This is a genomic window from Pseudomonas sp. Larv2_ips (genome assembly GCF_963879675.1).
Classification (GTDB): Bacteria; Pseudomonadota; Gammaproteobacteria; order Pseudomonadales; family Pseudomonadaceae; genus Aquipseudomonas.
The window spans coordinates 1316927-1374015 of sequence record NZ_CAWOAW010000027.1; the positions used below are offsets into that span (position 1 = coordinate 1316927).

General features: G+C 59.0%; 51 protein-coding genes and 1 pseudogene (2 of these 52 running past the window's edge). 31 read left to right on the plus strand and 21 right to left on the minus strand.

The genetic code is table 11. The features are described 5' to 3' along the window. The 3 genes from AACV02_RS22900 to AACV02_RS22910 all read right to left on the minus strand — a co-directional run. Positions 1–334: the 5' portion of an EamA family transporter gene (locus tag AACV02_RS22900; protein ID WP_119742180.1), read on the minus strand. It extends 5 nt beyond the left edge of the window; only the first 334 of its 339 coding nucleotides appear in the window; the start codon lies at positions 332–334; its stop codon lies off the left edge, out of view. Then, positions 331–1329 (minus strand): glycosyltransferase family 2 protein, encoded by a 999-nt coding sequence (locus tag AACV02_RS22905; protein WP_119742182.1) that lies wholly within the window; start codon positions 1327–1329, stop codon positions 331–333. Before AACV02_RS22905 ends, AACV02_RS22900 begins: the two co-directional genes overlap by 4 nt. Before the next feature lie 1607 nt (positions 1330–2936). Beyond that, positions 2937–3725: a CPBP family intramembrane glutamic endopeptidase gene (locus AACV02_RS22910; RefSeq protein ID WP_119742184.1), complete on the minus strand. Its 789-nt coding sequence runs from the start codon at positions 3723–3725 to the stop codon at positions 2937–2939. A 421-nt stretch (positions 3726–4146) separates the two neighbouring features. Between AACV02_RS22910 and AACV02_RS22915 the strand changes: the two genes are divergently transcribed. The 8 genes and pseudogenes from AACV02_RS22915 (at position 4147) to AACV02_RS22950 (ending at position 11477) form a co-directional block, all read left to right on the plus strand. Beyond that, entirely contained in the window at positions 4147–5007 is an 861-nt protein-coding gene (locus AACV02_RS22915) for a DMT family transporter (protein ID WP_119742187.1), read from the plus strand. A 570-nt stretch (positions 5008–5577) separates the two neighbouring features. Next, positions 5578–6474, plus strand: a complete 897-nt coding sequence (gene rfbD, locus AACV02_RS22920; protein WP_119742189.1) for a dTDP-4-dehydrorhamnose reductase — start codon at positions 5578–5580, stop codon at positions 6472–6474. Positions 6475–6476: 2 nt separating this feature from the next. Further along, positions 6477–7361, plus strand: coding sequence for a glucose-1-phosphate thymidylyltransferase RfbA (gene rfbA / locus AACV02_RS22925; RefSeq protein WP_119742191.1), 885 nt, complete (start codon positions 6477–6479; stop codon positions 7359–7361). Continuing rightward, positions 7361–7906: a dTDP-4-dehydrorhamnose 3,5-epimerase gene (rfbC, locus tag AACV02_RS22930; protein WP_119742193.1), complete on the plus strand. Its 546-nt coding sequence runs from the start codon at positions 7361–7363 to the stop codon at positions 7904–7906. The genes rfbA (AACV02_RS22925) and rfbC overlap by 1 nt, the downstream gene beginning before the upstream one ends. Continuing rightward, positions 7906–8585 (plus strand): annotated as a pseudogene (locus AACV02_RS22935) (ABC transporter permease); the annotation flags it as partial. The gene rfbC and the pseudogene AACV02_RS22935, both read left to right, overlap by 1 nt. Positions 8586–8702: 117 nt before the next feature. Then, positions 8703–9599 carry a dTDP-4-dehydrorhamnose reductase gene (rfbD, locus tag AACV02_RS22940; protein ID WP_119742195.1) on the plus strand — a complete coding sequence of 299 codons (897 nt, stop codon included), beginning with the start codon at positions 8703–8705 and terminating at the stop codon, positions 9597–9599. A gap of 2 nt (positions 9600–9601) precedes the next feature. Further along, positions 9602–10486, plus strand: coding sequence for a glucose-1-phosphate thymidylyltransferase RfbA (gene rfbA / locus AACV02_RS22945; RefSeq protein ID WP_119742821.1), 885 nt, complete (start codon positions 9602–9604; stop codon positions 10484–10486). A 40-nt stretch (positions 10487–10526) separates the two neighbouring features. Next, complete coding sequence (locus AACV02_RS22950) at positions 10527–11477, plus strand: WxcM-like domain-containing protein (protein WP_119742197.1); 951 nt, start codon at positions 10527–10529, stop codon at positions 11475–11477. 67 nt (positions 11478–11544) lie between these two features. Here the strand turns inward: AACV02_RS22950 and AACV02_RS22955 are convergent, their stop codons facing one another. Next, a complete protein-coding gene (locus tag AACV02_RS22955) occupies positions 11545–12447 on the minus strand; it encodes a DMT family transporter (RefSeq protein ID WP_119742199.1) in 903 nt (300 codons plus the stop codon). A 64-nt stretch (positions 12448–12511) separates the two neighbouring features. After that, the gene (locus AACV02_RS22960; RefSeq protein ID WP_119742201.1) at positions 12512–14137 is read right to left on the minus strand and encodes a methyl-accepting chemotaxis protein; all 1626 of its coding nucleotides are present in this window, start codon (positions 14135–14137) and stop codon (positions 12512–12514) included. A gap of 387 nt (positions 14138–14524) precedes the next feature. Between AACV02_RS22960 and aceK the strand changes: the two genes are divergently transcribed. From aceK to AACV02_RS22985, 5 genes are all read left to right on the plus strand, one after another. Next, a complete protein-coding gene (aceK, locus tag AACV02_RS22965; RefSeq protein WP_106576370.1) occupies positions 14525–16234 on the plus strand; it encodes a bifunctional isocitrate dehydrogenase kinase/phosphatase in 1710 nt (569 codons plus the stop codon). A 124-nt stretch (positions 16235–16358) separates the two neighbouring features. Further along, positions 16359–20270, plus strand: coding sequence for an ATP-dependent RNA helicase HrpA (gene hrpA / locus AACV02_RS22970; RefSeq protein ID WP_119742203.1), 3912 nt, complete (start codon positions 16359–16361; stop codon positions 20268–20270). 326 nt (positions 20271–20596) lie between these two features. Continuing rightward, the gene (locus AACV02_RS22975) at positions 20597–21718 is read left to right on the plus strand and encodes a beta-ketoacyl-ACP synthase III (protein WP_106576372.1); all 1122 of its coding nucleotides are present in this window, start codon (positions 20597–20599) and stop codon (positions 21716–21718) included. A 130-nt stretch (positions 21719–21848) separates the two neighbouring features. Then, positions 21849–22463, plus strand: a complete 615-nt coding sequence (locus AACV02_RS22980) for an RNA polymerase sigma factor (RefSeq protein ID WP_106576373.1) — start codon at positions 21849–21851, stop codon at positions 22461–22463. After that, on the plus strand, positions 22457–22690 hold the full coding sequence (locus AACV02_RS22985; protein ID WP_106576374.1) for an anti-sigma factor family protein: 234 nt from the start codon (positions 22457–22459) through the stop codon (positions 22688–22690). The genes AACV02_RS22980 and AACV02_RS22985 overlap by 7 nt, the downstream gene beginning before the upstream one ends. A 119-nt stretch (positions 22691–22809) precedes the next feature. Here the strand turns inward: AACV02_RS22985 and AACV02_RS22990 are convergent, their stop codons facing one another. Further along, entirely contained in the window at positions 22810–24132 is a 1323-nt protein-coding gene (locus AACV02_RS22990) for a putative porin (protein ID WP_106576375.1), read from the minus strand. A gap of 281 nt (positions 24133–24413) precedes the next feature. Between AACV02_RS22990 and AACV02_RS22995 the strand changes: the two genes are divergently transcribed. Then, the gene (locus AACV02_RS22995; protein ID WP_119742205.1) at positions 24414–25538 is read left to right on the plus strand and encodes a GNAT family N-acetyltransferase; all 1125 of its coding nucleotides are present in this window, start codon (positions 24414–24416) and stop codon (positions 25536–25538) included. A gap of 10 nt (positions 25539–25548) precedes the next feature. On the opposite strand, the gene aqpZ is transcribed toward AACV02_RS22995, so the two are convergent. The 5 genes from aqpZ to AACV02_RS23020 form a co-directional block, all read right to left on the minus strand. Continuing rightward, positions 25549–26250 (minus strand): aquaporin Z, encoded by a 702-nt coding sequence (gene aqpZ / locus AACV02_RS23000; protein WP_106576377.1) that lies wholly within the window; start codon positions 26248–26250, stop codon positions 25549–25551. A gap of 310 nt (positions 26251–26560) precedes the next feature. After that, positions 26561–28393, minus strand: coding sequence for an ABC transporter ATP-binding protein (locus AACV02_RS23005; RefSeq protein ID WP_106576378.1), 1833 nt, complete (start codon positions 28391–28393; stop codon positions 26561–26563). Positions 28394–28475: 82 nt separating this feature from the next. Further along, a complete protein-coding gene (locus AACV02_RS23010; protein ID WP_106576379.1) occupies positions 28476–29039 on the minus strand; it encodes a peptidylprolyl isomerase in 564 nt (187 codons plus the stop codon). A 3-nt stretch (positions 29040–29042) separates the two neighbouring features. After that, positions 29043–29846 carry an alpha/beta fold hydrolase gene (locus AACV02_RS23015; RefSeq protein ID WP_106576380.1) on the minus strand — a complete coding sequence of 268 codons (804 nt, stop codon included), beginning with the start codon at positions 29844–29846 and terminating at the stop codon, positions 29043–29045. A 14-nt stretch (positions 29847–29860) separates the two neighbouring features. Next, positions 29861–30784: a LysR family transcriptional regulator gene (locus AACV02_RS23020; RefSeq protein ID WP_119742207.1), complete on the minus strand. Its 924-nt coding sequence runs from the start codon at positions 30782–30784 to the stop codon at positions 29861–29863. Positions 30785–30833: 49 nt separating this feature from the next. Here AACV02_RS23020 and AACV02_RS23025 point away from each other — a divergent pair, with 49 nt between their 5' ends. The 3 genes from AACV02_RS23025 (at position 30834) to AACV02_RS23035 (ending at position 32969) form a co-directional block, all read left to right on the plus strand. Continuing rightward, entirely contained in the window at positions 30834–31148 is a 315-nt protein-coding gene (locus AACV02_RS23025; protein WP_106576382.1) for a 3-phosphoglycerate kinase, read from the plus strand. A gap of 151 nt (positions 31149–31299) precedes the next feature. Beyond that, positions 31300–31899, plus strand: a complete 600-nt coding sequence (locus AACV02_RS23030; RefSeq protein WP_106576383.1) for an FMN-dependent NADH-azoreductase — start codon at positions 31300–31302, stop codon at positions 31897–31899. Between the two features lie 203 nt (positions 31900–32102). Beyond that, the gene (locus tag AACV02_RS23035; protein WP_119742210.1) at positions 32103–32969 is read left to right on the plus strand and encodes a carboxylate/amino acid/amine transporter; all 867 of its coding nucleotides are present in this window, start codon (positions 32103–32105) and stop codon (positions 32967–32969) included. A 110-nt stretch (positions 32970–33079) separates the two neighbouring features. On the opposite strand, the gene AACV02_RS23040 is transcribed toward AACV02_RS23035, so the two are convergent. Beyond that, positions 33080–34378, minus strand: a complete 1299-nt coding sequence (locus AACV02_RS23040) for a mechanosensitive ion channel family protein (RefSeq protein ID WP_119742212.1) — start codon at positions 34376–34378, stop codon at positions 33080–33082. Between the two features lie 193 nt (positions 34379–34571). On the opposite strand from AACV02_RS23040, the gene AACV02_RS23045 reads away from it, so the two are divergent. Then, positions 34572–35918 carry a DEAD/DEAH box helicase gene (locus AACV02_RS23045; RefSeq protein WP_106576386.1) on the plus strand — a complete coding sequence of 449 codons (1347 nt, stop codon included), beginning with the start codon at positions 34572–34574 and terminating at the stop codon, positions 35916–35918. Between the two features lie 49 nt (positions 35919–35967). On the opposite strand, the gene AACV02_RS23050 is transcribed toward AACV02_RS23045, so the two are convergent. After that, positions 35968–36243 (minus strand): hypothetical protein, encoded by a 276-nt coding sequence (locus AACV02_RS23050; RefSeq protein WP_106576387.1) that lies wholly within the window; start codon positions 36241–36243, stop codon positions 35968–35970. A gap of 153 nt (positions 36244–36396) precedes the next feature. Here AACV02_RS23050 and AACV02_RS23055 point away from each other — a divergent pair, with 153 nt between their 5' ends. After that, complete coding sequence (locus tag AACV02_RS23055; RefSeq protein ID WP_106576388.1) at positions 36397–36786, plus strand: transcriptional regulator; 390 nt, start codon at positions 36397–36399, stop codon at positions 36784–36786. Between the two features lie 52 nt (positions 36787–36838). On the opposite strand, the gene AACV02_RS23060 is transcribed toward AACV02_RS23055, so the two are convergent. From AACV02_RS23060 to AACV02_RS23070, 3 genes are all read right to left on the minus strand, one after another. After that, the gene (locus tag AACV02_RS23060; protein ID WP_119742214.1) at positions 36839–37705 is read right to left on the minus strand and encodes a DUF6279 family lipoprotein; all 867 of its coding nucleotides are present in this window, start codon (positions 37703–37705) and stop codon (positions 36839–36841) included. Positions 37706–37771: 66 nt separating this feature from the next. Beyond that, on the minus strand, positions 37772–38494 hold the full coding sequence (locus AACV02_RS23065) for a TorF family putative porin (RefSeq protein ID WP_119742216.1): 723 nt from the start codon (positions 38492–38494) through the stop codon (positions 37772–37774). Positions 38495–38715: 221 nt separating this feature from the next. After that, on the minus strand, positions 38716–38895 hold the full coding sequence (locus tag AACV02_RS23070; RefSeq protein WP_003193095.1) for a hypothetical protein: 180 nt from the start codon (positions 38893–38895) through the stop codon (positions 38716–38718). A 323-nt stretch (positions 38896–39218) separates the two neighbouring features. Between AACV02_RS23070 and AACV02_RS23075 the strand changes: the two genes are divergently transcribed. The 3 genes from AACV02_RS23075 to AACV02_RS23085 all read left to right on the plus strand — a co-directional run bounded on the left by AACV02_RS23075 (position 39219) and on the right by AACV02_RS23085 (position 42207). Further along, positions 39219–40055, plus strand: a complete 837-nt coding sequence (locus AACV02_RS23075) for a CvfB family protein (protein ID WP_017134857.1) — start codon at positions 39219–39221, stop codon at positions 40053–40055. 112 nt (positions 40056–40167) lie between these two features. Beyond that, a complete protein-coding gene (locus tag AACV02_RS23080) occupies positions 40168–40566 on the plus strand; it encodes a DUF2177 family protein (protein ID WP_119742218.1) in 399 nt (132 codons plus the stop codon). A 198-nt stretch (positions 40567–40764) separates the two neighbouring features. Further along, a complete protein-coding gene (locus tag AACV02_RS23085; protein ID WP_106576392.1) occupies positions 40765–42207 on the plus strand; it encodes an NCS1 family nucleobase:cation symporter-1 in 1443 nt (480 codons plus the stop codon). Here the strand turns inward: AACV02_RS23085 and AACV02_RS23090 are convergent. Continuing rightward, positions 42119–43333 carry an MFS transporter gene (locus tag AACV02_RS23090; protein ID WP_119742220.1) on the minus strand — a complete coding sequence of 405 codons (1215 nt, stop codon included), beginning with the start codon at positions 43331–43333 and terminating at the stop codon, positions 42119–42121. The genes AACV02_RS23085 and AACV02_RS23090 overlap by 89 nt on opposite strands. Positions 43334–43436: 103 nt before the next feature. On the opposite strand from AACV02_RS23090, the gene ptrR reads away from it, so the two are divergent. Further along, positions 43437–44330 (plus strand): putrescine utilization regulator PtrR, encoded by an 894-nt coding sequence (ptrR, locus tag AACV02_RS23095; RefSeq protein WP_119742222.1) that lies wholly within the window; start codon positions 43437–43439, stop codon positions 44328–44330. A gap of 142 nt (positions 44331–44472) precedes the next feature. After that, positions 44473–44595, plus strand: coding sequence for a PA1414 family protein (locus AACV02_RS23100; RefSeq protein WP_256347311.1), 123 nt, complete (start codon positions 44473–44475; stop codon positions 44593–44595). Between the two features lie 197 nt (positions 44596–44792). Here the strand turns inward: AACV02_RS23100 and AACV02_RS23105 are convergent, their stop codons facing one another. Genes AACV02_RS23105 through speB form a run of 4 tightly spaced genes read right to left on the minus strand, consistent with a single transcriptional unit; the run spans position 44793 to position 49108 of the window. Beyond that, entirely contained in the window at positions 44793–46175 is a 1383-nt protein-coding gene (locus AACV02_RS23105) for a sodium:solute symporter (protein WP_106576395.1), read from the minus strand. A 24-nt stretch (positions 46176–46199) separates the two neighbouring features. Continuing rightward, the gene (locus AACV02_RS23110; RefSeq protein WP_119742224.1) at positions 46200–47714 is read right to left on the minus strand and encodes a purine-cytosine permease family protein; all 1515 of its coding nucleotides are present in this window, start codon (positions 47712–47714) and stop codon (positions 46200–46202) included. 21 nt (positions 47715–47735) lie between these two features. Continuing rightward, positions 47736–48158 (minus strand): YybH family protein, encoded by a 423-nt coding sequence (locus AACV02_RS23115; RefSeq protein WP_119742226.1) that lies wholly within the window; start codon positions 48156–48158, stop codon positions 47736–47738. Next, a complete protein-coding gene (speB, locus tag AACV02_RS23120; protein WP_106576398.1) occupies positions 48158–49108 on the minus strand; it encodes an agmatinase in 951 nt (316 codons plus the stop codon). Before speB ends, AACV02_RS23115 begins: the two co-directional genes overlap by 1 nt. Before the next feature lie 247 nt (positions 49109–49355). On the opposite strand from speB, the gene AACV02_RS23125 reads away from it, so the two are divergent. The 7 genes from AACV02_RS23125 to AACV02_RS23155 form a co-directional block, all read left to right on the plus strand. Further along, positions 49356–50249 (plus strand): LysR family transcriptional regulator, encoded by an 894-nt coding sequence (locus tag AACV02_RS23125; protein WP_119742228.1) that lies wholly within the window; start codon positions 49356–49358, stop codon positions 50247–50249. A gap of 4 nt (positions 50250–50253) precedes the next feature. Next, positions 50254–50859: a tRNA-uridine aminocarboxypropyltransferase gene (locus AACV02_RS23130; protein WP_119742230.1), complete on the plus strand. Its 606-nt coding sequence runs from the start codon at positions 50254–50256 to the stop codon at positions 50857–50859. Positions 50860–51100: 241 nt separating this feature from the next. Further along, positions 51101–52003: a cysteine synthase CysM gene (cysM, locus tag AACV02_RS23135; protein WP_106576400.1), complete on the plus strand. Its 903-nt coding sequence runs from the start codon at positions 51101–51103 to the stop codon at positions 52001–52003. Further along, positions 52003–53355 (plus strand): 23S rRNA (uracil(1939)-C(5))-methyltransferase RlmD, encoded by a 1353-nt coding sequence (rlmD, locus tag AACV02_RS23140; RefSeq protein ID WP_119742232.1) that lies wholly within the window; start codon positions 52003–52005, stop codon positions 53353–53355. Before cysM ends, rlmD begins: the two co-directional genes overlap by 1 nt. Before the next feature lie 138 nt (positions 53356–53493). After that, on the plus strand, positions 53494–55737 hold the full coding sequence (relA, locus tag AACV02_RS23145) for a GTP diphosphokinase (RefSeq protein ID WP_017134872.1): 2244 nt from the start codon (positions 53494–53496) through the stop codon (positions 55735–55737). Positions 55738–55890: 153 nt separating this feature from the next. Continuing rightward, on the plus strand, positions 55891–56724 hold the full coding sequence (gene mazG / locus AACV02_RS23150) for a nucleoside triphosphate pyrophosphohydrolase (protein ID WP_119742234.1): 834 nt from the start codon (positions 55891–55893) through the stop codon (positions 56722–56724). Between the two features lie 25 nt (positions 56725–56749). Next, on the plus strand, positions 56750–57089 hold the 5' portion of the coding sequence (locus AACV02_RS23155; protein ID WP_014719402.1) for a DUF2058 domain-containing protein. Its footprint extends 206 nt past the window's final position; only the first 340 of its 546 coding nucleotides appear in the window; its start codon is at positions 56750–56752; its stop codon lies off the right edge, out of view.

The following is a 57089-nucleotide window of genomic DNA, read 5'->3' on the forward strand; positions in this document are numbered from 1 at the left end:
ATTTTACAGTGACTATGATGCCCAGCATGATGATGGCGACGCCTACGAAGTATTGAGGTTGAAAGCGCTCGCCGAGCACGAAGTGGCTTCCAACGGGCACCAATGCGAACGCCAGCGCCATTAATGGGTAAGCCTTGCCTAGGTCGATTTTTTGCAGAACCCAGATCCACGCAATGGTGGTGATGCCATAGAGTGCTAACGCAAAGAATAATGTCAGCATCGTTTTTGGGTCGAACCAACTGCCCGTTTCATGCAGGGAGGCCGCACTCAACTTGAAGAGTATTTGGCCAGTCGCAATGCCGACAACGCACGCTAATGCAATAACGTAAATCATGCCGGCTTATCCTTTTTTACCAGTGTGTGCTTTTGTCTCAGTACATGAAAAGGTTTGGTCGGAGTGGATGAAATGTCGTGCCCGATAAAAGCAAGTAGGAACTGAATGCCCACAATGACCGGCAATGCGGAAAGCATCACTGTGCCAGCTGGAGTCTGTATATTAGTTTGTAGGGACTCGATCCAATGGTTAATGCCAAACACCGAGCCGATGGTCAGCAAAATAATGCCTAATGGCAACTCGATTGACGCCAGCGACATGCCGCGCAGGTAATAATTATAGAAAATCCGTTTTCCAAGGTTTCGGGTGTGTTTCAACAGAAATTCACCAATTACTTTGGAGATCTTCAAATTGCTGACCTCATCCTCATATTTTGCATCCATTGGGATGTCGACCACAACAGCATTCAATGTATTCAGGCGGAAGAGCATATCCGTCTCAAAGAAGTATCGGTTGCTGATTTTATCTAAAGGCAGGTGCTTGGCGACGTCGCGGTGGATGGCCGTATAGCCATTGGTTGGGTCGAAAAGATCCCAATAGCCTGAAGAAAGTTTTGTCATGAAAGAAAGTACGGCATTGCCGAACAGCCTGATCTTGGGCATTTCTGAGATCTTTTCGAGATCAAAGAAACGATTGCCTTTGGTGTAGTCAGCATTGCCCGCAATGATAGGGGAAACAAAGTCACCGATCAGGCTAGGGTCCATCTGCCCATCACCATCAATTTTAACAATGATATCCATGTCATCTGCGATGGCTGCCCTATAGCCGGCCATGACCGCGCCGCCCACGCCAAGGTTCACGGCATTACGTATTACGGTGACCCTTTCATCGGTGCAGCTTTCGGTGACCAAATCTCCAGACCCATCTGGGCAGCAGTCGTCGATGACGTAGATCTTAGATACCTCAGGACCGATCTGCCGGATAACCTCCAGTATGTGGTTCCGTACCTTATAGCTGGGTATGAGAACTGCTATTTTCGTAGCTTGATCAGTCACGTGAGTACTCCATCTCTTAATGCAAAAAAATCAGGCTAAAGACTAACATATTCGCGATAGTGAAGAATATGTGGGCTGTCTTGAAGTCAACTATTTTCTGCCTTGACTCAATCTTCTGCGAGGGATCGCGCTCTACGCCTTCGGCGCGCGCGATTTCTCCGTCTTAGAAATGCACTCCGAGGTCGATTTTGTTCTTGCTTTCGTGCTCGCTTTCGTATAGGGAGATAGGTGGCGTGGCTTTTATTTACTCTATTAATATAGTTTATACGGTTGGGTAAGTTTACTCGTTGAATGCTGGCTAAACGGAGGGTATTATATTTGATTACATTCCAATAGAAATAAACCGTCTACGAATAATTTATGACTTCTGGACGTTTTTCATGTAAAAATCGTTGAAACATCGAAAAGACCTCATGGTGTTTTTTTGGAAGTTGTGCGAATTTTTAATATTGATGGTGTTATTGATTCATATATCGGGCAGGGGGCTTGCTGCAATCAATTGACCCTGCTGGTGGGCGGTAAACACCTAGGAGAATGTCTCTCATATCTATGTGCCAATATTCCTCATGATAACAGGCGCCTTGCTCCTAACCAAATCGGACGGCGTTGGTACTATATTGAAGCGGGCGTGGTGTATTGTTTTTATGCTGTTTGCGTGGTCATTTATATTTTTATATGTTTTTGGCTGCTTGGATGGAAAGTCAAGGAGTGGATGTTTTTGATGTTGCGGCGCCGGTGGCCGTGCACCTCTGGTATCTGTATACCTTGAGCCCTGCGTATTTCATTATCCCTGTTTTAGCTTCTTTTTAGATGCAGCACGTTGGGCATGAGATATCTGATAGTAGTGGTCCGGTTTTTTGGTAGCGAGTATATTCCCCTTTATGACTAGACTGCTAGGGATGCCTGTTTTAGGGGGCGACACTGCCATCTACTATATTTGCCCAGGTTATCTATTAGTCGGTGCCGTCCTTTATCATAATTGCATTATTGCAAGTGTTAAGGCGTCATTGTATTTTGCTGTTTGGCTGCTGGCAACATCGCTGACGGCCTCTCGATATGGCACTATTCCAAAGGCGCAGCTGTTAATGCCGAACTCTTTTATGAGTATTTTCTCCGCTGGTTGTGTTGGCGGCATTTTCTACTTTTATTTGGATTCCAAGCGTTCTTCGTATATCGTAGTCAAGTTTTTTGTCTGCGTCGATCTCTATTCTTTTTAGGTGGACTAAGCTTTGGTGTGTATTTGCTCCATCCGATGATTATTCGAGAGTTTGAAAGCCGTGGTTATAACTGGGATTTCACTAGCCCTTGTATTGCTGTTATTTTAATGCTTTTGTAGTGTGTCTAGTTTCTGAGTTTGTTGTTTTTATAAAAAAGCTCCCTTCCTCAGGGCGGTTGTCCCAGCCTAGTGGTTGTTGATTTTGCGGTTTGCAAGAATAGTGTGTCCTCGTTTTTTTGGGTTCCTAACTTTTTTGCGCGGGTTTAATTATCGGCTTTTTGCTTCTTGTTGGTCACGTTTTGCAGTTGGGCGTCGGTATCAGTGCTGGTGCATGTGTTCTTGCGCCCACTGTTTAGTCGATAAGTATATGCGCCACGCTTTAACCCTAACGTCACCTCACCATCGGATACACAAACAACCCAAAATGCAGCAAATTCACCCCAAAATGCGTCACCACCGCCGCTCCCAACCCGCCAAATCTATACGCCAAACCATACCCAACCCCGGCAATCCCAGCCAACAACGTCCACTGCCACCCGGCGCCGACATGCACCAGCCCAAACAACAGTGAAGCCAATAGCAGGGCCAGGTTCTCCCCGTAAGGCAGTTGCTTGAAGCGTCGGCTCAAGCCACCCTGGATATAGCCCCGAAATAACGCCTCTTCTACCAACGTAACTAGCAGCAGGTTATTCAGCACCCAAATCCACGTCTGTTCCGGCCACTTTGGGGCCCAGTTGGTGATCCCCAACAATACCGCGCCGCCCAATGCGGCGACGGCTGTGAGGCTCAAGGCCAGTGCCGTAACGCAAATCGTCAGGCGCAATGAGCGCCGCGCCACAATCCATGGACAGGCCAGCAACAGCCAGAAGCCAATCAGCGGTTTGTCCTGGTTCAGGTACATCGAGAACGGTACGGCGTCAGGTGTAAAGCGCTGCGGGTCAATTGCTCGCCCATTGTAGAAGCCGGGCAGCCAGTGCATCGCCAGGCCCAGGGCCAGTACGATGAACAGCCCATGACCGACGTAACGCGCCCAAGGTGTGCGCTGCTGGCGCACGACGTAGCCAGCGATCAGCAGCAAGGCGACTGACACCGCCGCCAGCGCGCCGAGTTGTCCATAGGTCAAGGCGAGTACATAGCCAATGGAGAGAAGCGCCAGGTACAGCCAGGGCAGAGCGAGCATGTGAAATCCTTGGATAAAAACTGGTCGACATTATAACGACGTATCTTTGTCTCAAAGTGAAAACTCCTCCACGCGAATAGGCTGCTGCGCGGGTGATTGCAAATTATGTCGACGGCTGGTTATAGTCGGCGCTCTCAAACCCTTCACACAAGATCAGCCCATGCCTGCTTCCCCTCGCATAGCGGTAGTCGATTCAGCGGTCAACGCTGTGGTCGTGCCGCGCGCGAGTAAGCAGCCTGCGCAGATCAGTCACTACCCCCCACCTGTCAGTAGCACGCCGGCGTACGCAGTCGTATCACCGCCGGGTGTCGGCATTTCGGGCTGATCAGCGAATCGCTGTTCCCCTGTGCCCGCCTGAAAAAACCTACTGAGTTTCAGCCTTAGCTGAATTGGCTTTTTTGCCTGATGACAGGTGGTATTCATGTCTGTTCTTTCGAAACAATCCGTGGCCGCGGCGGCCTCGACGAGCCTGTTTGTGCTGCTGTGGAGCAGCGGGGCGATTTTCTCCAAGTTGGGCCTGGCCCATGCTTCGCCCTTTGCCTTTTTGTTGATCCGTTTTGCCCTCGCCCTGGCAGGGTTGGTGATCCTGGTGCCGATCCTCAAGCTGAAATTGCCCCGCCCCGGCAAGCCGATGTTGTATGCGGCGGCAACCGGGTTGGTGCTGCTGGGGGCCTATCAGATTTTCTATCTGCTGGCCATGGACCTCAAAGTGACGCCCGGCGTGATGACAACCATCATGGGCGTGCAGCCGATCCTGACGGTGGTGCTGATGGAGCGTCAGCGTTCGTTAAGCCGCATGTTCGGCCTGACGCTGGGGTTGGCGGGGTTGATCATGGTGGTCTACCAGGGCATTGGGCTGTCGGGCATGTCTCTGGCAGGGATGCTGTTCGGACTGCTGGCGCTGGCGAGCATGACCTTTGGTTCCATCATGCAGAAGCGCATTACTGACAACCCCTTGGGCACGCTGCCGGTGCAGTACCTGGCCGGACTGTTGCTGTGCTCGGTATTTGTGCCATTCCAGCCCTTCCACTTTGAACACAACCCCGGCTTGTATCTGCCGGTGCTGTGGATGGGGTTGGTGGTGTCATTGCTGGCGACGCTGTTGCTGTACCGCCTGATTGCGCGAGGCAATCTGGTGAATGTCACCAGCCCGTTTTACCTGGTGCCGGCGGTAACGGCCGTGATGGACTATCTGATCTTTGGCAATCTGCTCGCGGTATTGAGTGTGCTGGGGATGGTTTTGATCATCATCGGCTTGGCGTTTGTCTTCCGTAAACACTAGAAGGTGAGCATCAAGGGGGCGGTAGATCGCACGCCGAAACGCCCCCTTGGGCATCAGAGGGTCATGTTGTACCTGTAGGGCAATGCTGTAATAATTCCGCCCTTTAGACTGTAAGTTGTTATTTTATATGGGGTAATCGGTGCGTCTGCAGGTGGCGGCGGGCTGAGCAACGCTGCCGGCTTCTGTCGAGGGTTTCTCTCTAGTGACAAAGTCGTGGTTGCAGGCCGTATTTGTTTAAAATCCGTCTCTATACTGTCGTCGTATTCAATGTGGCGGTTTCGTTGGTGCAACGCCTAATTTTCCCCGTTTCGTCGACCTCTTCGTGTTTCAAGCACGCTCAATCAACGTGTTGCTTGCCTGTTAATCGTCGAGGCGGTTTTATCAGACGAGTGCTAGGGTTTGGGTTGGCCGGTGTGAATCGGCAGACGTTGATGGACACTTCTGGGCCATCCTTGCGACATTACTTAAAAGATTTAACTCAATGACTATCTTAGTAACCGGCGGTGCAGGCTTTATCGGTGCAAACGTGGCATTGGGTCGGGTAGTGAAGCACTACTCCGAGCGTTCTGTATGAGAATCTTGCTGCTTGGCAAAAATGGCCAGGCAGGCTGGGAACTCCAACGTAGCTTGGCGCCTTTGGGGCAAGTCCTGGCGTTGCACTCCAAAAGCCCGGACTACTGCGGTGACTTGAAAGATCTGCAAGGGCTGGCGGCTACCGTGCAGCGGTTTGCGCCTGACGTAATCGTCAACGCAGCGGCTTACACCGCCGTCGACAAGGCCGAGAGTGAGCCGGGCCAAGCGCTGCGCGTGAACGCTGAAGCCCCGGCGGTGCTGGCAACAGAAGCCCGAAAGCTGAATGCCTTGCTGGTGCATTACTCCACGGACTATGTGTTTGACGGCCAGGGTGATACGCCGTGGCAGGAAAGCGACCCAGTCGGCCCGCTGAGTGTCTATGGCACCACCAAGCTTCAAGGCGAACAGGCTATCCAGGCGTCCGGCTGCGCGCACCTTATTTTGCGCACCAGTTGGGTGTATGCGGCGCGCGGTAATAACTTCGCCAAGACCATGCTGCGCCTGGCAGCGGAACGTGACAGCCTGAATGTGATCGACGACCAATTCGGCGCCCCCACCGGGGCGGACTTGCTGGCGGACGTCACCGCACATGCCATCCGTGCGGTGCGTTTGAACCCTCAATTGCAAGGCATCTACCATCTTGCGGCAGCCGGTGAGACCACTTGGCACCGGTATGCCCGTTTCGTGCTCGAACAGTCGCAGGCGGCAGGCGTGGAGCTCAAAGTCGCTTCGGCATCCGTCGGCGCGATAACCACGGCCGCTTTTCCCACGCCTGCCAAGCGTCCTGGCAACTCTCGACTCAATACTCAAAAACTGCAGAATGCCTTCTCCCTTTGCCTGCCTGAATGGCAGGACGGTGTGGCACGGATGCTTAAAGAAATTCTAGAGAAATGACTATGCTAAAACGCAAAGGAATTATTTTGGCCGGCGGTTCTGGCACGCGCCTGCACCCTGCAACCTTGGCTATTTCCAAACAGTTGCTACCGGTTTACGACAAGCCGATGATCTACTACCCGCTGACCACGTTGATGTTGGCGGGTATTCGCGACATTCTGATCATTTCCACGCCACAGGACACCCCGCGTTTCGAGCAACTTTTGGGCGATGGCAGCAACTGGGGTTTGAACATTTCCTACGCCGTACAGGCATCCCCGGATGGTCTGGCCCAAGCTTTCATCATCGGCGAGGACTTTATCGGCAACGATCCGTCGGTGCTGGTGTTGGGCGACAACATCTATCACGGCCACGACTTCAACGAGCTGCTCAAAAGCGCCATGCAGCGTGAGGACGGCGCCAGTGTGTTCGCTTATCACGTCAACGATCCCGAGCGTTATGGCGTGGTTGAGTTCGATGCCCAGGGCAAAGCGATCAGCCTGGAAGAAAAGCCACTGCAGCCCAAGTCGAACTATGCCGTCACCGGACTTTATTTCTACGATAAACAAGTCGTCGATATCGCGAAAAGCATCAAGCCATCTCCTCGCGGTGAGCTAGAAATTACCGATCTTAATCGCGTCTATATGGAGCAAGGTGAGCTATCGGTAGAAATCATGGGTCGTGGCTATGCCTGGTTGGATACGGGTACCCACGACTCACTGCTCGAGGCCAGCCACTTCATTGCCACGCTCGAACACCGTCAGGGCCTTAAAGTGGCTTGCCCTGAAGAGATCGCCTTCCGTCAGAACTGGATCAATGCAGAGCAACTAGAGCGCCTGGCCGCACCGTTGCTCAAGAACGGTTATGGCCAATACCTCAAGCGCCTGCTCCACGAGAGAATTTACTAATGAAAGTCACACCATTAGCTATAGCTGACGTATTGTTATTTGAGCCGAAAGTGTTTGGTGATGATCGTGGCTTCTTTTTTGAGAGCTTCAACCATCGCTCTTTTGAAGAGGCTATCGGCCGCTCAATACAATTCGTGCAAGACAATCACTCTCGTTCAGTCAAAGGCGTATTGCGTGGTCTGCACTATCAAACGCATCAGACTCAAGGAAAGTTGGTGCGCGTCGTACAAGGCGAGGTGTTTGATGTTGCTGTGGATATTCGCCGCAGCTCTGCGACATTTGGGCAGTGGGTGGGTGCTTATCTTTCTGCGGAAAATAAGAATCAACTGTGGGTGCCTGAAGGTTTCGCTCATGGTTTTGTTGTGCTCTCGGATACGGCAGAGTTTCTCTATAAAACAACGAACTACTACGCACCTTCGCATGAGCGATCGATTCTGTGGAATGATCCGGCTCTAGCTATAAAGTGGCCAATAAATGAGCCTCCAGCTCTATCAGCAAAGGATATGCAAGGTTCGTTACTGGCTAAGGCTGAGGTTTTTGATTGATGCAAAATTTTTCCTACTCTCCTATAGAAATGGTTGCAAGTTATTGGCGTAATCGATCTCTTATTAATACGCTTACGAAGCGAGAGATATTAGGGCGATATCGGGGTTCAAGTTTTGGTCTGCTTTGGTCATTTTTTAACCCAATATTAATGCTTGCAGTTTACACTTTCGTTTTTAGTGTGGTTTTCAATGCGCGTTGGGGCGCGGGAAGTGGTGGGTCAAAAACAGAATACGCTCTTGTTCTGTTTGCGGGTCTCATAGTGTTTAATATTTTTGCTGAGTGTGCTAGTCGTGCTCCGGATCTGGTGTTGTCCAATGTTAATTATGTGAAGAAGGTTGTTTTTCCTTTGGAGATTTTGCCTTGGGTGATACTCGGGGCTGCCTTGTTTCATGGGTTGGTAAGCCTGTTCGTATGGCTAATATTTTATTGTATATTCTTTGGTGTTCCTCATTTAACAGTGCTCTATTTCCCCGTCGTTGTTTTTCCATTGATTGTTTTTTTTCGATGGGGGTTTCCTGGGCGCTTGCTTCCCTAGGCGTGTATTTGCGTGATATATCACAGGTTATCGGTGTGGTGATTACTATGCTCATGTTTCTATCTGCAATATTTTATCCTGTATCATCCCTCCCTGAAGACTACCAAGTAATTATGCAAATGAATCCTCTTGTGCCCATTATTGTGGGCGGTGGGGTAGGTTGCTCGCGCGTTAATCGTCTGGACGGATGAACCCGTCATCAATATCCAGTCCGGCTCTTGCCGCGAATGGGCTGTGAAGCACTATTCCGAGCGTTTGGTATGAAGATTCTATTGCTGGGTAAAAATGGCCAGGTGGGCTGGGAGCTCCAGCGGAGTATGGCGCCCTTGGGCCAAGTGCTTGCGCTCGACTCAAAAAGCCCGGACTACTGCGGCGACCTCAACGATCTGCCGGGTCTGGCTGCGACCGTGCAACGGTTTGCGCCTGACGTCATCGTGAACGCAGCGGCCTACACCGCTGTCGATAAAGCCGAAAGCGAGCCCGCCCAAGCCCTGCGTATCAACGCAGAAGCCCCGGCGGTACTGGCCGCCGAGGCGCTGAAGCTGAATGCCTTGCTGGTGCACTATTCCACCGACTACGTGTTCGCCGGCACCGGCGACACGCCGTGGCTGGAAAGCGACCCGGTCGGCCCGCTGAGCGTCTACGGTACGACCAAGCTGCAGGGCGAGCAGGCCATCCAGGCCAGCGGCTGTGCGCACCTGATCTTGCGTACCAGTTGGGTCTACGCAGCACGCGGTAACAACTTCGCCAAGACCATGCTGCGCCTGGCCATTGAGTGCGACAGCCTCAACGTGATTGACGACCAGTTCGGTACGCCCACCGGGGCGGACCTGCTGGCCGACGTCACCGCGCACGCGATCGGCACTCTGGGCTCGAACCCGCCTTTGAGCGAGGTGTATCACCTCGCCGCCGCAGGCGAGACCACCTGGCACCGCTATGCCCGCTTCGTGCTCGAACAGGCGCAAGCGGCTGGCGTGCAGCTCAAGGTCGAACCGGCCAAGGTGGGCGTGATCACCACCGCGGCCTACCCGACGCCGGCCAAACGCCCGGGTAACTCCCGACTCAACACTCAAAAACTGCAAAATGCCTTCTCACTGCGCCTGCCTGAATGGCAGGACGGCGTGGCACGGATGCTTAAAGAAATTCTAGAGAAATGAACATGCTTAAACGTAAAGGAATCATTTTGGCCGGTGGTTCAGGCACACGCCTGCACCCTGCAACCTTGGCAATCTCCAAGCAATTGCTGCCGGTTTACGACAAGCCGATGATCTACTACCCGCTGACCACGCTGATGCTGGCGGGTATTCGCGACATCCTGATCATTTCCACGCCACAGGACACCCCGCGCTTCGAACAGCTGCTGGGTGATGGCAGCAACTGGGGCTTGAATCTTTCCTACGCCGTACAGGCATCCCCGGATGGTCTGGCCCAAGCTTTCATCATCGGCGAGGACTTTATCGGCAACGATCCGTCGGCGCTGGTGCTGGGCGACAACATCTATCACGGCCACGATTTCAACGAGCTGCTCAAAAGCGCCATGCAGCGTCAGGACGGCGCCAGTGTGTTCGCTTATCACGTCAACGATCCCGAGCGTTATGGCGTGGTTGAGTTTGATGCCCAGGGCAAAGCAATCAGCCTGGAAGAAAAGCCACTGAAGCCCAAGTCGAACTACGCCGTCACCGGTCTGTATTTCTACGACCAGGACGTGGTTGAAATCGCCAAGAGCATCAAGCCGTCGCCACGTGGCGAGCTGGAAATCACCGACCTCAACCGCATCTACATGGAGCGCGGCAAGCTGTCGGTCGAAATCATGGGCCGTGGCTATGCATGGCTGGACACGGGTACTCATGAGTCGCTGCTCGAAGCCAGCAGCTTCATTGCCACGCTGGAGCACCGTCAGGGCCTTAAAGTGGCTTGCCCTGAAGAGATCGCCTTCCGTCAGAACTGGATCAATGCAGAGCAACTGGAGCGCCTGGCCGCACCGCTGCTCAAGAACGGTTACGGCCAATACCTCAAGCGTGTGTTGCTTGAGAAGATTTTTTGATGGACCTGTCGTCAATAATCAAACCGACCTGGAGACCACAATGAGCAGTACCAAACACTTTTTCGTCCACAGCCATGCGCTGTGCGAATCCGAAAATATCGGTAAAGACACGCGTGTCTGGGCCTTCGCGCATATCCTGCCGGGGGCCACGTTGGGCAATGAATGCAACGTGTGCGACAACGTTTTCATCGAAAACGATGTGATCATCGGTGACCGCGTAACACTCAAGTGCGGCGTGCAAGTGTGGGATGGCATCACCCTTGAAGACGACGTTTTTATTGGGCCGAATGCAACCTTTACCAATGACCTTTTTCCGCGCAGCAAGGTCTATCCGCAGACCTTTGCCCGCACGATCGTTCGAAAAGGCGCGTCGCTGGGTGCCAACTGCACCATCCTTCCAGGCCTGACGATTGGCACCAATGCCATGATTGGTGCCGGGGCCGTCGTCACACGGTCTATTCCGCCCAACGCAATCGTTGTCGGCAACCCCGCCAAAATCATTGGCTATGTTGATACTAAGCCGGTCGATGCAAGCCAGGATGGGGCTGAAAAGGTCGCCAGCACGCCTGGGGCGGTCGCCACTTCTGTCAACGGCGTCACGTTGCACACCATGACGGAGGTCGCCGACATTCGCGGCAGTCTGTCTGTGGGCGAGTTCGAGCGAACAGTGCCGTTCAAGTCAGAGCGTTACTTTCTGGTATATGACGTGCCGACGGCAGAAACACGCGGCGAACATGCTCACCGGGTCTGCCATCAGTTCCTGGTGGCGGTGAAAGGTTCGGTGCACGTGGTTGCCGATGATGGCAATAACCGCGAGGAATTCGTGCTGGATCGGCCGAACAGGGGCTTGTATTTACCGCCGATGACCTGGGGGATTCAGTACCGCTATTCCCAGGACGCGGTACTGATGGTGTTCGCTTCACACCGCTATGATGCTGCCGATTACATTCGCAATTACGACGAATTCAAAATGCTCATCACCGGCGCTTGATGGCCGTAACTGCCTGCGGTCCATCCATTACTGCCCGTGAGTCACGCCGCTGAGGTTGCCAACGCAATCAGCGGCGTTTCCCCGACAATAATGTCCCCACCCGCAACACCAACCACAACGCTCCCCCAATCAACACGCCGCCATACACATGCGCCATCGACAGCGGCTCATCCAGCAACAACGCGCCCCACAACACCCCAAACGGCGGAATCATGAAGGTCACGGTCATCGACTTCACCGGCCCGATGGACGACAGCAAGCGGAAGTACAGAATGTAGGCAAACGCCGTGCACACAAGGCCCAGACCTAGCAGTGATGACCAAACCTGCCAGCCACCCCAACTCGCGGGCGGGTGGCTGATGGCGCTGTAGGCAAAAAACGGCAGTAAAAACAGGGTGGCGCCGAGCATGCTGCCCAGCGCGGCGAGTCGGCTGTCCAGGCCGCCGCGTTGGTCCAGCCAACGCCGTGCGAGGAACCCGGCGAAGCCGTAGCAGGTGGTGGCTAACAGGCAGGCCAGCGCCCCCATCAATAATTCCAGGTCAAACGCCACCGGCCCGGCGCGCGTCAGCACGGCCACGCCGAGCAGGCCCAGGCTGACGCCGGCGATTTTCGACGGCGTCAGGCGTTCACTGAAGAACAACCCGCCAATCAACACGCCCATCAGTGGCGTGGTGGCGTTGAAGATCGCCGAGTAGCCGGCCGGCAGCACCTGCGCGGCCACCGAGTACATGGTCGCGGGGATGCCGGAGTTGATCACGCCCAGCAGCAGCACGGTCTTGAACTTGCCCTGGAAGTCCCAGTTGACGCGCATCGCTGCGAGTATCACCAGCAAGCCGGCGGCGGCAATCGACACGCGAAAAAATGCGGTCGGCACGGTGCCGATTTCCGGCGCGATGATGCGCATGAACAGGAAGCTCGCGCCCCAGATGGCAGCCAGCCCCAGCAAATACAGGGTGTCGACAGGTCTCACGGAACACTCCTACCTCAATAAGGCGGCGAGTGTTGCCTAGAGGCCTGGCCGACACAATCGCTAATTACAGGACAAACCGCGTCACCATGCCGTTGAGGTCCACGGCCAGGCGCGACAGCTCCTGGCTGGCGGCGGAGGTCTGGGTCGCGCCCGCGGCGGTTTGGGTGGACAGGTCGCGAATGTTCACCAGGCTGCGGTCGACGTCACGGGCCACCAGTGCCTGCTGCTCAGCGGCGCTGGCGATCACCAGGTTGCGCTCGCTGATCTGCGAGATGGCCGCGGTGATTTTTTCCAGCGCGCTACCGGCGCTGTTGGCGCGTTGCAGGGTCTGGCCGGCGTGTTCGGCGCTGCTGTTGAGGGCGTCGACGGTGTCCTGGGTACCTTGCTGGATACCGGTGATCATCTGTTCGATTTCCTCGGTTGAATCCTGAGTGCGTTGCGCCAGCGAGCGCACCTCATCGGCCACTACCGCAAAGCCTCGGCCGGCTTCGCCTGCGCGCGCTGCCTCGATGGCGGCATTGAGCGCCAGCAGGTTGGTTTGCCCGGCGATGCCGCGGATCACTTCGAGCACTTTGCTGATGTCTTGAGCTTGCACGGCCAGGCCTTCGGCTTTGTTCGAAGCGCCAAGCACTTCGTCCACCAGGTTCTGGATCGAGCTGATGGTTTCGCTGATCTGGTAGTGGCCGTGCTTGCTGTCTTCATCGGAGGCCTTGGACGCTTCGGCGCTGGACACCGCGTTGCCCGCCACTTCGTCCACGGCCGCGCTCATCTCGTTGACGGCGGTCGCCGCCTGTTCAATTTCATCGTTTTGCGCCTGCAGGCCACGGGTGCTCTGTTCCATCACCGAGCTCATTTCCTCGGCGGCGGAGGCCAGTTGCTGCGCCGATTCGCTGATGCCATGGATCGTGGTTCGCAGCTGGTCCTGCATGGTGGCCAGGGCCGTCAGCAATTGCGCCGGTTCGTCGGTGCCTTTCACCACCACAGGCTGGCTCAAATCGCCGCCGGCGATGGTGCGTGCCACGGCCAGGGCCTGGCCGAGGGGGGCGGTGATACTGCGGGTCAGCAGCCAGGCGAGCAATAAAGTGGCGATCAACGCGCACACGATGATCAGGCCGACCACCCACTGAGCGCTGGCATACATCTGCGCGGCAGCATTGGCCGCGTCTTCGACGCCTTTCTGATTGAAGGTGATCATGTCCTCCAGGCTCTTGTTGAGGACCGTACCTTGGGGTGCCAGGCGGCTGGTCAGCAGGTCGATGGCATCTTGCTGTTGATCCTTGTCCACCAAGGCCACCATCTGCCCGACGATGCTGAGATAGGTCGCCACATCGGCTTTGAGTTTTTTCAGCAGAGCGGCTTCTTCGTCGCCGCTGGTCAGGGTTTCGTGATGGGTCAGCAGCGTTTGCAGCTCAGTGCTCTGGCGGGTGATCAGGCTTTTGCTGTTGTCGCGAATCCGCGATTCGTCGGTGGTCGCCAGGCGCAAGGCCTCCAAGCGGATACTGGCCACATAGGCCGCGCTGTCGTGGATATTCTCGATGCTCGGCATCCATGACTCTTCGATGACCAGCGCGCTTTCTCGCAGCTTGGCCATCTGGCCCAGGCCAAACAGGCCGACAATCACCAGCAAACCGGCCAACAGCGCAAAACTCAGACTGGCGCGCAATCCGATCCTCATGTTCCTCAATGACATCTCAATGCTCCTTAGGCGATTAGAACCTGTTCCCGGATCGGTCTTCAGACCTTGTTAGGCTGGGAGAGGGCGCGCTATATATCAAAGTGCCACTAAGGAGGTAATCAGGGTTTCCCTTACGGTGTATCAATTCGGTTACATAAGGTGTGAAGCGCAAGCGCGCTGCTGTTTACCCTGGCAGGCGGCAAGCCACGGCATTGCAGGCCTGTAGCCAAAGGTGCTGGCGCCTTTGGCTGCGTTTACTGACCATACGGTCGAATTATGAAATTTGAAAAAATCCTACAATGTGTCGACAGTTGTACAGCGTGACCCAAAAAATCATCCTTCTCGTGCCCCCGTTCACTGGCTAAGCTCAGGGCTTCCAGACGCCCGTTCGAGGTTTCCCGTATGCCGCAGTCCGCGCTTGCCATCGCCCGCATGATCCTCGATGGCTTCGACGATTACCGTGAGCACTTCCGCCAGATCACTGACGGCGCCCGTGAACGTTTCGAGAAGGCCCAGTGGCAGCAAGGGCAGGCGGCTTCGGCGGCGCGGATCAACTTGTACGAAGAGAAAGTCGCTGAAGTAACGGCGCGCCTGCGTGCCCAGTTCGACGAGGCCACGCTGCTGGAAGTGGACGCGTGGCCGCTGGTGAAGCGTGCCTACATCGGCCTGATCGACCTGCGCTTTGACGATGAATTGTCCGAGACCTGGTACAACTCGATCTTCTGCAGCCTGTTCAGTCACGACCTGATCAGCGATGCCTGCATGTTCATCCACACCACGCGGCCGAGCCTGCGCCGTGCGCGTGCGGCGCAAACCCGCGTTTATCAGCCGGCGGGCGACCTGACGGCGATGCTGGCGCAGGTCTTCGCCGATTACGCGTTCAGCGAACCCTACGCAGACCTTGCGACCGACCTGCGCCGGCTCGAAGCGCAATTGCGCGAAAACCTGCCGGACTGGGTGTGCAAAGATCCGGACCTCAATGTTGAGCTGTTTTCCTCGGTGCTCTACCGCAATAAAGGCGCCTACCTCGTAGGACGCATCTACACCCGTGACGAACAATGGCCGTTGGTGATTCCGCTGCTGCACCGCGAAGGGCGCGGCATTCAGATCGACGCGCTGATCACGGACGAAGCCGACGTGTCGATCATCTTCTCGTTCACGCGCTCGTATTTCATGGTCGACGTGCCGGTGCCAGCGGAATTCATCGGGTTTCTCAAACGCATCCTGCCCGGCAAGCACATCGCCGAGCTGTACACCTCAATCGGTTTCTACAAACACGGCAAGTCGGAGTTCTACCGCGCGCTGATCAACCACCTGGCCACCACCGATGACCGCTTCATCATGGCGCCCGGCGTGCGCGGCATGGTCATGAGCGTGTTCACACTGCCGGGCTTCAACACGGTGTTCAAGATCATCAAGGACCGCTTTTCACCGTCGAAAAACGTCAATCGCGCCACCGTCATCGAGAAGTACCGCCTGGTAAAAAGCGTCGACCGCGTGGGGCGCATGGCTGACACCCAGGAGTTCGCCGATTTCCGTTTCCCCTTGAGCAAGTTCGAGCCTGAATGCCTGGCCGAGCTGTTGGAGGTCGCTGCGGGCACCGTGGAAGTCGAAGGCGACACCGTGCTGATCCGCCACTGCTGGACCGAACGGCGCATGACCCCACTCAACCTCTACCTCGACAACGCCAACGACGCCCAAGTGCGCGAAGCGCTGGAGGACTACGGCCTGGCCATCAAGCAACTGGCGGCGGCGAACATCTTTCCCGGCGACATGCTGCTGAAAAACTTCGGCGTCACCCGCCACGGTCGCGTGGTGTTCTATGACTACGACGAAATCTGCTTTCTCACCGAAGCCAACTTTCGCCACATCCCGGCACCGCGCACGCCCGAGGACGAAATGGCCTCGGAGCCCTGGTACTCCATTGGGCCGCTGGATGTGTTCCCCGAAGAATTCCCGCCGTTCCTGTTTGCCGACGCCGGCCAGCGCAAGCTGTTCGACGAGCTGCACGGCGAGCTGTACAACGCCGACTACTGGAAAGGCCTGCAGGAAGCGATTCGCGCCGGCAAGGTCATCGACGTGTTCCCGTACCGCAGAAAAGAGCAGCTGTAAGCCTCAAGCGGCAAGCCACAGGTAAGCGGTTTTGCTTCTACTTGCTGCTTGAAGCTTGACGCTGATAGCGGCTTTTCTGCCACACTTGCCGGCCGTGCATAAATGACGACCTTCAAAGTACCTGATGACTGACCAAGCGCCCGCTATCGACCAACTGCTGAAAAACCTCGATCACGCCATGCTCGCCGACCGCCACCGCTTGCGGCGCCAGTTGCTCGAGCTGCGCAAGAAGCCCGACGAGGACAAGCTGGCGCAGTGGGTCACGCGCATGCAGGCGTCCTGCGCACAGGTCACGGCGCGGCGTGCCAGCCTGCCGGTGATTCGCTACGACGACAGCCTGCCGATTGCCGCCAAGCGCGATGAGATCAAAGAGGCGCTGCAAAAGCATCAGGTGCTGATCATCGCCGGTGAAACCGGCTCGGGTAAAACCACCCAACTGCCGAAAATCTGCCTGGAGATCGGCCGTGGCCAGTACGGCCTGATCGGCCACACCCAGCCGCGCCGAATCGCCGCGCGCAGCGTCGCCAGCCGCGTCGCCGAAGAACTGGCCACGCCGTTGGGCGCGCTGGTCGGCTATCAGGTGCGTTTCGAAGACCAGAGTGACTCCAACACCCTGATCAAGTTGATGACCGACGGCATCCTGCTGGCGGAAACCCAGAACGACCGCTACCTGGAACGCTACGACACGATCATCGTCGACGAAGCCCACGAACGCAGCCTGAACATCGACTTCCTGCTCGGCTACCTGAAAACCCTGTTGCCGCGTCGCCCCGACCTGAAAGTCATCATCACCTCGGCGACCATCGACCTGGAGCGTTTTTCCAAGCACTTCGACGATGCACCGATTGTCGAGGTCTCGGGCCGTACCTTCCCGGTGGACATCTGGTATCGCCCGCTGACCCTGGAGCAGGACGAGGAGGGCAACCGCGTCGAGGACGACTTGACCGTCGACCAGGCGATCCTCGCTACCCTGGATGAAATCGCCGCCCATGAACGCAGCGAGCGGCGCAGCCCTGGCGATGTGCTGGTGTTCTTGCCGGGCGAGCGCGAGATTCGTGACGCCGCCGAGATGCTGCGCAAGGCCCAGCTCAAGCACACCGAAATTCTGCCGCTGTATGCGCGCCTGTCACCGGCTGAACAACAGCGCATTTTCCAATCCCACCCGGGCCGCCGTGTGGTGCTGGCGACCAACGTCGCGGAAACCTCGTTGACCGTGCCTGGCATTCGGTATGTGATCGACAGCGGCACCGCGCGCATCAGCCGTTACAGCTACCGCGCCAAGGTGCAACGCCTGCCGATCGAGGCAATTTCCCAGGCCAGCGCCAACCAGCGTAAAGGCCGTTGCGGTCGGGTCGAGCCCGGTATTTGCATCCGCTTGTACAGCGAAGAGGATTTTATCGGCCGTCCGGAATTCACCGACCCGGAAATCCTGCGCACCAACCTTGCCGCCGTAATCCTGCAGATGCTGCACCTGCGCCTCGGCGAAATCACCGATTTCCCGTTTATCGAGCCGCCGGACGGCAAGGCCATCAGCGACGGTTTCAACCTGCTGCAAGAGCTCTCGGCGGTCGACCGCAACAGCCAGCTCACGCCGCTGGGCCGCCAACTGGCGCGCCTGCCAGTGGACCCGCGCATGGGCCGCATGCTGCTCGAAGCCGCCAAGCTCGGCAGTTTGCAGGAAGTGCTGATCGTCGCCAGTGCCATGTCGATCCAGGACCCGCGTGAACGCCCGCCAGAGCGTCAGCAAGCGGCTGACCAAGCCCACGCCCAGTGGAAGGATGCCGATTCTGACTTCGCCGGGTTGGTAAACCTGTGGCGCGGTTTTGAGGAGCAGCGCCAGGCGCTGACCGCCAGCCCGTTGCGTAACTGGTGCCGCAAGAACTTCTTGAATTACCTGCGCCTGCGCGAGTGGCGCGATTCCCATCGCCAGCTCAGCCTGATCTGTCGCGACATGCAGTTGACCGTCAATAAAGAGCCGGCGGACTTTGCCAAGCTGCACAAGGCTGTGTTGTCTGGCCTGTTGAGCCAGATCGGCCAGAAGACCGAAGACGGCGATTACCTCGGCGCGCGTCAGCGGCGCTTCTGGATTCACCCGTCCTCGGGCATCGGCAAGAAGCGCCCGCAATGGCTGATGACCGCTGAACTGGTGGAAACCACCAAGCTGTACGCGCGCATGGTGGCAAAAATCGATGCCGACTGGATCGAGCCGCTGGCCGGGCACCTGATCAAGAAAAACCACTTCGAGCCGCATTGGGAGAAGAAGCGCGGCCAAGTGGTGGCCTTTGAGCAAATCACGCTGTTCGGGCTGATTGTGGTTGGGCGCCGGCCGGTGCATTACGGGCCGATTGACCCGGTGGTGTCGCGCGAGCTGTTTATCCGCGAAGGCCTGGTGCGCGGCGAGATTCAGTCGCGGGCCAAGTGCCTGGCGGCCAACCAGCAACTGCTGGAGCAGCTCGACGAACTGGAGGCCAAGGCGCGCCGTCGCGACATCCTGGCGGACGAAGAAACCCTGTACGCCTTCTACGATGCGCGCTTGCCGGCGGAGATCCACCAGACCGCGACGTTCGACAGCTGGTACAAGGTCAACAGCCAGAAAGACCCGCAACTGCTGATCATGCGCGAGGAAGACGTGCTGGCCCGCGAGGCCAGTGAAGTCACGGCCCTGCATTATCCGGACACCTTGCACCTGGGCGATCTGGAGTTGGCGCTGAGTTATCACTTCGAACCCAACCACCCCCGCGACGGTGTGACCCTGCGCGTACCGGCGCCACTGCTGCCGGCATTGCCGCCGGAGCGCCTGGAATGGCTGGTGCCGGGGGTGATCGAAGCCAAGTGCATTGCCCTGGTGCGCAACCTGCCCAAGGCGCTGCGCAAAAACTTTGTACCGGTGCCGGATTTCGTCAAGGCGGCGCTGCAACGCATCGAATTCGGCCAGGGCTCGCTGCCCCAGGCGCTGGGGCGCGAACTGCTGCGCATGACCGGCGCACGGGTCAGCGATGAAGCCTGGGCCGAGGCGGCGCAGCAGGTGGAAAACCACCTGAAGATGAACCTGGAAGTGGTCGACGGCCAAGGCAAGTTCCTCGGCGAAGGGCGCGACCTGGCCGAGCTGACCGCGCGTTTTGCCGAGGCCAGCCAGGCCGCGTTGGCCGTGCCGCAAACCGCCAAAAGCCAGCAACCGGTGCAAGCCAAGGTGTTTGCGGCGGTGGCCGAGAAGACCCAGCAAAAGATCGCGGGGCTGTCGATGACGGTCTACCCGGCGTTGGTCGAAGAAAATGGCACGGTCAAGGAAGGGCGGTTCTCGACGGCCGCCGAGGCGGAGTTCCAGCATCGTCGCGCGTTGCAGCGCCTGCTGCTGCAGCAATTGGCCGAGCCGGCGAAATTCCTGCGCGGCAAATTGCCCGGCCTGACCGAATTGGGCCTGATGTACCGCGAACTGGGGCGCGTCGATGCACTGGTGGAAGACATTCTGTTGGCCAGCCTCGACACCTGCGTACTGGAAGGCGAAGCCAGCTTGCCGCGTGACGGTGCAGGTTTGGCGGCCCTGGCTGAACGCAAGCGCGGCAGCTGGACCGAGCACGCCGAGCGCCTGGCCCGCCTGACGCTGGAAGTGCTGAAGCTGTGGCATGGCTTGCAAAAGCGCTTCAAGGGCAAGATCGACCTGGCCCAGGCGGTGGCCTTGAATGACATCAAGCAGCAGCTGAGCCATCTGGTGTACCCAGGTTTTGTGCGGGAAACCCCGGCGCAGTGGTTCAAGGAACTGCCACGTTTCCTCAAGGCCATTGAGCTGCGCCTGGAGAAACTGCCCAGCCAGGTGCAAAAGGACCGAGTGTGGAGCACTGAGCTGAGCGGCCTGTGGGCGCAGTACCAGAACCGCCTGAACAAACACGCCCAGGAAGGCAAGCGTGACCCTCAGCTGGAGCTGTATCGCTGGTGGTTGGAGGAATATCGCGTGTCGTTGTTTGCCCAGCAGTTGGGCACCAAAGTGCCGATTTCCGACAAGCGTTTGAGCAAGCAATGGAGCCAGGTGGACGCCTGAAGCCCTCTCGGTTAGCGAGATTGTGGGAGCTGGCTTGCCTGCGATGGCCTCCCAGTGATTTGACTGATACACCGCGGTGTCTGCATCGCAGGCAAGCCAGCTCCCACCGTCAGCATGGGGTTTATCCGGAAATGGCGCCAAATCCCCGAGGTTGTGGCAAACTTCGCGGTCATAAATGCCGGGATCGTCGTGATGGGCTGGTGTGCAGCCGCGGCGCAATGGAATAAAGCGTTGCCAGTTTGATGCCCGCTGGACGGAATCGAACGACTTAAAGTTTGGTACGACGGTACCAATATCTTCTGCCTGACAGATTTAGAGGAACGACCGTGCATAACGTCGTCATCAGCGGCACTGGCCTGTACACCCCGGCCAACAGCATCTCCAACGAAGAGCTGGTGCAGTCTTTCAATGCCTATGTTCAGCAGTTCAACACTGACAACGCCGCCGCCATCGAGCGCGGCGAGGTCCAGGCACTGACTGAGTCCAGCGCAGCCTTTATCGAGAAAGCATCGGGCATCAAGAGCCGTTTTGTCATGGACAAGGACGGTATTCTCGACCCGCAGCGCATGGCCCCGCGTTTGCCCGAGCGCAGCAATGACGAATGGTCGGTGCTATGCCAGATGGCCGTTGGCGCGGCCGAACAGGCCCTGCAGCGCGCGGGCAAGACTGCCGCCGACATCGACGGCGTGATCGTGGCCTGCTCCAACCTGCAGCGCGCCTACCCGGCCATCGCCATCGAAGTCCAGGAAGCGCTGGGTATCGAAGGTTTCGGTTTCGACATGAACGTGGCGTGCTCGTCGGCGACCTTTGGTATCCAGAACGCCGCCAACAGCATCCAGCTGGGCCAGGCGCGGGCGATCCTGATGGTCAACCCGGAAGTCTGCACCGGCCACCTGAATTTCCGTGACCGCGACAGCCACTTCATCTTCGGGGATGCGGCTACGGCCGTGATTCTCGAGCGCGCCGACCTGGCGACTTCCGAGCATCAGTTCGATGTGGTGAGCACCAAACTGCTGACCAAGTTTTCCAACAACATCCGCAACAACTTCGGCTTCCTCAACCGCACGGCGGAAGAAGGCATCGGCGCGCCGGACAAGCTGTTCGTACAGGAAGGTCGCAAGGTCTTCCGTGATGTCTGCCCAATGGTGGCGGAACTGATCGGCGTGCATCTGGACGAAAACCAGCTGAATGTGGCCGACGTGAAGCGTTTCTGGCTGCACCAGGCCAACCTGAGCATGAACCACCTGATCGTGAAAAAACTGCTGGGCCGCGAAGCCTCGGTGGAAGAAGCGCCGGTGATTCTCGACACCTACGCCAACACCAGTTCGGCAGGTTCGGTGATCGCGTTTCACACCTACCAGGACGACTTGCCAAAAGGAGCCGTGGCGGTGCTCAGCTCGTTCGGTGCCGGTTATTCGATCGGCAGCGTAATCCTGCGCAAGCGCTAATCTTTGGATTTGGCCAGATTTAATGTGGGAGCTGGCTTGCCTGCGATGACGATAGTGGAGCCACCGCCGCTATCGCAGGCAAGCCAGCTCCCACAGGTATCGGATTTCCACAGCAGGATTGAGGTAAACGATGGCAGCAGCCGACGACGCGCACCTGCTGGAACGGCTGCTCAAGGGCGAGCAGCGGGCCTACAAGGAATTGGTCACCACCTACCAGAGCGCCATGCGGGCAGTGGCCTATGCCATTGTCGGCCAGCGCCACGCCGACGAAGTGGTGCAGGACGCGTGGTTGTCGGTGGTGCGCAACCTGGCCAGGTTCGAAGGGCGTTCCAGCCTCAAGACCTGGCTGCTGACCATCACCGCCAACTCCGCCAAGGGCCGCTATAAACAAAATCGCCGGGAAGTGTTGCTCGACGATTTGCCCTCACCTCACGGCACCATCGGTGACGATCGCTTCGTCCCCGACGATGGCCACTGGGCCGTGGCCCCGTACGCCTGGCACCAGGACACCCCGGAAGCGTTGCTGACCGAGGATGAGTTGCGCAAGTGCCTGGAGCATACGTTGCTGAGTTTGTCGGAGCTGCAAAGCAGCGTGCTGGTGCTGCGTGAGCGCCAAGGCCTGGAGTTGGAAGAGATTTGTAATCTTCTGACGCTCTCGCTCTCCAATGTCCGTGTGCTGTTGCATCGGGCACGGCTTAAAGTCTTCGCCACGGTGGAGCATTTTGAGGAAACGGGCGAATGTTGACCTGCAAAGAACAAGTGGCACGTTCCAGTGACTACCTCGATGGGCAATTGACCTTTCGCGAACGTTTGCTGGTGCGTCATCACTTGATGTTTTGCCCTAACTGCCGGCGATTTATCCGTCAGATGCGCCTGATGCAGGCGACTTTGAAAATCATGCCGGAAGAACCGGTAAAGGACGTGGATGCATTGGCTGACCGGCTGGTAGCCGAGCGGCTGAAAGATCAGTAAAAGCGCGAACAATGCAGACTGGCGTGGGTGGGGCGAACGGATGATGAGGGGCGACCCACCCACGCAAGGCTGTTGAAACCACCTCGGGCCGTCCTGGCCCAAGGTTTATTGCACACCCATTAGAACTTGGCTTCAGCATCCAACTGCAGGGTGTTGGTGTTGGCATCACGCTGCGTGCGGCTGGCGTAGTCCGCCTTGGTCAGGAAGTACGTGGCGCCGAGGGCGAAGTTCTTGTCGATGTCGTAGCTGACCTTCATCTTGTGGCCGCGTGAGCCGGTGGTGCCGTTGGCGAAGTCCGAGTCGGTGAAGGCACCCACCACGGCGTTACGCTGGATATCGCGGTAGTTGTAGTCCAGGTTCAAGCCGAACACTTTGGACTTGGCACCGATCAACCAGGCAGTGTCCTGATCGGTCACCGCGTCGTTGTTTTTCACGTACTGGCCATAGAACGCCAACGGCACTGCCAGGCCGCCGATGTCGGCCTGGGCGAAGCCTTCGTACAGGCGGAACTGGTTGTCGGCCGAGTTGCCGTTGACCGCCAATGCGCAAGGCGTGGTGGTGGTCGTGCAACGGCTGTCCTTGTCGTTCTGGTAGGCGTAGACGCTGCCGCCCAGGGTCATTTTCAAGTTGTCAGTCAGCGAGAACCGCGTGCCCAACTGGCCGGACGTCAGGCGCAGGTCGTGACGAAATTGCACGCCGTCGCCGTCGACGTTGTCCTTGAGGTTGTAGTTGCCGATGCTGCCGAACAACTCGGCGCTGCTGCCCAGTGGGTATTTGTAGGTCAGGGCCAGGCCTTCCGGGTTGATGTCGCTGTCCCAGATCACGTCGCCCATGTTGACCCACGGCTGCAACATCTTGCCGCCGATCACGTGCAGGTTTTTGATCTGGTCCGGATGGTAGTCGATGTAGCCCAGGTCCAGCCAGATCGACTTCTTGTCGAAGTAGTTGTCCTGGTCCTGGTTGGTGGAGCGCGCGTCGTCGCTGCTGCCGGTGGCAATGCGAATGCCGGTGTCGACCTGCGAGTTGACCTCGGTGTAGGCGCCCAGGCGGGCACGGATGCGCTGACGGTCCTTGTCACGCCCGCCGTTGTTGGATTCGCCCTGGATCTTCACGGTTTCCTGACGGAAGCGCACGTCACCCTTGAGCTGAGTGCGCGCGGCCCAGGCCAGTTTCTGGTCGAACACACTCAGGTCGTTGGTTTTTTTCGCGGTAGCCGCGATCTGCTCGTTGGTCTCTTGTTGAGCTTGCTGTGCGATCTGCTTTTCTTTCTGGTCCTTGGCTAATTCCGCCTGCAGTTCGGTGTACTGCGCAGCGGTGATCTGGCCGTTGGCCTTGAGCATGTCGAGCAATTTAGCGTCGACTGCAGCGCTGGCCGGAACGCTCAGGGCCAGCAACAGGCCGCCACACAGGGCCGCCGCAGTTTTAGTGGAAGCAAGACGCATATCAATCTCCGAAAGTGAGGAGGGATGGCAAACCATCCAGGACACAACCGACCGATGACGGACGGAAAATAGCCGCCTGCTAGAACCAGGCGCTCTAAAAACAGGCGTCAGTATCACGATCACTTATGACGGAACAGTGGCTAAGTGATGTTATGTAGATGACAAAATATTTAAGAAGGAACTATTTGAGTTGGCCTTTGTCGTGCCATTTGGGCGTGTGCGAAAGCCACCGATAAGCGATACTCGCCAGGCTTTCACGCCCTGAAGTAGTGAGGATGCCGATGCCGTTGCAACGCCTGGACGCCCTGTCCGAAATCGCCCCGCAGGTATGGGATGCCCTCGTGCCGCAGGCCCAACCTTTTGTACGGCATGCATTCCTGAGCGCGCTGGAAGACAGCGCCAGCCTGGGGCCGCAATCGGGCTGGCAACCTGAGCATTTGCTGCACTGGGAAGGCGATCGCCTGGTGGCGGCAATGCCCAGCTACCGCAAATGGCATTCCTACGGCGAATACGTGTTTGATCACGGTTGGGCCGATGCGTGTGAGCGGGCAGGCATTGATTACTACCCAAAGTTGCTGACGGCAGTGCCGTTCAGCCCGGTCAGCGGGCCGCGCTTGCTGGCCAGGAGCGTCGAAGACGCTTTCGAGCTGCTGAACAGCCTGCCGGGCTACCTGGAAATCGAAGGGCTCTCCAGCGCCCACATCAACTTCACTGACCCTTTGGCCGACCAAGCCTTGGCGCAGCATCCAGGTTGGTTGCAGCGTTTGGGCTGTCAGTTTCATTGGCAAAATCGCGGCTATCGCGACTTCCAGGATTTCCTCGACGCCTTGAGCTCACGCAAGCGCAAACAAATGCGCAAAGAGCGCGAGCAAGTGGCGGGGCAGGGCATCGAGTTCGAATGGCTGCAAGGCCATGAGTTGAGCGAAGCGCAATGGGATTTTGTCTACGCCTGCTACGCCAACACCTACGCCGTGCGCCGCCAGTCGCCGTACCTGACGCGGGCGTTTTTCAGCCTGCTGGCCGAGCGCATGCCCGAAGCGATTCGCGTGGTGCTGGCTAAACAGGGCTCGCGCCCGGTTGCCATGGCCTTCAGCCTGATCGGTGGCGACAGCTTCTACGGGCGTTACTGGGGCTGCCTGGCGGAATTCGACCGCCTGCATTTCGAAACCTGCTTCTACCAAGGCATGGATTACGCCATTGCTCACGGTTTGCAGCGCTTCGACGCCGGCGCCCAAGGCGAGCACAAGTTGATTCGCGGGTTTGAACCGGTGATCACCCGGTCGTGGCACTACCTGCGCCACCCAGGTCTGAAAAATGCCGTGGAAGATTTCCTCGAGCGCGAGCGCGTAGGGATTCTGGCGTATGCCGAAGAGGCGAGGACAGCCCTGCCTTATCGGCAGGGCTGAACCCTTGACCTCAGGCTGGGTCCTCCTCGCCCAGCCATCGATAGGTCGCGCCGCCGATCACCGCACCGAAAATGGGTGCCAGCCAGAACATCCACAACTGCTGAAGCGCCCACCCGCCGACGATCAGTGCCGGGCCGGTACTGCGGGCCGGGTTGACCGAGGTGTTGGTCACGGGGATGGAGATCAAGTGGATCAGGGTCAAGGCCAGGCCAATGGCGATAGGCGCGAGGCCCGCTGGGGCACGACGGTCAGTGGCGCCAAGGATGATCAGCACGAACATCGCCGTCATCACCAGCTCACAGACAAACCCCGTTGCCATTGAGTAACTGCCCGGCGAATGCTCGCCGTAGCCATTGGAAGCCAGGCCCGATGCCAGTTCGAACCCGGGTTTGCCGCTGGCAATGAAGTACAACAGCGCAGCGGCGACCGTGCCGCCGATAACCTGCGAGATGATATAAGCCGGTAACTCCCTGGCCGGGAACCTCCCGCCCACTACCAAGCCTACTGATACGGCCGGGTTGAGATGGCAGCCGCTGATGTGTCCGATGGCAAACGCCATGGTCAACACCGTGAGCCCGAACGCCAGGGCTACGCCCAACAGCCCTATCCCGACGGCGGGAAACGCTGCGGCCAACACCGCACTCCCGCAACCGCCCAACACCAGCCAAAACGTACCCAATCCCTCTGTGATTGAACGTTTGAACAAAGACATGCAACACGTCCTTGATAGATCGCTCTACCCAATCAGTAAATCAATGATGCTCCCTGCAGATTTACTTCAGCGCCCGTCTGGGCACTGCTTTGATTGAAGCAGGCTTTTGTGGCAAATCCAGGCCATAAAAAAGCGCCAGAACCCTTTGGGTGCTGGCGCGATAGGCCAATGCTGCGATGCAATGCGATCAACTGTGGGAGCGGGCTTGCTCGCGAAGGCGCAGTGTCAGTCACCGTATAGGCCGACGGTTACACCGCTTTCGCGACCAAGCCCGCTCCCACAGTCTGGAGGGTGTTTTCCCCGGAAGCGGTCAGTCGATGCCGACGAAGCCTCCGGTTTGATGCTGCCACAACCTGGCATACAGCCCGCCGTGGGCCAGCAATTCAGCATGGCTGCCGGTCTCGGCGATTTGCCCTTTCTCCAGCACCACCAACCGGTCCATCCGTGCAATGGTCGACAACCGGTGCGCAATCGCTATCACCGTCTTGCCTTGCATCAAGGTTTCCAGGCTCTCCTGGATCGCCGCTTCCACTTCCGAGTCCAGCGCCGAGGTGGCCTCGTCCATGATCAGAATCGGCGCGTCCTTGAGCAGCACCCGCGCAATGGCAATGCGCTGGCGCTGCCCACCGGAGAGTTTGACCCCGCGCTCACCCACATGGGCGTCCAGCCCGGTACGCCCTTCGGCGTCCGACAGCAGCGGAATGAATTCATCGGCGCGGGCCTTGTGGATGGCGGCCGTCAGTTCTTCATCGGTCGCATCCGGCTTGCCGTACAGCAAGTTGTCACGGATCGAGCGGTGCAGCAGCGAAGTGTCCTGGGTGATCATGCCGATCTGTGCGCGCAGGCTTTCCTGGGCGACCTCGGCGATGTTCTGCCCGTCGATCAGGATGCGCCCGCCTTGCAGGTCGTACAGGCGCAGCAGCAGGTTGACCAGGGTCGACTTGCCCGCACCGGACGGGCCGATCAGGCCGATCTTTTCCCCGGCCTTGATCGTCAGGTTCAAGCCGCCAATGATCCCGCTCTTTTTGCCGTAGTGAAAATCCACCTGCTCAAAGCGTACTTCGCCATGGGGCACGTTGAGGCGCGGGGCATTCTCGCGGTCGGTGACCGCCAGCGGTGCTGCGATGGTTTTCAGCCCGTCCTGCACCATGCCGATGTTTTCGAAAATGCCGTTGACCACCCACATGATCCAGCCGGACATGTTGACGATACGAATCACCAGGCCGGTGGCCAGGGCAATCGCGCCCACGGAAATCAGCGACTGGGTCCACAGCCACAGGGCCAGGCCGGTGGTGGTGACGATCAGCAGGCCGTTCAAGATGGCAATCGTCACGTCCATGCTGGTCAGCACGCGTGCGGCCAGCTGGGTTTTTTCGGTCTGCTCGATGATCGCTTCCTTGGCGTATTCCTGCTCATTCTGCGTATGGGCGAACAGCTTCAAGGTGGTGATGTTGGTGTAGCCGTCGACGATGCGGCCCATCAGTTTGGAGCGCGCTTCAGAGGAGATCACCGAGCGCTCTTTCACGCGCGGCACGAAGTAACGCAAGGCCAGGCTGTAGCAGATGATCCAGGTGATCAGCGGGATCATCAGCCGCCAGTCGGCCTCGGCAAACAGCACCAGGGCGCTGATCGCATAGATCGACACGTGCCAGATGGCTTCCGCCGTCGCCACCGCCGAGTCACGCAAGGAGTTGCCGGTTTGCATGATGCGCTGGGCGATACGCCCGGCGAAATCGTTTTGAAAGAAATTCAGGCTCTGCTTGAGCACGTAGCTGTGGTTTTGCCAGCGAATCAGGCTGGTCATGCCGGGGTTGATGGTCTGGTGCACCAGCAAGTCATGCAAGCCGTTGAAGATCGGGCGCAACAGCAGGGCGACCACGGCCATCCAGATCAGCTCGGCGCTGTGAATCTGGAAGAAGTTGGCGGGCGGTGTGCCTTGGGCCAGATCGATGATGCGGCTCAGGTAGCTGAACAACGCCACTTCGATCAACGCACCGATCAGGCCTACCACCAGCAAGGCGGCAAAGCTTGGCCACACCTGGCGCAGGTAATAGAGGTAGAAGGGCAGGACTTTGTCGGGCGGGGCGTCGCTGGGGGCAGCGCGGAAAATATCGATCAGTTGTTCAAAACGACGATAGAGCATTAGGTTGACGCCCGCCTGGCGGGCTCTCCTGTTCAAATGCGCGCGTGGCCTTGTGGGCCATGCGCGGAGCTACCTGCAGACCTCAGTCGATGCGCTTGGCCGACTTGATCAGAACAGGATCGATAGGCACGTTCTGCATGCCCTGCTTGGTGGTGGTCTGCGAGTTGACGATGATATCGACCACGTCCATGCCTTTGACCACTTTGGCGAACACGGCGTAACCGGCGTCACGGCCCGGATCGAGGAAAGCATTGTCGGCGACGTTGATGAAGAACTGGCTGGTGGCCGAGTTCGGGTCATTGGTGCGGGCCATCGACAGGGTGCCGCGTACGTTGTGCAGGCCGTTGCTGGCTTCGTTCTTGATCGGTGCTTCGGTTGGCTTTTGCGACATCTGCGCGGTGAATCCGCCGCCCTGGACCATGAAGCCCGGGATCACGCGGTGGAAAATCGTGTTGGTGTAGAAGCCTTTGTCGACATAGGCCAGGAAGTTCTTGGTGCTGATCGGCGCCTTGACCGGGTCCAGTTCGATTTCAATGTCGCCATTGGTGGTGGTGATCAGGACGTGAGGCGCCTTGGCGGGCTCGGCGGCCATCAGGTTGGCGGCGAACAAAACAGAACCGGCAAAGAAGGCGATTTTTTTCAACATGGGTCAGTGATCCTGGGTAGTGGTTTCGACTGTCTTTAGAAAATCGAGCAAGGTAGCGTTAAAGACTTCGGGTTGATCCAAAGGCGTGGCATGGCGGGAATCCTCGATCACCACCAGTCGCGCATCGGGCAGCAGTTTTACATAGATTTCTTTTTGCGCCACGGGTGTGTAGTCGTGGTCGGCGCTGATGACCAGGGTTGGACAGGTGATCCGGGAAAGTTGTTCCTGTACGCCCCAGCCCACAATCGCGTCGAAACTGGCGAGATAAGCACGTTTGTCGTTTTTTGCCCAGCGTTCGGCCATCTTGCGCCGCAGGTCGCCCTGGTGCGGTTGGGGGAACAGCCGATCACCCAGGGCCTTGCCGATGGTGGCCAGGCTCAGCACTCGCGCCAGGCTCCAGCGCTTGGCCCACTGCCAATAATCATCGGCGCTGCGCACTTTGACTTCAGGCGCACTGTTGACGATACACAGGCTCTTGACCCGGCCAGGTTCGTCCACCGCCAACTGGAAAGCGATCATGCCGCCCATGGACAGGCCCACGACATGAGCAGGCGGCAGGTTCAGGTGTTCGATCAAGGCAAGCAGGTCGATGGTGAAACCCTTGATGCTGTAGCGCTCGCGAGGTTTGTCGGAGCGCCCGTGGCCGCGCACATCCACCACGATCAGGCGGTAATGGCGGGCCAGCACCGGAATCTGCAGTTCCCAGTCCTGGCTGCTGGAGCCCAGGCCGTGGATCAGGATCAACGGGCTGCCGTGGCCGTATTCCTCGTAATGCAGGCTGCAGCCTTCATGGTCGAACCAGGCCATGCATGAACTCCGTTTCAGGCTTGCTGGGGAGCGGCGTAAGGCGCGTCCAGGGGAGCGGTGTCAAAGGTGCGCAGCAATTCCACGAGGATCTGTGTGGCTGGGCCCAGGGGTTTGTCCTTGTTCGCGTACAGATAAAACGTCGGGTTGCGGCTGCCGCCTTTTTCCAAGGGTAGCTGCTTGAGCAGGCCATCCTTGAGTTCGCGCTCAATCATGTGTCGGGGCAGCCAGGCAAAGCCCAGGCCGCTGCTGACGAATGTCGCGGCGGTGGGCAGGCTGCCGACGGTCCAGCGCTGTTCGGCACCAAGCCAGCCCACGTCTCGCGGTTGCTGGCGGCCGGAGTCGCGGATCACCACCTGCATCTGGCTTTCCAGGTCCTGGAAGCTCAGCTCACGGTTCAAGCGATGCAGCGAATGGTCCGGGTGGGCCACGGCGATAAATTCCACATCGCTCATTTCCGTGCCCAGGTAGCCGGGGATAATGAACCCGCTGATCGCCAGGTCGGCCATGCCATCCATCAGCAACTCTTCGACGCCCGACAGCACTTCTTCACGCAGGCGCACGCGGCAGCCACGGCTTTGCGGCATAAAGGCGGTGAGGGCGCGCACCAGGCGTGCATTGGGGTAGGCGGCGTCCACGACCAACCGCACTTCAGCCTCCCAACCCTGTTCCATGTGGTGGGCAAGGTCTTCCAGTTGGCTGGCGTTTTTCACCAGTTGCCGCGAGCGGCGCAGCAACACTTCACCGGCGTCGGTGAGCACCGCCTTGCGCCCGTCGATGCGCAGCAGCGGCACACCGAGTTGTTCTTGCATGCGAGCGACGGTGTAACTCACCGAAGACTGCGAACGGTGCAACGCTTCAGCCGCCTGGGCGAAGCCACCGTGGTCGACCACGGCTTGCAGCGTGCGCCATTGATCGAGGGTAACGCGGGGCGCTTTCAAGATGAGCTCCTCTTGTCCTAAGCTGGCGGTCCTTATTGGAGACTGCCGAATGAGAAAATTCTGTTGTGTGTTGCTGGCGCTGCTGCCGATGAGCGCATTTGCCTACCCCATCGACGTCACGAAAAAGATCGACGGCGTGCAAGTGGACTACACCGCGTCCGACGTGGACGGCGACATCAGTTCGATCCGGCTAAACAACTACGGCACCAACGACGCAGTGTGTTCGGTAACCTTCACCAACGGCCCGGAATCGCCGCGTAATCGCAAGGTCACGGTGGCGGCGGGCAAAAGCACCAACACCACGGTCAAGTTCAGTCGCGCCATTATCAAGATGCGTATCGCGCTGGCATGTGCCCCAAAATAAAGCAGCAGCGGAGCATGCTCACAGCAATACTCCGCTTATAAACAAATTTCTAGATGGGTTGTAGCAGTTTTTTGCGCTTTTTTATCGAATGAGCCCTGGTTAATCTTTTCTCCATCGCCTTACAGCATTTACAGATGGAGCCTACCTAGCCATGTCCAATGTTCTGATCATCGAAAGCAGCGCACGCCAACAGGATTCGATCTCCCGTCAGCTGACCCAACAGTTCATCAGCCAATGGAAGGTCGCTCATCCGACCGATCAGATCACCCTGCGTGACGTGGCGCTTAACCCGGTTCCGCACCTGGACGCCAATTTGCTCGGCGGCTGGATGAAACCCGCCGAAAAGCGCAGCGGCATCGAACAGGCCTCCCTGGACCGCTCCAACGAATTGACCGACGAACTGCTCGCCGCCGATGTGCTGGTGATGGCTGCGCCGATGTACAACTTCGCGATCCCCAGCACCCTCAAAGCCTGGCTGGACCACGTGTTGCGCGCCGGTGTGACCTTCAAGTACACCGCCACCGGCCCTCAGGGTTTGCTCACTGGCAAACGCGCCATTGTGTTGACCGCACGCGGCGGTATCCACACCGGCGCCAGCTCCGATCACCAGGAACCGTACCTGCGTCAGGTCATGGCCTTTATCGGCATTCACGACGTGACCTTCATCCACGCTGAAGGGGTGAACCTGAGCGGGGACTTCCAGGAAAAAGGCATTAACCACGCCAAGGCGCTGCTGGCACAGGTCGCTTGATCGTTTAATCGTCACATAATCGCGCGGTGTTTATATCGCTCCACGCAAACCCTTCAAGTACGCGTATCGAACCTCCCTTTGCACTTGTTGCTCCTGAGTGCTCCTGCCCGACTGCCGCTTTAGCGAGGTCGGGTTTTTTTTGCCTCGAGTTTCTTCAAACTCCGAAAACCCTTAAAGTCGCGCCCATTCGAAACGAGGCGCGCATGGGCTATCTACTGGTTGTCACCCTGATTCAGGCTTTTTCCTTCAGCTTGATCGGCGAATACCTCGCCGGTCACGTCGACAGCTATTTCGCCGTGCTGGTGCGCGTGGTGCTGGCCGGGCTGGTGTTCATCCCGCTGACCCGCTGGCGCTCGGTAGAGCCACGGTTCATGCGTGGCATGCTGGTGATCGGCGCGCTGCAGTTTGGTGTGACCTACGTGTGCCTGTACCTGAGCTTTCGGGTGCTCACGGTGCCGGAGGTGTTGCTGTTCACCATCCTCACGCCGTTGCACGTGACACTCATCGAAGACGCGCTTAACCGTCGCTTCAATCCCTGGGCGCTGATTGCGGCGTTGGTGGCGGTGGGCGGTGCGGCAGTGATTCGCTTTGACCAGATCACGCCGCACTTCCTCGGCGGCTTTTTGCTGTTGCAACTGGCCAACTTCACCTACGCCGCCGGGCAGGTGATGTACAAACATCTGGTGGCGCGTTATCCAAGCGATCTGCCGCATTACCGACGTTTCGGCTACTTCTACCTGGGCGCCTTGATCGTGGTGTTGCCGGCATTCCTGCTGTTCGGCAAGGCCTACTTTCTGCCGCAAGCGCCGCTGCAGTGGGGCGTGCTGGTGTTCCTTGGGTTGGTCAGCACCGCGCTGGGCATGTACTGGTGGAACAAAGGTGCGTGCCTGGTCAACGGCGGCACCTTGGCGGTGATGAATAACCTGCATGTGCCGGTGGGGTTGTTGCTGAACTTGCTGATCTGGAATCAGCATGAGCCGCTGGGGCGGCTGGCGTTGGGCGGGTTGGTGATTTTGGGGGCGGTGTGGATCAGCCGGTTGGGCGTGCGTAAACAGTTAGCCCAATCTTGAACACCTTTGTGGGAGCGGGCTTGCTCGCGAAGACGGTGGGTCAGTCATTGATGGGGTGACTGATCCTGCGCTCTCGCGAGCACGCCCGCTGCCACAGAAGGTCGGTGGTGTTATACCGCGCTGTGTTCCAGGGTCGGCAAATGACTGGCCCCCAGCACCGCCGGCAACATCCCGGCACGCAAGTCATTACCGCTCGGCTGTTGATACAGGCTCAAGCCGAACTCCGGCAGCACCGCCAGCAGGTAATCAAAAATATCCCCCTGGATGCGCTCGTAATCGGCCCACGCCGTGGTGCGCGTGAAGCAGTAGATTTCCAGCGGCACGCCCTGAGCGGTGGTTTGCATCTGGCGCACCATGCAGGTCATGTTCGGCTGAATGTCCGGGTGGCTTTTCAGGTAGGCCAGTGCATAGGCGCGGAAGGTGCCGAGGTTGGTCATGCGGCGGCGGTTGGCAGAGAGTTGCGCGCTATTGCCCTGGGCCTCGTTCCACGCCTTGAGCTCAGCCTGCTTGCGGCTGATGTAGTCGGTGAGCAGGTGCACCTGGGTCATGCGCACTTCTTCATCGTCACGCAAAAACCGCACGCCGCTGGCGTCGATGTACAGGCTGCGCTTGATGCGGCGACCGCCGGATGCCTGCATGCCGCGCCAGTTCTTGAACGACTCTGACATCAAGCGCCAGGTAGGAATGGAGACGATGGTCTTGTCGAAGTTCTGCACCTTGACCGTGTGCAGCGTGATGTCCACCACGTCACCGTCGGCGCCGACTTGAGGCATCTCGATCCAGTCGCCGACCCGCAGCATGTCGTTGCTGGTCAATTGCACACTGGCGACGAACGAGAGCAGCGTGTCCTTGTACACCAACAGAATCACCGCCGACATCGCACCCAACCCCGAGAGCAGCAACAGCGGCGAACGGTCGATCAGCGTGGCGACAATAATGATTGCGGCGAACACGAACAGCACCATTTTCGCCAGTTGCACATAGCCCTTGATCGAGCGGGTGCGGGCATGTTCGGTGCGTGCGTAGATATCCAGCAGCGCGTTGAGCAGGGCGCTCACGGCCAGCGTCATGAACAGGATGGTGAACGCCAGGGCGACATTGCCGATAAACAGCGTGGCGGTTTTGCTCAGGTCCGGTACCAGGTACAGGCCGAACTGAATCACCAGGGACGGCGTCATCTGTGCCAGGCGGTGGAAGACTTTGTTGTGCCGCAGATCATTGAGCCAGTGCAGCGCCGGTTGCCGGCCAAGCAATTTGACGGCGTGGAGGATGAGGTAGCGCGCGACCCGTCCGAGCAGCAGGGCGACTACCAGCAACACCAGTAAACCCAGGCTCGCATGCAGCAACGGGTGTTGATCGAGGGCGCCCCAAAGGTCTTGGACGTTGAGCCAGAACTGTTTGATATCCATGGGTGAAACCGATTCTTCTGTAAGACAACACGGGCCGATTAGAGCATTTAAGTGCGACAAAGTTGACGTTGTAGACAAAAGAGCTGACAAAAAAGCAGCTGATTAGCCCCGTTCGCGTAAAGAAACTCGGTTTGGACGCCCGAAACCGTTACCCTATGCAGCTGATATTTTGTATTTCTTCGAGGTAGCACCCGTGTTTTCCCAATTCGCCCTGCACGAACGCCTGCTCAAAGCCGTGGCCGAGCTTAAATTTGTCGAGCCTACGCCTGTGCAAGCAGCGGCCATCCCGCTCGCGCTCCAAGGGCGTGACCTGCGGGTGACGGCTCAAACCGGGAGTGGCAAAACCGCCGCTTTCGTCCTGCCGATTCTGCACCGTTTGATTGGCCCGGCCAAAGTCCGCGTCAGCATCAAGACCCTGATCCTGCTGCCGACCCGCGAGCTGGCCCAGCAGACTTTGAAGGAAGTGGAGCGCTTTTCGCAGTTCACCTTCATCAAATCCGGCCTGATCACCGGTGGCGAAGACTTCAAGGTCCAGGCCGCCATGCTGCGCAAGGTCCCGGACATTCTGATCGGCACACCCGGCCGGATGATCGAGCAACTCAACGCCGGCAACCTTGACCTCAAGGAAGTTGAAGTGCTGGTGCTCGACGAAGCCGACCGCATGCTCGACATGGGCTTTGCCGATGACGTGCAGCGCCTGGTGGCTGAATGCGTCAATCGTCAGCAGACCATGCTGTTCTCCGCCACCACCGGCGGCTCGACCCTGCGTGACATGGTCGCCAAGGTCCTGAACAACCCTGAGCACTTGCAGGTCAACAACGTCAGCGACCTGAACGCCACCACGCGTCAGCAGATCGTTACCGCCGACCACAACGTGCACAAAGAACAGATCCTCAACTGGCTGTTGGCCAACGAGACCTATCAGAAGGCCATCGTGTTCACCAACACCCGGGCTGCGGCGGACCGTATCTACGGTCGCCTGGTGGCACAGGATTACAAAGCGTTCGTGCTGCACGGTGAGAAAGACCAGAAGGACCGCAAGCTGGCCATCGACCGCCTGAAGGCTGGCGGCGTGAAGATCCTGGTGGCCACCGACGTGGCAGCGCGCGGTCTGGACGTGGATGGCCTGGACATGGTCATCAACTTCGACATGCCGCGCAGCGGCGACGAATACGTGCACCGTATCGGTCGTACCGGGCGTGCGGGCAATGATGGCCTGGCAATCTCGCTGATCTGCCATGGCGACTGGAACCTGATGTCGAGCATCGAGCGCTACCTCAAGCAGTCGTTCGAGCGCCGCACTATCAAGGAAGTCAAAGGCACCTACACCGGGCCGAAGAAGGTCAAGGCGTCGGGCAAGGCGGTTGGCGTTAAGAAGAAAAAAGTCGACGCCAAGGGCGACAAGAAGAAAGCCGGTGCCAAGTCGCCGACCAAGCGCAAAATTGCCAACCGGCCGAAGACCGACAACCTGTCGCTCGTCAGCAAGGACGGCATGGCGCCGCTCAAGCGCCGCAAGCCAGAAGCGCCGGCTGCCGAGTAAGGCTGCACCGATATAAAAAAACCGGACGATGTCCGGTTTTTTTTGGTCTTCAGTTTTTTGTCTCGGCGGCTGCTTTATCCAGGTCTTTGAGGCGCTGATCGATCAATTGGCATTTGTCAGGCAGGTCGGCAGAGGTTGTATCCATATCCATTTTCTGCAGCTCTGCATTCATTTCCTTGGCTTTGGTGGGGTTCTGCTGGGTGAGTTTGGTCACCTCCTGCGCCAGTTGCTCACGTTTCGCCGTGGCTTCTTCAGGCGTACAGGCCCACGCGGGCAGGGCAGTCAGCAGCGTGGCGGCGATGGCCAGGTTCATCAGGGTTTTCATGGTCGGACCTCCTTGGCAGTGTGTTCAGTTGAGGTGGCGAACGTCTGGAAAGTTCAGAGAAATGACGGCGGTCTATCCGGCTGAACGGCCAGTGACGGGGCATGTCACACCTGTAGACGGGCTACTTTCTACCGGCCTGCAGGAGGAATCAGGATGACGACTTACAATTGGGATTTGATCGAACGTTTGCTGCATGAAGTGCAGAACGGCGAAGGCAGCTTTGCCCCGCGCAAGTATGCCGAGCAGGAAGCTGCCGAGAAGGCCACGGCCGGTGAAGCCACCGGTAACCTGGACACGCTGAAAAAGACCGCCGCGGACTATGAGGCACTGTTGTTCAAGCGTGGGTTTATTGAGTCGCGGCCAGAAGAAGAGGGCGGAAACGGTGAGAACTTCATCCTGACCGCGCGCGGCGCGCAACTGCTGGCGCTGATTGACAGCTCCATCCCCGGCAATGACCACCCGCGTCAGGTGCTCGATGACCAGGCGGATGCCCTGGAGCCGGCGACGTTTGATGAAGTGGCTTCGAAGGCGCAGATTGCCTGACAGGCAATCCGTCGATCAATTGAGCGAGGGGGACTTGTCCCCCTTGCCAACCTCAGTTGGCGGTAGCTTTCAGGCATTTGAGGGCCTTGAAGTCGCTGCGCACACCGTCAATTTTTTGCGTCAGCTTCATGCGCTGCTGCGGCGTACTTTCCGCCATCAGGTCGACAATCAGACTGCGCGCCGCTGTTTCCGTCCGCGCATAGGCAGCCTTGTATTCCGGGGTCCACAGACTTTCGCGATCCACCAATAATTGCTGCATCTTCTGCGGGAAGTCCGCGCTGTGGCGCTGCTGCACCGCGGCGATGAATTGCGCCTGCCAGCGGGCGCGGTTGCCGATCCATTCCTGATTCTGTTCGCCCAAAGCGATAGACCAGGCCGTTACACGGTTCTGCTGGCTGTCACTGAGCGGGCCGATCCAGGCGTCCAGACGTTTGCTCATGCGTTGCGCGCGCTCCTTGATCTGCTGCGCCAAGGGCGGCTTGAGGTATTCGTCCTGGCGCTTGCGCAGGTCTTTGGCCAGGGCGTCGCTCATTTCCTTGACCTGCTGGTCATCCAGCCCTTGCAGCAATTGGATGGCTGACGGCGTGATTTCCCGCGCGACCTCGGCTATCGCCTGTTTGGCCTCGACAGTACGGGCCTGCAGTGCGGCGTCGGTGACCTGATTGTTGTCGACCATCTGTTGCAGGCGATCGAGCCAGTCCAGATAGCCCGGCAATTGGGTGGTGCAATGCCAGGCCAGGTGTTCCTTGAGTGTGTCGTTGAACCAGCTCTTCTGCCCGGCGTTCATGTCCAGGTAGTCGTTGAGGGTCCAGGGAATAATGACATCCAGATTGCGGTAGGCCAGGCCTACGCGATTGCAGCCGGCGAGCACCAGGCTGAGGGTCAGCAATACCACCAGAAATTTGAGCCGACGCAGCATGGGCGAGTCCTTGCGCAGAGGGGGTTAATGCATGTGAACCTGAGCGAGGTGCGACAGTTCAGCCCGTCAATAAAACGACCGCGCCGCCTTCAAGGTCAACAGGCCGTCGCATTGCAAATTGTGTCCGGAGTAGGCCGAGCAGTCGCCACCGCTGAGGCTGGAATCGCTGTAGATCAGGTCCAGGTCGATGCCTTTCCACGCACGCGAGAACTGCACCGACCAATCGCTGAAGCTGCTGATCGAGCCGCCTTCCACCGAAGCAGGAGTGCCCAGTTGATGGGTGGTGTACTTCATGCTGACGCCGATGCCGAAAGGCTGCGTGCCGCCGAGGTCGGCAAACAACGTGCTGTCCTGGCGATCAGGGTCGTTGCTGAAGGAGACGCCGAAGCGGTTGCCCAGCAGGTTCAGGCCGCCGTAGAACTCCTGGCTGTCCAGAGGGCTGAGCTTGGGATAGCTGTAGTGAATCAAGCCGACTTCATAGCCCAGCGTTTTGTCAAAGGGGCGTTTGAAACCCAGGTAAGAATCGACTTCAAGGTTATCGGCCGACGACAGCCCCATATTGGGTGAGAACTGGCCAACATATAGGCCGCTGTCATGGCTCAGGTCCAACCCGCCGTGAAATGAGCCGCTGCCTGGGGCGGTCGGCTTTACCAGGCCTTGGGCCATGCTGCGGCTGGGCGTGGTGCCCAGTTTCAGGTCGAAATCGCCCAGTTCACGCTGGAAAACCTGCGCTTGCGCTAAAGGGGTTGCCGCAAGGGCAGCTATCAGAAAAAAGCAGGTCTTGAGCATGCTTCACTCCATGAAAAGCGAGGAGCAGTGACAGAGGAAATCGGGCAGATGCCCGTTCTAGACGTGTGCAAGCATACCGGCGAACGCCTGAAGGTGAGGCCCGTTCGTCGATTAACGCACTATAGAGTGATGCACAGAGGGTGTTTCGAGCTCTAGTCCTGGCGCCTTAAGGGCAAGACGCTTAGGGACTAGGTGCAACGCGGGCGGATGTTGCGCGAGTTTTACTTTTTGCCCAGGCTGATTTGCTTGGACGGGCCGAAAGTCTGGCCGCTGACGCCCTTGGCAATTTGCTGGATTTCGCCGCCGGACTTGAGGAACGCAGCAATCTGGCTGTTGATCGATTCGCTGGTTTCAACGGCTGGAGCTGGCTTTGCTTTGCTGTTGGATGCTTTTACGCGCATGGCGGCCACTAACCTGTAGAAAATTAACTTGGCCAGGCATCGTACAGGAAATACTTGACAATTGCTTGGCAAATATCCTCCGGGAATTGTTGGGTCAGGCGGTAATTGTCGAAGTTTGCCAGTGAAATAGGCGCCTAACTTACTGTTTTAATTCGAAACCACTTGAGGAGTCAGTACCTGACGGGCGGCAAAATTCAAGGATCTGATCTGACGAGTGGGGCAGTGCCACTGGAGCGCCACGCCAGCCCGCGATTTTTCAGGTGCGCGCGCGTGCCGGGCGCAACTCGGGTAGAATGCCGCCCACGTAACGAGGGTATTTGGAAATGGCTTTAGTCGGGCGCTACAACAGCTTGCAAGTGGTTAAACACACTAACTTTGGTTTGTACCTGGACGGTGCGCAAGATGGCGAAATCCTCTTGCCTAATCGGTATATCCCCAAAGATATTCCCAGTGAAGATGAAGACTGGCTTAACGTTTTCATTTACTTGGACAGTGACGACAAACTTATCGCAACGACTGAAAAGCCGAAAGTTCAAGTCGGCGAATTCGCCAGTTTGAAAGTCGTTGAAGTCAACAGCATCGGTGTATTCCTCGATTGGGGTTTGCCCAAGGATCTGTTGCTGCCGTATTCGGAAGAAAAACGTCAGCTGACCGCGGGCGAATACTGCGTGGTGCACGTCTATCTCGACAAGCACACCAAGCGCATCACCGCCACCGCGCGGCTGGATCGCTACCTGGACAAGACACCGGCCAACTACCAGGTGGGCCAGGAAGTCGACTTGCTGGTGGCCGAAGCCACGGACATGGGCTTCAAGGCAATCATCAACAACAAGCATTGGGGCCTGATCCACAAAAACGAAGTGTTCAAGTTCCTGCGCCCGGGCAAGGAAGAGAAAGGCTTTATCAAAGAGATTCGCGCCGATGGCAACATCAGCCTGAGCCTGCAGCCGGTTGGGCAAGAAGCGGCCTCCAGCCTGAACTCGAAGATTCTCGCCAAGTTGCGCGAAAACAACGGCACTCTGCCGGTCAGCGACAAAAGCGACCCGGCGGTGATCAGCAACTTGTTCGGTGTCAGCAAAGGCAACTTCAAAAAGGCCATTGGTGCGCTCTACAAGCAAGGTCAGATTGTGATTCACGCGGATCGCATTGAACTAAGCTGAGTGCGCTTTGTTCTTCTGTAGGAGCCGGCTCGCCGGCGACGAGGCCAGTGGTTTTCGTGGTGTCCTGTTGGATGCCATCGCTGGCAAGCCAGCTCCTGCAGAGGTCGCTTCAATGTCCAAGAAAACCCTGTTCGCTTACCTCGGCACCTTGCTTGCGTTTCTGGTGCTCGACGGCCTCTGGCTCGGGGTCCTCATGGGCCCGACCTACAAATCCCTGCTCGGCTCGCTGATGCTTGATCAGCCGCGGCTGTTCCCTGCCGTGGTGTTCTACCTGCTGTATGCCATCGGTTGTGTGGTGTTTGTGGTCCTGCCGAGCGGCAGTTGGCAGCGCGCAGCGCGGCTGGGAGCCCTGCTTGGCCTGGTGGCCTACGGCACGTATGACCTGAGCAATTGGGCGACGCTGCAGGGCTGGTCTGCTGGGTTGGCGCTCATGGACATGGCCTGGGGTACCGTCCTCACTGGCATTTGTTGCACGGTCGGGTACTTATGTGCACATCGGGTGCAACGATGATTGTGTACACGATTCATGTGCACCGTTGCTGAGCGGAGCCCTATCCGCTAGCGCTTCCTAAATTCCTTTGGAGCACCGTTCCAGAGGGATTGTGTGCCATTGGCACGCATTCTGCTGAACACCTCGTATACAAACCCCGCCGCCTCCCGTATGCACACTGCTACGGCAGCGCAGGCCGGTATTTCGAGGAGCCAAGCGATGACCGAACAATTGCCCAAAGGCTACAGCCCGCGCCTGTACAACCAGGACCTGGGCCCACTGCCACAAAAGTGGACCTGGTACAACATCTTCGCCTTTTGGATGAGTGACGTGCACAGCGTCGGCGGCTACGTGTTCGCCGCCAGCCTGTTCGCGCTTGGGCTGGCCAGTTGGCAGGTGCTGATCGCCTTGCTCGCGGGTATTTGTATCGTGCAGTTGATTGCCAATCTTGTCGCCAGGCCGAGCCAGCAAGCGGCGGTGCCGTATCCGGTCATCTGCCGGCTGGCCTTTGGCGTGTTCGGAGCAAATATTCCGGCGGTGATTCGCGGCCTGATTGCCGTGGCCTGGTACGGGATTCAAACGTACCTGGCGTCGAGTGCCTTGATCATCGTGGTGCTGCGTTTTTTCCCACAGATGGCGGTATATGCAGAGCCGCATTTCGCAGGCCTGTCCTACTTGGGCTGGTTCGGTTTCCTTAGCTTATGGGTATTGCAAGCGGCCGTATTCTGGGCGGGCATGGAATCCATCCGGCGCTTTATCGACTGGGCGGGGCCGGTGGTCTACGCGGTGATGTTTGCCCTGGCCGGCTGGATTGTGTGGAAGGCCGGCTGGGCAAATATCAGCTTTACCCTGGCGGAAAAATCCCTCTCGGGCTGGCAGGCTTTTGGGCAGGTGATCGTGGCGACGGCGCTGGTGGTGTCCTACTTCTCGGGGCCAACGCTGAATTTCGGCGATTTCAGCCGCTACTGCCGCAGCATGCACGACGTGCGTCGCGGTAATTTCTGGGGGCTGCCGGTGAATTTCCTGGCGTTCTCGCTGGTCACCGTCGTTATTGTGTCGGGCACCTTGCCAGTGTTTGGTGAAATGTTGCATGACCCGATTGCCACCGTTTCGCGTATCGACAACAGCATGGCCGTGCTGCTCGGCGCCTTTGCCTTCGTGACCGCCACCATCGGCATCAATATCGTCGCCAACTTCGTGTCGCCTGCGTTTGATTTCGCCAACGTCGCGCCGAGCAAAATCAGCTGGCGCGCCGGTGGGATGATTGCAGCGGTGGCGTCGATCTTCATCACCCCGTGGAACCTGTTCAACAACCCACTGATGATTCACTACACGCTGGATATTCTCGCGGCGTTTATCGGGCCGTTGTTCGGCATCCTGTTGGTGGACTTCTACCTGATCAAAAAACAGAAGATCGATGTGGACGCCTTGTTCGATGACAGCCCAAACGGGCGCTATTACTTCGACGGCGGCGTGAACTGGACCGCGGTCAAAGCCTTGGTGCCTGCGACGCTGGCGGGCGTCGCGATCACCTTCACCCCGGCGTTGCAGGGCATGGCCAACTTCGCCTGGTTTACCGGGTGCTTGCTGGGTGGGCTGTTTTTCCTGGTGCTGGCGCGGCGAGAACAGGTTCGCGTACCGGCGCCGCTGGTGGCTGGCTGACCGCGGCAGTAGGGCGCAGCAGCGCGCCGGCTACCAGCAGGCCCGCGCCGGCAATCACCAGGGCCGGTTGCAGGCCGCCACTCAGGTGGCTGCTCACCGAGGCCAGCAGCGGGCCGCTCAATTGACCGATGGCGAAGCTGGCGGTCAGCAGCCCGGTGCTGCGCTGATAGCCGTGGGGCGCGACCTCACGCAGGCGCTGCATCACCAGCATCATGCACGCCAGGAACGGCGTACCGCAGAGCAAAACGCCCAGCGCCAGGCCCCAGCCGTTGCCCAGCAAGCAGGCAAACACGCCGGTCGCTTGCAGCCACAAGGTGGTCATCAGCCAGCGGCGGGTGGTGTGCGTGTTGTTGCGGCGCAAGCTCACGCCTACCACGCCAATGGCAGCCGCCAGACCAAAGCATGGCCAGAACAGATCCGCCTGCCAGGCGCCGTTGAATTGCGCGCTGGCCATCTGCGACAGAAAGGTGGCCGGAATGATGTAGCCCAGACCGTACAGAAAGTAGATCCAGCACAGGTGCGTGATGCTTTGATTGCTGCCGGAACGGGCAGTGTGTGCGACGGCGGGCATCGGCTGAGGCAAGAACGGCAGGATTGCCAGCAGCATGACCAACGCCACCAGGCCATACACCAGCCACAGCATGGCCGAGCTTTGTCCCAGCAGGTTAGAGCCCAAAGCCAGCAGACCGGTCAGCAAAATCCCCAGCCCCGGCCCTGCGAAAACCAAGGCTCCCAAGCGTGGACGGCCGGCGGCAATTGCCAGCGGTTGGCTCAAACTGGTGATCATCACCAACGCCCAGGCACTTGCGACACCCGTGCCGAAGCGCAGCAGCAGGTGCGGCCAAAACCCTTGCGCCCAGTACGAGGCCAGCGTCAGCAGTACGCACAACCACAACCCGCCGTACATCCGCCCCCGCACGTGGTGATGGCTGCGGGCGAAGATCGAATCCACCGCGCCAACGAAGTAACCCAAATAATTGGCGGCAGCGATCAGGCCTGCGCCGGTCAGGTCGATCTGCCCTTCGCTGAGCAGATGCGGCATCTGTGGCGTGAGGGCGAAGCGTCCAATGCCCATGGCCATCATCAGGGCGACAAAGCTGGCGAGTAAGCGAATCAGCGGTGACATGTTCTGGTTTCCTGCTAGCAAGCGAAGACCTTCAGGCTAAAGCGAATTGACTTTCTGTAAAAATGAATAATAGTGAGTAACTTGTTCAGTTTTGGAGAAAGGTATGGAGTTCAGTCAATTGCGGATTTTCCAGGCCGTGGCAGAAGAGGGCTCCATCACCCGCGCAGCCGAGCGCCTGCACCGTGTGCCGTCGAACCTGTCGACACGGCTCAAGCAGATGGAAGAGCAACTGGGGGTGGAATTGTTTGTGCGCGAGCGTCAACGCTTGCAGCTTTCTCCCGCCGGCAAGGTGCTGCTGGACTACAGCACTCGCCTGATTGCGTTGCACGATGAGGCCCACGGCGCCGTCCAGGGCGGGCAACCGGCCGGCGATTTTGTGTTGGGCAGCATGTACAGCACCGCCGCGATTCATTTGCCGAGGTTGTTGGCGCGCTATCACAAGGCTTATCCGATGGTGAACCTGCAGGTGCAGTCGGCGCCCAGCGGTGAACTGTTGGAAGGCTTGATCACTGGGCGACTGGATGCGGCATTGGTGGATGGCCCGCTGACCATCGCGACCTTGGACGGTGTGCCACTGTGCGAAGAGCGCCTGGTGTTGATCTGCGAGGCTGATCACCCGCCCGTGCGCGGGCCGCAGGATGTAGCGGGGCGCTCGGTGTTCACCTTTCGCCGCAGTTGCGCGTACCGCACGCGGCTGGAGACCTGGTTCTCCCACGAGCGCGTGGCCATGGGCCGGGCCATCGAGATTGAGTCCTATCAGGGCATGCTCGCCTGCGTGATCGCCGGTTCCGGTGTGGCATTAATGTCTGAATCCATGCTGGAGAGCCTGCCAGGCAAGGACAGCGTGTCCGTTCATCCCCTGACGGGGCCTTTTGCGACCGCAACGACCTGGCTGATGTGGCGAAAGGGTATGCTCGGCGCTAACCTCAATGCATGGATTGACCTGCAGCAGGAAGGCAAAGCCGAGTTATTGCAGGACACGCGCGCGATTGCTTGAACGATCCGTCAGGATTTGAATCAATTCAGTAATAGTTCGTTGTGGTTTCGTTCAAGCATTACGTAGGACTTAGGACTACTATCACTGTAGGAAAAGGCGACAAAACTCGCGCCGACCCGCATTACCCGCAAAGGGGGCAACCATGAAAGAGAAAATCCAAAACTGGCTCCATGACGTTGGCGTCGCGCTCGGACTGATCGAGCCTCCGTTGCAACCGGTGCCGATTCGCACGGATGACGAGCAGCGCCGGCCCCGTCGCAGATAAGCTCGGGTTCCAGCAGAATTCAACAGATGGGAGCGGGCTTGCTCGCGAAGGGGGTCTGTTAGTCAACGCACATGTTGGCTGACACACCGCCTTCGTCAGCAAGCCCGCTCCCATCGTTGTTTGTGGCAGGTAAAAAAAACGGGTGCGACATCCGACGTCGCACCCGCTGAAGAAACCGCTCTGATGCCGGTGCTGCCTTAAATTGCCCTAGCCGCCGCAGCCTGCGGGCGTCGCGACAACAGACTCACCCCAACAAAACTCACCAGCCCAACCGCCAGGCTGTAATAGATCGGCGTGTTCGCGTCCAAGCCATCCTTGAACATGAAGACCAATGCCGTCACAAAGCCCAGGGCCATGGATGCGATCGCCCCCGAGGTGGTTGCCCGCTTCCAGAAAATCGCTCCCATCAGTGGGATCAGCATGCCACCCACCAACAAGTTGTAGGCGAGGGTCAAGGCGCTGATCACATCGTTGACCACCAGGGCGATACCCAGCACGGCAATGCCCGTCAGCATCGTGAACAAGCGGTTGATGTTCAGGCTCGATTGTTTGCCACCGCGCAAACGCGGCAGCAGGTCTTCGGTCAATACGGTGGAGGCGGCGAGTAAGCCGGCGCTGGCGGTGGACATCATCGCGGCCAGTGCGGCGGCGATCACCAGCCCGCGAATGCCGTCCGGCAATGAAGCTTTGACGATAGCGGCGAAGGCATTGTTGACGTTGTCCAGATTCGGCAACAGCACATGAGCAGCCATGCCGATCAGCGCGCAGGCCAGGCCGTAAAGAATGCAGTAGAAGCCGGCGAAGGTGCCTGCGTACTGCGCGACCTTTTCGTCACGGGCAGTGAACACCCGTTGCCAGATGTCCTGACCGATCAGGATGCCGAAAAAGTAGATCATGAAGTAGGTGATGATCGTGTCCCAGCCGATTTCGGTGAAGCTGAAGTTCGACGCCGGCAGCTTGGCCACCAGTTGATCCCAGCCGCCGACGCGGTACAGGCAGATCGGCAGCAGGATAAACATCAGCCCGACGGTCTTGATCACGAACTGCACAATGTCGGTAAGCGTCAGCGACCACATGCCGCCGATGGTCGAATACACCACCACCACGCCACCGCCCAACAGCACCGAGACCCAGAACGGCAGGCCGAACAGCACTTGCAGCACGGTGCCGATGGCCAGGATCGAGGTCACGCCAATCATCAACGCGTAGGCCAGCATGATCACCGCGCTCGCTTGGCGGGCCATCGGGTTGTAGCGTTTTTCCAGGACCTGGGTGACGGTGAAGATCTTCAACTTCAGCAGCGGTTTGGCCAGGAACAGGTTCAACGCGATGATCCCGGCGCCCAGCGCAGCACACAACCAGAAGCCGGAGATGCCGTGCACATAACCCAGGCGCACGGTGCCGACGGTGGATGCACCGCCCAATACCGTGGCGGCCATGGTGCCCATGTACAGCGACGGGCCCAGGTTGCGGCCGGCCACCAGGTAATCTTCGTGGGTCTTGGCGCGGCGCATGCCGTAATAGCCGAGCACGAGCATGCCGGCGGCGTAGATGAGTACGACGAATAAATCCAAAGCCATGACGGCGGGTCTCCGATTATTTTTTTAGGCTATTGAGGCGCTTTTTGTGGCGAGGGAATTTGCTCCCGTTGGGCTGCGAAGCGGCCCCTGGGGGCCATAAACAGCCGCCGGTTCCGGGAACAGTCGAAGCAAGCTCAGGTACACCACCGAGGCCAACCCCAGCGTTACCGGCAGGCTGATATCGATGCCGTCGGCCAGGTTGCCCAGCGGCCCGACAAACTGCCCCGGCAAATTGACGAAGCACAAACCCACCAGCGCACTCGGGATCCAGGCCCCGAGTCCGCGCCAGTTCCAGCCATGGCTGAACCAGTAGCGCCCGCCGGTTTCACCGCGAGTGAACACCTGCAAGTCGTCCGGGCAGTAGAAGCCGCGGCGCACAATCAGGCCGATGATCATCATCACCATCCAGGGCGTGGTGCAGGTGATGATCAGCACGGCGAAAGTCGACACGCTTTGCACCAGGTTGGCGGCGAAGCGTCCGATAAAGATGAAGGCAATCGACATTACGCCGATCAGCAGCGTGGCCTTGACCCTCGACAGCAGGCGCGGAAACACGCTGGACATGTCCAGGCCGGTGCCATACAGCGAGGTGGTGCCAGTGGACATGCCGCCGATCACCGCGATCAGGCACACCGGCAGGAAGAACCAGGTAGGCGCCACCGCCAGCAAACCGCCGACATAGTTATTGGTGGCGATGTAGTCCGGGGCCTTGATCGCCACGATGGTCGCCGTGGCCAGGCCAAACAGAAACGGAATCAACGTAGCGATCTGAGCCAGGACGACTGCCAGCATGATGCGCATTTTCGGCGTCTCACGCGGGATGTAGCGCGACCAGTCACCGAGGAATGCACCAAAGGAAATCGGATTGCTCATCGCCACCAGCGCAGCGCCGATGAAGGCCGCCCAAAAGCCGCTCTGGCCGAGGCCGACGGTGCCGGCGAAGTGGCTGTCGAAGGCGGGCGCAAACGCGAAGATGCCCAGCAGGAACAGCAGACTCGCCGCCCACACCGCAATGCGGTTGACCCACAGCATGAAGCGAAAGCCATAGATGCACACGGTGAGTACAAGCAAGGCGAACAGGCCGTAGGCCAGGCCCAGCGTCAGGTCGGTTTCCGGCAGGCCGATCAGCCGTTTCGCACCGCCGACCAACGCATCGCCTGAACTCCACACCGACAGTGAGAAGAAGGCAATCGCCGTCAGCAGCGACAGAAACGAGCCGACAATGCGCCCGTGCACACCAAAGTGCGCACCGGACGACACGGCATTGTTAGTGCCATTGATCGGCCCGAACAGGCCCATGGGCGCCAGGATCAGCGCCCCCACCAGCACGCCCAGCACAATCGCCCAGACGCCGGCCTGGAACGACAAGCCGAACAGCACCGGAAACGAACCCAGCACGGCGGTGGCAAAGGTATTGGCACCGCCGAAGATCAGTCGGAACAGATCCTTGGGCCCGGCAGTACGCTCGTGGTCCGGGATCTGTTCGACCCCGTTGGTTTCTATCGTTCGAATACTTTTATCGTTGTTTTTATTATTCATGATCAGCTCCGATCACATTGGCTAAGGGGGCGGCAGCCCTTCCGGCATAGCGGACAAATGTTCGTGACAGGCCAGCCACAGGCCTTGTTTTTGTTGTGTGCCAGACCCTTGCCGTTTGAAGACAATGGTCTCGCGCTCCTGGCTAAAAAATTGCTCCCCGTTCATGCGCAGCTCGGTGGCCACGTCATGAATAAAAATCGCCACGTCACCTTGCAGGCTGACAAAGGCGTTGCTTGACGCGCAGGACAGCACCTCAAACCCCTCGTCCCGGCGCCAGCTGTCCCACAATGCCTGGTAGGCATCGCGGCTGAGCAGCGGCTGGGGGAGGGTGTAAAACACAAAGCTGGCATCGGCCGTGAACGCGCCGAAGTAGGCAGCGCGGTCATTGCGGGCGAAGGCCGAGACCAGTTCGGCCGCGGCGTGCAGCACCTCGCGCGTGCTCATCAGCGATGCGCCACGCCGGGCAGTACGCAGAGCATCTCGTACAGCAGGTTGGCGCCGAGCAGCGAGGTGTTGCCGGTGGTGTCGTAAGGCGGCGAAACTTCTACCAGATCGCAACCAATCAGGTCGAGGCCCTGGCAGCCACGGATGATCTCGATCGCCTGGATAGTGGTCAGCCCGCCGATTTCCGGCGTGCCGGTGCCTGGTGCCCAGGCCGGATCGATACCGTCGATGTCGAAGCTCAGGTACACCGGGCCGCCGCCGACTTTTTCACGCACTTCGGCCATCAGCGGCGCGAGGGAGTGGTGCCAGCATTCTTCAGCCTGAACCACGCGAAAGCCCTGTTTACGGCTCCAGTTGAAGTCTTCGGCGGTGTAGCCCTGGGCGCGCAGGCCGATCTGCACCACGCGGTCGCAATCGAGCAAGCCTTCTTCGACTGCGCGGCGGAAGGTGGTGCCGTGGGCGATTTTCTCGCCGAACATATGATCGTTGACGTCAGCGTGGGCATCGATGTGCACCAGCCCGACCTTGCCGTGTTTCTTGTGGATCGCCCGCAGGATCGGCAGGGTGATGGTGTGGTCACCGCCCAGCGTCATCGGGATCACGTTGTGCTCGAGGATCTCATCGTAGGCTTGCTCGATGATGCGCACGGCGTCGAGCAGGTTGAAGGTGTTGATCGCCACGTCGCCGATGTCGGCAACCGACAGGGAGTCGAACGGTGCGGCGCCTGTGGCCATGTTGTAAGGGCGGATCATCACCGATTCGGCGCGGATTTCCCGCGGCCCGAAACGGGTGCCGGCGCGCAGCGAGGTGCCGATGTCCAGGGGCACGCCGACGAAGGCGGCATCCAGGCCTTTGGCCGTTTGCAGGTGGGGAAGTCGCATCATGGTGGCGATGCCGGCGAAGCGCGGCATTTCGTTGCCGCCCAGTGGTTGGTGAAAAATCTTGTCCACAGGAGTGCCTCATCGTTGTTGTGGTTATTAGGGGCCGATTCTGCGAAAAGCCCAGGGCGGGAAGAATCGGCAGGGGCAAATACTTAGTTCAGATTTTTCTAAACTAACGCTTGGGGTAAACTCGGCTCAAATGTGGGAGCGGGCTTGCTCGCCAATTAGGTGTGTCAGTCACGGCGGGTTCGATTGATCCACCGCCTTCGCGAGCAAGCCCGCTCCCACAGGTTGTATGTTTGCTTCTGGAGAACCCATGGCCAACGCCTTGCCCGACCTGAAACTCCTGCGCATCTTCGTCAGCGTCGTGCGCCACCAGGGGTTCGCCAACGCCCAGCACGAACTCAACCTGTCGACGTCGGCCATCAGCACTTATATGAGTCAGCTGGAGTCGGCGTTGGGTCTGGTGCTGTGCCATCGCGGGCGCGGCGGGTTCAGCCTGACCAGCAAGGGCGAGCTGTTCCATCAGGAAACCCTGCGCCTCTTGGGCGAATTGGAAGGCTTCGAGCAATACGCCGCAGCGCTCAAGGGCGAGTTGCGCGGCACATTGAAGCTGGGCGTGCTCGACTCCACCGTCAGCGACAAGGCGCTGCCGTTCGCTGAGGTGATTGGCGCCTACAGCCAGGAACACCCGGCCGTGCATTTGCACCTCTCGGTGATGAGCCCTTACGAATTGCAACTGGGTGTGCAGGACAATCGCCTGGATCTGTCCATTGGCGCCTTTTCCAACCGCATGAGCGGGCTGATCTACATGCCGCTGTACCGCGAGCAACACTGGTTGTATTGCAGCACCCGCCATCCGTTGTTCAACGAACGGCGCATCCCCGAACAAGTGATCACCCAACAGCGCATGGTCGGGCGCGGCTACTGGAGCCAGGCCGAACTGGCGCGCCACGGCTTCAAACACAGCGCGGCAACGGTGGAAAGTATGGAAGCCCAGTTGATTCTGGTGCTGTCCGGCGCCTACATCGGGTACCTGCCCGAGCATTACGCCCAGGCCTGGGCCGACAAGGGCGACCTGCGCGTATTGCTGCCGGCGACCTTCGGCTATCAGGCACCATTTTCGATGATCATGCGCCGGGGCCGCAGCCGCGAGCCGTTGATCCAGACCTTCCGCGATTTACTCAAAGCCCAGCTCAACCAGGCCTGAAACCATGTCCAGACCCCAATGCTCCCGCTGCCTGCGGCCCATCACCCATTGCCTGTGCGCGCTGATCCCCAGCCTCGACAGCCGCACCCGCGTGTTGCTGCTGCAGCACCCGAGCGAGGTCAGCCACGCGCTCAATACTGCGCGGCTGGCGGCGTTGGGGTTGAACAATGCGCAATTGGTGGTGGGTGAGGTGTTTGAGGATTTGCCGACCTTATTGAACCCGCCCGGCTACCAGGCGCGGTTGTTGTTTCCCGCTGAGGATGCGCAGCCTTTGCAGGCCTACACATCGACTGACGAACCTATGTTGCTGGTGGTGCCTGACGGTACTTGGCGCAAGGCGCGCAAATTGTTGCACCTCAATCCATTACTGGCGGCGTTGCCTCGAGTCACCCTGGCCGAGGGTGCGGTGTCCCGCTACCGGCTGCGCAAGGCGCCAGGGCCGGGGGCGTTGTCGACGGTGGAGGCGATTGTGCAGGCCTTGCAGGTGCTGGAGGCGCCGGCGTCTTTTGATGCATTGCTCACACCGTTTGAGGCGCTTATTGAGGGACAGATCTCTGCGATGGGCGAAGAGGTGTTTCGTAAAAATCATGGCAACGGGCAGTTGGGGTAACAGCGTCACCGAGGCGTGGCCTTCGCAGGCAAGCCAGCTCCCACATTGATCTGCATTCGCCGCAGATTCTGCGCCGACCTCCGGCTACCTGCGGGCGCGGGCTTGCCCGCGATAGCGCCGTTGCAGGACACATCCTATTTACTTATTCCTATAAGCCATAAGCACCACACTTTGCGTGATATGGCCCGCCAGCCTTTCCCGGTATGATGTCCGCCCCCGCAGTCTGGATTGCGAATACGCCATGACCTTGCAGTACCCTACAATCGCCGATTGCGTCGGCAACACGCCCCTGGTCCGCTTGCAACGCATGGCGGGTGAAACCAGCAATACCCTGTTGCTCAAGCTCGAAGGAAACAACCCGGCCGGCTCCGTCAAGGACCGCCCGGCGCTGTCGATGATTGCCCGCGCCGAACTGCGCGGGCAGATCAAGCCCGGCGACACCCTGATCGAAGCCACCTCGGGTAACACCGGCATCGCCCTGGCCATGGCCGCGGCCATCAAGGGTTACAAGATGGTATTGATCATGCCCGACAACGGCAGCGCCGAACGCAAGGCGGCAATGACCGCCTATGGTGCCCAGCTGATCCTGGTGACCCAGGAAGAAGGCATGGAAGGTGCGCGTGACCTCGCCGAGCGCATGGCCGCCGAAGGCCGTGGCGTGGTACTCGACCAATTTGCCAACGGTGATAATCCGGAGGCGCACTACACCACCACCGGTCCGGAAATCTGGCGTCAGACCCAGGGCACCATCACCCATTTCGTCAGCTCGATGGGCACCACCGGCACCATCATGGGCAATTCGCGCTACCTCAAGGAGCAGAACCCGGCGATCCAGATCGTGGGTCTGCAACCGATGGAAGGTGCGGCCATCCCGGGCATTCGCCGTTGGCCCCAAGAATATCTGCCGAAGATCTACAACGCGACGCGTGTGGACCGCATCATCGATATGGCCCAGCGCGAAGCCGAAGACACCACCCGCCGTCTGGCGCGTGAAGAAGGCATTTTCTGCGGCGTGTCCTCCGGTGGCGCCGTGGCCGGTATGTTGCGTTTGTCCAGGGAAGTGGAAAACGCAGTGATCGTCGCGATCATCTGTGACCGAGGCGACCGTTACTTGTCGACCGGCATTTTCGACGAACCCAACTGATGGCCAAGCACGAGAGAGGCCTGCGCTTTCAACCGACGGGCGGCAGCCGAGCCCCGCAAATTCCGGTAGGCAAGAAGCAGCGTCTGACCATCGAGCGCCTGGCCAACGACGGTCGCGGCATTGTGTTCTTTGAAGGCCGCACCTGGTTTGTAAATGGCGCGCTGGCCGGCGAAGAGGTCGAAGCACGCGTATTGGGCGCCCACGGCAAAGTGGTCGAGGCGCGCACCGAACGCGTGTTCACGGCCAGCGAGCTGCGCCGTCCGGCACCGTGCGCACATTTTGGCCGCTGCGGCGGTTGCAGCGTGCAGCACTTGCCCCACGCCGAACAACTTGCCCTGAAACAGCGCATGCTCGCCGAACAACTGTCTCGCGTCGCCGGTGTCGAGCCGCAGGTGTGGGCCGCACCGTTGAGTGGCCCGGAATTCGGCTACCGCCGACGCGCCCGCGTGGCCGTACGCTGGGATGCCAAGGCGAAAAACCTTGAAGTGGGTTTTCGCGCGGTGGCCAGCCAGGACATTGTCGCCATTGATGATTGCCCGGTGCTGGTACAAGCCTTGCAACCGATCATGCAGCGTTTGCCGAACATGCTGCGCCGCCTGAGCAAGCCGCAGGCGCTGGGGCATGTGGAGTTGTTCAGCGGCTCGTCGATTGCCGTGCTGCTGCGGCACATGGCGCCGTTGTCCGAGGCGGACCTGCTGATCCTGCAAGAATTCTGCACCTACCATGACGCGCAGTTGTGGCTGCATGGCGAAGGCCAGCCGGAGTCGGTCGAGACGGATTCGGCGCTGGGTTATCGGTTGGAACAATGGGATTTGGAGCTGGCTTATCGGCCCGGGGATTTTGTGCAGGTCAACGCCGGCGTCAACGCCGCGATGGTCGCCCAGGCCCTGGAATGGCTGGCGCCACAGCCCGACGAGCGGGTACTGGACTTGTTCTGCGGGCTCGGCAACTTCGCCTTGCCACTGGCCCGGCAGGTGCGTGAAGTGGTCGCGGTAGAAGGCGTGCAGACCATGGTGGACCGGGCGGCGCAGAATGCCGTCAGCAACAATTTGCATAATGTGCAGTTTTTTCAGGCCGATTTATCCCAGCCTTTGACTGACGCGGAGTGGGCCAAACAGGGCTTTTCTGCGGTACTCTTGGACCCACCCCGTGATGGAGCCCTGGAGGTTGTGCGCAAGCTCGCGACCCTTAAGGCCAAGCGTCTGGTGTATGTGTCCTGCAACCCGGCCACGCTGGCGCGGGACACGGTTGAGTTGGTCAAGCAAGGCTACCGGCTAAAACGTGCCGGGATCCTCGACATGTTTCCGCAAACCGCGCATGTCGAGGCCATGGCGTTATTTGAAGCGGGCTAGGATGCCCGTTTAATCCGACTGGCCTGCATTCTCCAGGGCCGTGACCTGCCAGGGAGTGTGTGTAAGCTTTATTCAGGTAAAGCAGGTCAGCGATGATTTTTGGCGCATTAAAGGTGCGTCGTAGGGAAGGTAAGCAAGATGGTACAGGTGAGAGCACACCAGCCGATCAACACCGACGGCAGTATCAATCTCGAGGCATGGCTGGATCATGCCGTCAGTGTCGACCCGGCACTGGACCGTGAAGCCTTGAAAGCAGCCTGCGAGTTCGCTCGTGAGTCTGAACAACAAGACAATGCGGCCAAAAACCTGTGGGCGGAGGGCACGTCAAGCTTTCGCACCGGGTTGGAAATCGCCGAGATCCTTGCCGATCTCAAGCTGGACCAGGATTCGCTGATCGCCGCCGTGCTCTATCGCGGCGTGCGCGAAGGGCACATTCCGTTGCCGACGGTCAGCCAGCGTTTCGGCGCGGTCGTGGCCAAACTGATCGACGGCGTGCTGCGCATGGCGGCTATCAGTGCCAGCCTCAGCCCGCGCCAGTCGATGGTGCTGGGCACCCAGGGCCAGGTCGAGAACCTGCGCAAAATGCTGGTGGCGATGGTCGACGACGTGCGCGTTGCGCTGATCAAGCTGGCTGAACGCACCTGCGCGATCCGTGCGGTGAAGACCGCCGACGACGAAAAGCGCAACCGGGTAGCCCGCGAAGTCTTCGACATCTACGCGCCGCTGGCGCATCGCTTGGGCATCGGCCATATCAAGTGGGAGCTGGAGGACTTGTCCTTTCGCTACCTCGAGCCCGATCAATACAAACAGATTGCGACGCTGCTGCATGAGCGGCGGCTCGACCGTGAGCGCTTTATCACCGACGTGATGGGCCAGCTGCGTTCCGAGTTGCAGGCCACCGGCGTGGACGCCGACATCAGCGGCCGAGCCAAACACATCTATTCGATCTGGCGCAAAATGCAGCGCAAGGGCCTGGCCTTCAGCCAGATCTACGACGTACGCGCCGTGCGCGTGCTGGTGCCGGAAATGCGCGACTGCTACACCGCGCTGGGTATCGTCCACACCTTGTGGCGGCACATTCCCAAGGAATTCGACGACTACATCGCCAACCCCAAGGAAAACGGCTATCGCTCCCTGCACACTGCAGTGATCGGCCCTGAGGGCAAGGTGCTGGAGGTGCAGATCCGCACCCACGCCATGCACGAAGAGGCTGAACTTGGGGTGTGCGCGCACTGGCGCTACAAGGGCACCGACGTCAAAGCCGGGTCCAACCAGTACGAAGAGAAAATCTCCTGGCTTCGCCAAGTGCTTGAGTGGCACGAAGAACTCGGCGACATTGGCGGCCTTGCCGAACAGCTGCGGGTGGATATCGAGCCCGACCGCGTCTATATCTTCACCCCCGACGGCCACGCCATCGACTTGCCCAAGGGCGCCACGCCACTGGACTTTGCCTACCGCGTGCACACCGAAATCGGTCACAACTGCCGGGGCGCCAAGATCAACGGGCGCATCGTGCCGCTCAACTACAGCCTGCAGACCGGTGAACAGGTCGAGATCATCACCAGCAAGCACGGCACGCCGAGCCGCGACTGGTTGAACCCGAACCTGGGCTACATCACCACGTCGCGGGCTCGGGCGAAGATTGTTCACTGGTTCAAATTGCAGGCGCGCGACCAGAACGTCGCGGCCGGTAAAACCTTGCTCGAACGCGAGCTGGCGCGCCTGGGCCTGCCGCAGGTGGACTTCGACAAGTTGGCCGAAAAAGCCAACATGAAGATCGCCGAGGACATGTTCGCAGCCCTTGGCGCTGGTGACTTGCGCCTGGCGCAACTGGTCAATCTGGCGCAGCAACTGGTCGAGCCGGAGCGCGGCAGCGAGCAGCTGGAGCTGATCCCTCGCAAAGCCACCGGCTACAAACCGGGCAAGCGCGGCGATATCCAGATTCAGGGCGTGGGCAACCTGATGACGCAAATGGCCGGCTGCTGCCAGCCGTTGCCGGGCGACGCGATTGTCGGTTACATCACCCAGGGCCGTGGCGTGAGCATTCACCGCCAGGATTGCGCCTCGGTGCTGCAACTGGGCGGGCGCGAGCCGGAGCGGATCATCCAGGTCAGCTGGGGCCCGGTGCCGGTGCTCACTTACCCGGTGGACATCATCATTCGCGCCTACGACCGTTCCGGCCTGCTGCGTGACGTGTCGCAAGTGCTGCTCAATGAGCGGATCAACGTACTGGCGGTCAATACCCGCTCGAACAAAGAGGACAACACGGCGTTGATGTCCCTGACCATCGAGATTCCGGGGCTGGACGCGTTGGGTCGGTTGCTGGGGCGGATTTCTCAGTTGCCGAACATCATTGAAACGCGGCGTAATCGCACACCATGAGCAGCTGGATGAGCGCGGATTAAAATGTGGGAGCGGGCTTGCTCGCGAAAGCGGTGTGTCAGTGCCGGATGCATTGGCTGACCTATCGCATTCGCGAGCAAGCCCGCTCCCACATTTGATTTTCAGCGTTCTCACCTCGGCGGAAAGAGACTGATGTATTCACTTGAAGACCTGCTGCACCTCATGAACCGCCTGCGCGACCCAAAGTACGGGTGCCCGTGGGACATCAGGCAAACCTACGCAACCATCGTCCCGCACACCCTCGAAGAGGCCTATGAAGTTGCCGACGCCATCGAGCGCGGCGACTTTGATCACCTGCAAGGTGAGCTGGGCGACCTGTTGTTTCAGGTGGTGTATTACAGCCAGCTGGCGCGGGAGGAGGGGCGTTTTGAGTTTGCCGGTGTGGTCGACAGCATCACCCGCAAGTTGATTCGCCGCCATCCTCACGTGTTTCCCACGGGTGATCTGTATGCGCCGCTGGATATTCCTCAGCTGAGCGAAGAGCAGGTCAAGGAGCGTTGGGAGCAGATCAAGGCTGAGGAGCGCGCGGAGAAGTCCGACGCGCCACAGCAGCTGTCCCTGCTCGATGACGTGCCCACGGCGCTGCCGTCGCTGTCGCGCGCTGCCAAATTGCAAAAGCGCGCCAGCCAGGTCGGCTTCGACTGGCCCGCCGCCTTGCCGGTGGTGGACAACGTGCGCGAAGAGCTGGATGAAGTGCTCGAAGCCATGGCCGATAACGACCCGGTGGCGATTGCCGATGAGGTCGGTGACCTGCTGTTTGCAGCGGTCAACCTGGCGCGGCATCTGAAGGTTGACCCGGAAGCTGCGTTGCGTGGCGCCAATGCCAAGTTCGAACGACGTTTCCGATTTATCGAACAGGCATTGCGCGATACGCACCAATCCATAGAAGATTGCACCCTCGAAGCGTTGGACGCCCTGTGGGGTGAAGCCAAACGCCAGGAAAAGAATTTGTCCAGCTGCGGTTAAGCAGTTGCCTAAGTGAGTGAGCACCATGAGCCTTTCCCTTCGCGACCAGTTGCTTAAAGCAGGTCTGGTCAACCAAAAGCAGGCCAAGCAGGTCGGCAAAGAGAAACAGAAGCAGCAGCGCCTGGTCCACAAGGGCCAAGCCGAGGTGGATGACACCCAGGCACGCCTGGCCGCCGAGGCGCACGCCGAGAAGGTCAAGCGCGACCAGGAGCTGAACCGCCAGCAGCAGGAAAAAGCTGAGGCCAAGGCCCGCACGGCCCAGGTCAAACAATTGATCGAGACCTCGCGCCTGCCCAAGCTGACCACCGAGGACTACTACAACTTCGTCGATGACAAGAAGGTCAAGCGCCTGTCGGTCAACACGC

What these genes read in the sequence shown, in the direction of transcription:
- AACV02_RS22910 (WP_119742184.1), bottom strand. Translation starts at nt 3,725, where the DNA reads ATGCTCGCTCTGCCCTGGCTGTACCTGGCGCTTCTCTCCATTGGCTAT.
- AACV02_RS22915 (WP_119742187.1), top strand. Translation starts at nt 4,147, where the DNA reads ATGTCTGTTCTTTCGAAACAATCCGTGGCCGCGGCGGCCTCGACGAGC.
- rfbD (WP_119742189.1), top strand. Translation starts at nt 5,578, where the DNA reads ATGAGAATCTTGCTGCTTGGCAAAAATGGCCAGGCAGGCTGGGAACTC.
- rfbA (WP_119742191.1), top strand. Translation starts at nt 6,477, where the DNA reads ATGCTAAAACGCAAAGGAATTATTTTGGCCGGCGGTTCTGGCACGCGC.
- rfbC (WP_119742193.1), top strand. Translation starts at nt 7,361, where the DNA reads ATGAAAGTCACACCATTAGCTATAGCTGACGTATTGTTATTTGAGCCG.
- rfbD (WP_119742195.1), top strand. Translation starts at nt 8,703, where the DNA reads ATGAAGATTCTATTGCTGGGTAAAAATGGCCAGGTGGGCTGGGAGCTC.
- rfbA (WP_119742821.1), top strand. Translation starts at nt 9,602, where the DNA reads ATGCTTAAACGTAAAGGAATCATTTTGGCCGGTGGTTCAGGCACACGC.
- AACV02_RS22950 (WP_119742197.1), top strand. Translation starts at nt 10,527, where the DNA reads ATGAGCAGTACCAAACACTTTTTCGTCCACAGCCATGCGCTGTGCGAA.
- AACV02_RS22960 (WP_119742201.1), bottom strand. Translation starts at nt 14,137, where the DNA reads ATGTCATTGAGGAACATGAGGATCGGATTGCGCGCCAGTCTGAGTTTT.
- aceK (WP_106576370.1), top strand. Translation starts at nt 14,525, where the DNA reads ATGCCGCAGTCCGCGCTTGCCATCGCCCGCATGATCCTCGATGGCTTC.
- hrpA (WP_119742203.1), top strand. Translation starts at nt 16,359, where the DNA reads ATGACTGACCAAGCGCCCGCTATCGACCAACTGCTGAAAAACCTCGAT.
- AACV02_RS22980 (WP_106576373.1), top strand. Translation starts at nt 21,849, where the DNA reads ATGGCAGCAGCCGACGACGCGCACCTGCTGGAACGGCTGCTCAAGGGC.
- AACV02_RS22985 (WP_106576374.1), top strand. Translation starts at nt 22,457, where the DNA reads ATGTTGACCTGCAAAGAACAAGTGGCACGTTCCAGTGACTACCTCGAT.
- AACV02_RS22990 (WP_106576375.1), bottom strand. Translation starts at nt 24,132, where the DNA reads ATGCGTCTTGCTTCCACTAAAACTGCGGCGGCCCTGTGTGGCGGCCTG.
- AACV02_RS22995 (WP_119742205.1), top strand. Translation starts at nt 24,414, where the DNA reads ATGCCGTTGCAACGCCTGGACGCCCTGTCCGAAATCGCCCCGCAGGTA.
- aqpZ (WP_106576377.1), bottom strand. Translation starts at nt 26,250, where the DNA reads ATGTCTTTGTTCAAACGTTCAATCACAGAGGGATTGGGTACGTTTTGG.
- AACV02_RS23005 (WP_106576378.1), bottom strand. Translation starts at nt 28,393, where the DNA reads ATGCTCTATCGTCGTTTTGAACAACTGATCGATATTTTCCGCGCTGCC.
- AACV02_RS23010 (WP_106576379.1), bottom strand. Translation starts at nt 29,039, where the DNA reads ATGTTGAAAAAAATCGCCTTCTTTGCCGGTTCTGTTTTGTTCGCCGCC.
- AACV02_RS23015 (WP_106576380.1), bottom strand. Translation starts at nt 29,846, where the DNA reads ATGGCCTGGTTCGACCATGAAGGCTGCAGCCTGCATTACGAGGAATAC.
- AACV02_RS23025 (WP_106576382.1), top strand. Translation starts at nt 30,834, where the DNA reads ATGAGAAAATTCTGTTGTGTGTTGCTGGCGCTGCTGCCGATGAGCGCA.
- AACV02_RS23030 (WP_106576383.1), top strand. Translation starts at nt 31,300, where the DNA reads ATGTCCAATGTTCTGATCATCGAAAGCAGCGCACGCCAACAGGATTCG.
- AACV02_RS23035 (WP_119742210.1), top strand. Translation starts at nt 32,103, where the DNA reads ATGGGCTATCTACTGGTTGTCACCCTGATTCAGGCTTTTTCCTTCAGC.
- AACV02_RS23040 (WP_119742212.1), bottom strand. Translation starts at nt 34,378, where the DNA reads ATGGATATCAAACAGTTCTGGCTCAACGTCCAAGACCTTTGGGGCGCC.
- AACV02_RS23050 (WP_106576387.1), bottom strand. Translation starts at nt 36,243, where the DNA reads ATGAAAACCCTGATGAACCTGGCCATCGCCGCCACGCTGCTGACTGCC.
- AACV02_RS23055 (WP_106576388.1), top strand. Translation starts at nt 36,397, where the DNA reads ATGACGACTTACAATTGGGATTTGATCGAACGTTTGCTGCATGAAGTG.
- AACV02_RS23060 (WP_119742214.1), bottom strand. Translation starts at nt 37,705, where the DNA reads ATGCTGCGTCGGCTCAAATTTCTGGTGGTATTGCTGACCCTCAGCCTG.
- AACV02_RS23065 (WP_119742216.1), bottom strand. Translation starts at nt 38,494, where the DNA reads ATGCTCAAGACCTGCTTTTTTCTGATAGCTGCCCTTGCGGCAACCCCT.
- AACV02_RS23070 (WP_003193095.1), bottom strand. Translation starts at nt 38,895, where the DNA reads ATGCGCGTAAAAGCATCCAACAGCAAAGCAAAGCCAGCTCCAGCCGTT.
- AACV02_RS23075 (WP_017134857.1), top strand. Translation starts at nt 39,219, where the DNA reads ATGGCTTTAGTCGGGCGCTACAACAGCTTGCAAGTGGTTAAACACACT.
- AACV02_RS23080 (WP_119742218.1), top strand. Translation starts at nt 40,168, where the DNA reads ATGTCCAAGAAAACCCTGTTCGCTTACCTCGGCACCTTGCTTGCGTTT.
- AACV02_RS23085 (WP_106576392.1), top strand. Translation starts at nt 40,765, where the DNA reads ATGACCGAACAATTGCCCAAAGGCTACAGCCCGCGCCTGTACAACCAG.
- AACV02_RS23090 (WP_119742220.1), bottom strand. Translation starts at nt 43,333, where the DNA reads ATGTCACCGCTGATTCGCTTACTCGCCAGCTTTGTCGCCCTGATGATG.
- ptrR (WP_119742222.1), top strand. Translation starts at nt 43,437, where the DNA reads ATGGAGTTCAGTCAATTGCGGATTTTCCAGGCCGTGGCAGAAGAGGGC.
- AACV02_RS23100 (WP_256347311.1), top strand. Translation starts at nt 44,473, where the DNA reads ATGAAAGAGAAAATCCAAAACTGGCTCCATGACGTTGGCGTCGCGCTC.
- AACV02_RS23105 (WP_106576395.1), bottom strand. Translation starts at nt 46,175, where the DNA reads ATGGCTTTGGATTTATTCGTCGTACTCATCTACGCCGCCGGCATGCTC.
- AACV02_RS23110 (WP_119742224.1), bottom strand. Translation starts at nt 47,714, where the DNA reads ATGAATAATAAAAACAACGATAAAAGTATTCGAACGATAGAAACCAAC.
- AACV02_RS23115 (WP_119742226.1), bottom strand. Translation starts at nt 48,158, where the DNA reads ATGAGCACGCGCGAGGTGCTGCACGCCGCGGCCGAACTGGTCTCGGCC.
- AACV02_RS23125 (WP_119742228.1), top strand. Translation starts at nt 49,356, where the DNA reads ATGGCCAACGCCTTGCCCGACCTGAAACTCCTGCGCATCTTCGTCAGC.
- AACV02_RS23130 (WP_119742230.1), top strand. Translation starts at nt 50,254, where the DNA reads ATGTCCAGACCCCAATGCTCCCGCTGCCTGCGGCCCATCACCCATTGC.
- cysM (WP_106576400.1), top strand. Translation starts at nt 51,101, where the DNA reads ATGACCTTGCAGTACCCTACAATCGCCGATTGCGTCGGCAACACGCCC.
- rlmD (WP_119742232.1), top strand. Translation starts at nt 52,003, where the DNA reads ATGGCCAAGCACGAGAGAGGCCTGCGCTTTCAACCGACGGGCGGCAGC.
- relA (WP_017134872.1), top strand. Translation starts at nt 53,494, where the DNA reads ATGGTACAGGTGAGAGCACACCAGCCGATCAACACCGACGGCAGTATC.
- mazG (WP_119742234.1), top strand. Translation starts at nt 55,891, where the DNA reads ATGTATTCACTTGAAGACCTGCTGCACCTCATGAACCGCCTGCGCGAC.